Genomic DNA, 57,671 nt, shown 5'->3' on the forward strand with positions numbered 1-57,671 from the left:
CGAATCAATAACGACTCAGCTTCGGCTGAGTCTTTTTAAGTTGTAAAAAAACAACGAAAAAGAACTTTTGCTAAATATTTCCCTCATTTTGCTCAGTGATTCTTTACTTAGTGGTATAATTCTAGCATAAGAAAACAAAGGAGGAGACGCGTTCTATGAACCTCATTGATCAATTGGATTGGTCGTATTGGAAACGCCTAAGCGATAAAGATAAACGAACACTATTTGGCCAAGTTTTAATGTATTTTGTCAGTCCTTTGAAGCGGATCACAGAGATCGAACTAAAGGAATATGAATTGTACGGTATCAAGTGCCAAACCTTTGAATTATGTATCGACGAAGAGGAATTCGTATTCATTCCGGGAAACCGTGATGCGATCCTTGGCTGGAATTTGGGGACAAAAGGCTTGTCATTGCTTGAAACAGCACCAAATTCCCCCCACGTTAAAATTCCTGAAAGATTACAGACTCGCTATAATTTGCTGGACGTGGCCTCTTTGGCAGAATACATCAATGAAAAGACGACCAGTCTGAGAAAAGTTAAAATTCCACCGATGTTTGTGCAGCGTTACCCGCTACCTGCTGGCACCGATTATTTAGGCATATATAATGCTGTCAATGGCAGTTTTACTGGCGAAGCGGATCAATTTGTTGCCTTTGAAAGTGAGATTCGGGATTTGCTTTGTCCAAACTTAAGCCCTTCGGAAAGTATCCGCTGGAGTTTTCCGAAAAATCTCTTAAAAGAAAATCATTGGTATATGGATTTAGTTCCCAACAGCGACTGCTATTATGTTTACAGCCACAAACGTCATACGTATACATCTTTGCGAAAAGAGATCCGCAGCCAAAACTTTGATCTCTTGACCGAAGATCAGTGGGAATATGCCAATGGTGCTGGCAGTCGACGTCTTTTTCGCTGGGGCAATGATTTAAATATCCATGACCCTTATCGTGGAAAGTCCATTCGAAATATGATGAATGGCCAAAATATGTTCGGCCTGTTTTTTGACACTTCAATGGAACGCTATGAAATCACAGAAGATCCGGGTGTATTAAAATTGACCGCTGAACAAGAAAATACAGGAATTCCGATCGTTGACAAGCTGGCGTTGTCCTCGTATTACTCACCGGATAAAACCCTGCTGCACGAGGAGATCCTCTCTCCTAAAGAGTATCTTTATCGTAAAGCAATCCTAGTCAAAATTTAAACTGAGAATTGACTTTTGTGTCGGTTTCTCCTATACTTTCAATCAGGATATGGTTTATTGAGCTACTTTTACAGAAAATACGACGTTTGTTGAGAGTCGTGTACAGCAGTCAATGGATCGCTCCCTGTTACAATTGGTTGAAAAATCAACGCTGCTCAGCGTTAACGAGCTGAAGAGGTAATGATCAACTATCATTGCAACCAAGGTGGTACCGCGAATGTTCGTCCTTGGATGCAGTGGTAGTTTTTTTATTTTTTAAGAAGAGAGGAATAAAGATGAAACAATTAAGCAGTGCACAAATTCGCCAGATGTTTTTAGACTTTTTTAAATCAAAGGGACACATGGTGGAGCCAAGTGCCTCATTAGTACCTGTCAACGACCCGTCGCTGTTGTGGATCAATTCGGGTGTCGCAACGATGAAAAAATATTTTGATGGTTCTGTCGTGCCTGAAAATCCACGGATCGCAAACGCTCAAAAATCGATTCGAACAAACGATATTGAAAATGTTGGAAAGACTGCCCGTCACCATACGATGTTTGAGATGTTAGGAAACTTTTCAATCGGGGACTACTTTAAAACCGAAGCCATTCACTGGGCTTGGGAATTCTTGACTTCTCCAGAATGGATCGACTTTGATCCAGAAAAGCTTTACGTGACCGTTTATCCAGAAGATGCTGAAGCAAAACGAATCTGGCTAGAAGAGGTTGGATTGCCAAAAGGCCATGTAGTAGAGGTTGCCGATAATTTTTGGGATTTAGGCGTTGGACCGAGCGGGCCGGACTCTGAAATTTTTTATGATCGCGGTGAATCGTTTAATGATTTAGCAGAGGACGATCCCGAAAACTATCCAGGTGGAGAAAATGAGCGGTACTTGGAAATTTGGAATCTAGTGTTCTCTGAATTTAATCACAAACCTGACAACACGTACGAACCGCTTCCGCATCAAAATATTGATACAGGAATGGGCTTGGAACGAATGGTCTCGATCATTCAAGATGCCCCTACAAATTTTGAAACGGACCTTTTTTTACCAATTATCGAAAAAACTGAACAGTTGAGCGGAAAAAAATACGGGTCAGATAAGACATTGGATATTTCATTTAAGGTGATTGCTGACCATATTCGTTCTCTGGCATTTGCGATCGGTGACGGAGCGTTGCCTTCAAACGAGGGCCGTGGTTATGTCTTGCGCCGTCTGCTGCGCAGAGCAGTAATGCACGGTAAAAAGCTAGGAATTAATGAAGCCTTTTTGTACCAACTTGTACCAATCGTCGGTAAGATCATGGTCAGCTTCTACCCAGAAGTGCAGCAGCAAAGTGAGTTCATCCAAAAGGTTGTTCGTACAGAAGAGGAACGTTTCCATGAAACCATCAATGAAGGGCTGACAATGCTAAATGACGTCCTGGCAGAACTAAAAGCGGACAATAAATCCACACTTGACGGCAAAGTGATTTTCAAGCTGTATGATACATTTGGCTTCCCTGTAGAATTGACAGAAGAGGTCGCTGAGGACGAAGGTCTAAAAGTGGATCACGAAGGCTTTGAAGTCGAAATGCAGGCTCAAAAAGAGCGCGCACGAGCGGCTCGCACTACCGAAACCTCGATGGGGGTTCAAACAGCCTTGCTGGGCGAAATCAAAGTAAAAAGCGAATTCGTCGGATACGACCAACTAGAAGTTGAAAGTAAATTATCGATCATTATCCAAAACGATGCAGTCATTGAACAAACGAGTCCAGGTACAGCGCAATTGATTTTTGCCAAGACGCCTTTCTATGCAGAAATGGGTGGGCAGGTTGCAGACCACGGTGTGATTACAGATACCTCAGGTGAGATCGTGGCGACAGTGATTGACGTTCAAAAAGCACCGAACGGACAGCCTTTACACAAAGTAGAAGTTGCTAAGCCTTTGACGACTGGAGAAAACTACTTCCTGCAAGTTGATGCTGCAAGAAGAAATAAAATTCTTAAAAATCATACCGCTACCCATTTACTGCATAAGGCCCTTAAAGAGGTATTAGGGGATCATGCCAATCAAGCGGGTTCCTTAGTCGCTCCAAAACATTTGCGTTTTGACTTCACCCACTTTGGACAAGTCACTCCAGATGAGTTGAAGAATATGGAGAAAATCGTGAACCAACGTATTTGGGAGGCCATTCCAGTTGTGACCATCGAAACAGATATTGATACAGCTAAAAATATGGGTGCGATGGCTTTGTTTGGTGAAAAATATGGACATGATGTTCGAGTGGTCAACATTGGTGATTGGTCGATCGAGCTATGTGGAGGCACTCATGTAATCAATACCGAAGATATCGGTCTTTTCAAAATTGTCTCTGAATCAGGTATCGGTGCGGGGGTTCGTCGAATCGAGGCATTGACTGGCCAAGAGGCTTATGAGGCATTCCGGCAAGAAGAAGAACGATTACTGGAGATCGCGCAAATCGTAAAATCACCTCAAATCAAAGAGGTGGTCAGCAAAACAGAACAATTACAGCAACAACTGCGCGAGCTTCAAAAGGAAAATGATCAATTGGCAACCAAGCTGGCCAATCAGCAAGCGGGAGACATTTTCAAAGATATTAAGGAAATCAATGGGACAACGATTATTACCGCGCAAGTAACTGTGAAGGATATGAATCAACTGCGGCAAATCGCGGACCAGTGGAAACAAAAAGCAGCTTCTGATGTTCTCGTGTTGGGGACTGCTCAAGGCGAGAAGGTCAATCTTTTAGCTGCAATGAGTCCAGCAGCGCTTGACAAAGGATTGAAAGCGGGGGACTTGATCAAAGCAATTGCACCGAAAGTCGGCGGCGGTGGTGGCGGTCGGCCAGATATGGCACAAGCAGGCGGCAAGAACCCTGCAGGTCTAAACGACGCACTTAGTGAAGCTCTGAACTGGCTTTCTTAAGCAAATAACAAGGAAGGTTTGCACTTTCCTTGTTATTTTTTTATTTTTTATAGTATAATTTTTTAGAAGAATGAGTAATTTTGTGATTATGAGAGAAAGAGGTTTGCTATGAGATTGCTGGAACAAGGAATTTTTTATCTTTTCGTGATCAATGCGATCATCGCAGGGATCACGGTTTTTCGCAAGCCGCGCAATATCACATCGATTTTGGCTTGGTTGCTGACACTTATTTTTCTGCCCGTTGTCGGCTTTATTCTATATGCTTTTTGCGGTAGAGGGATTGATGGAGAGACGGTCTATCGTTTGGAGCAGGAAGATGAGAAACGCATCAAAGAAATTAGTGATTTCATTGAAGAAGACAATAAACGAGTTCGGCATAATCAACCGGATAAACTTTATCCGACCGCTGAAGCCTTGTCTCACTATTTCGATCGACGAGATGAATCACCAATCACTGCAAGAAATCAGATCGAGTTTTTCTATGATGGAACAGAGAAGTTTGAACGTTTGTTTGAAGATTTGAGAAATGCCAAGAAGAATATTCATGTGGAGTACTATGCTTTTTTCAACGATAAGATCGGCAATCGCTTTTTGCGGATTTTGGAAGAAAAAGCCAAAGAGGGATTAGAAGTCCGATTGATTTATGATCCATGGGGGTCACCTAAAGCAAATGACGCCTTTTTTTCGACTCTGAAAAAAAATGGAGGAAAGGTCACTGCTTTCATTACCTCAAAAAATATTATTGCCAAAACCCGTTTGAATTATCACTTGCACCGAAAGATCGTAGTCATCGATGGAAGCATCGGCTGGACCGGCGGGTTTAATGTTGGAGATCAATATCTAGGGGAATATGAACGCTTTGGAAATTGGCGCGACACCCATGGGCGTATCGTGGGAACGGCCTCATTTACGTTGCAGGAGATTTTTCTAAGAGACTGGAATGCTTCCGTTTCTAAGCCGGAGGATCGAATGAAATACTTGTCCGAATACTTTGAGCTGCCTCGTGAAGAGTTTAAAAAAGGGGTTCCTATGCAGATTGTCGCGGATGGACCAGAGTCAGAGGAATTGATCATCCGAGATGGATTTGTTCGAATGATTTTGGCGGCGGAGAAAAGTGTGTGGATCCAAAGTCCATATTTGGTTCCAGATGAAACGATGATCTCAGCGATTTTGATCGCGGTACGCTCGGGAATCGATGTTCGAATCATGATCCCGATCATGCCTGACCATCCATTTATTTATCGGGCTACACAATACTATGCGAATTTTTTGCATCAGCGTGGCGTGAAAATCTATCATTACAATAATGGCTTTTTGCATGCGAAAACAGTCGTTGTGGATAATGAGCTAGCCTCTTTTGGGTCAACCAATCAGGATATCCGCAGCTATGAATTAAACTTTGAAGCCAGTGCCTTCATTTATGATCCAGCTGTTGCACAACAATTTCGCGAGGTTTTTGAAAGGGATATGGAGGATTGTATCTTATTAACGACTGAAATGATCAAGAAGCAATCGAAATGGTTGACCTTTAAACAACACTTTTCCAGACTGCTGTCTCCAGTATTATAGCTTGAGAGATTTCTGCAGGCCTTGTTTCGCCAAATGATCAGCACCTTTATTTTGAGATTCTGGGATCCATTGAAGGATCAGCAGGTCAAATTTAGTAGCTAATTCATTAAACTGACTTAAATATGGCTGAAAAGAGTTGTTTTTTGTTTTTCCTTGATCTAAAATTTTTATTGCAGTCTTACTGTCAGAATAAAGGAAAATGGATTGTTCTGTTAATTGGTTTTCTATTAAATAATGCAGAGCATATAGGATGATTGAAAGTTCTGCTGTGTGATTGTCTGTTTCCTTTAACGGAACGGACAATTGCTGCTGTCCCGTATCGGAAACGATCAGAATGCCACCACCGCTTTTTTCTTTTTGGCCATTTGTTGCGGCATCGGTATAAACTTTTAACATGAAAAAACCACCTTTTTAGGAGTAGAGTATGAAAAACAAACGCTATTACTGGCAACCTGAATTGTCATTAGCCATTATTTATTGGTCGATCACGTTTATTTTTTTATTTTACGGACTGATCATTACCTTGGAAAATACGGGTCTTTTTATGAGAGGCAACGTGGTTATTGGAATTTTTCTGATTCTCTTAGCAGCAGGCCTGCACCGCTTTTTTACTTTCGGTGAACGAGAGATTCGAATCCATTATTCGCTGTTTTGGCACAAAAAAAAAATGATCGTTGCTTCTATTCAAGAAATTCGCAGTCGCAAAGACGGGGTGCTGATCAAAATGAAGAGCAGCGAAAAACAACATCGGTTCGCCATGTCAAAAAAGCAGAAAAGTCTTTTTTTGAATGAGCTTCGTCGGAGGTTTCCCGAATTATCCATTAAAGAAGAAAACGTAAAAATCAGTCACGACTGATCTTTACGTTTGTTTTTTTACATGTGCAGCTTGTGGTCCTCTGGCACCTTCCACAATGACAAACTCGACTTGCTGTCCTGGGTTTAACGATTTAAAACCATCTTCTTCGATGGCTGTAAAATGAACAAATATTTCTTGTTCTTCCTCATAAGAAATAAAACCATATCCTTTTGCTTCATCGAACCATTTCACAGTACCGATAACCATACAGCCACACTCCTTATTTTCATCTATCGCCCGTTTGGACAACGATCCAAACAAACATCATTAAGATTACAGCCTTTATTATACGTGAAAGCACAAAAAAAAGCGAATGTAGAAAATCCAAATGAATAATAGTGTTTTTTCTCAAAAAAATTCGTTATAATGTGTATGAACGAATGAATAATGGCATTGAACGCAGAACGTTCGGGAAAGGATGACTTTATGAAAACAGATATCGAAATATCTCAGGAAGCAGCGTTGGATCCGATTGCTAAGGTCGCAGAACAATTAAACCTTTCTGAAGATGATTTAGAGTTGCATGGCAAATACAAAGCGAAAATAGATGTTTCTGCCATGAATAAAATCCATCAAAACAAAGAAGGGAAATTAATTCTCGTGACTTCGATCAATCCAACTCCCGCTGGAGAGGGCAAATCGACAATTACGATCGGGTTAGGGGATGCGTTGAATCGCATTGGTAAAAAGACGGTGATTGCATTAAGGGAGCCGTCGTTAGGACCTGTGATGGGAATCAAAGGAGGTGCGACTGGTGGCGGATATGCGCAAGTATTGCCGATGGAGGATATCAATCTTCATTTTACAGGGGATATGCACGCGATCACTACTGCCAATAACGCATTGTCCGCTCTGCTGGACAACCATCTGCATCAGGGGAACGAACTAGGAATTGACCCGCGGCGCGTCATTTGGAAACGGGTCTTAGACCTAAATGATCGAGAACTACGCCACGTGACTGTTGGCCTTGGTGGCCCAATCAATGGGGTTCCTCGCGAGGATGGATTTGACATCACAGTTGCGAGCGAAATCATGGCGATTTTATGCTTATCCACGGATATTCTTGATCTTAAAAGACGACTTGCGAACATTGTCGTTGCTTATACCTATCAGCGTGAACCAGTGACCGTTGGCGATTTAAAAGTTGAAGGAGCCTTGGCATTGATTTTAAAAGAGGCCATCAAGCCAAACCTTGTTCAAACGATTTATCACACGCCAGCATTTGTCCATGGCGGTCCATTTGCGAATATCGCGCATGGCTGCAACAGTATTCTAGCTACTCAAACTGCACTGCACTGCGGAGATTATACGGTCACCGAAGCCGGTTTTGGCGCCGATCTTGGAGGAGAAAAATTCCTGGACATCAAAGTACCTAATCTAGGCAAATCACCGGACTTGGTTGTGATCGTAGCTACCATTCGTGCGTTAAAAATGCATGGCGGAATCGTAAAATCAGAACTAAGCGCTGAAAATCTGGCAGCATTAGAAAAAGGCTTCCGTAATTTGGCAAAGCATATAGCAAATATGAAAAAGTATGGCTTGCCTGTAGTCGTAGCCATCAATGAATTTATCAGCGACACTCAAAAAGAAATTGAGTTATTGAAAGACCTGTGTGAAAAAGAAGGAGTCAAGGTTGAACTCGCCAGCGTCTGGGAAAAAGGACCTGAAGGCGGGGAAGCCTTGGCAAAAACGGTCGTAGAGATTATTGAGGAAGAAAACAATCGTTTCCGTTCAATTTTCAGCCGAGAGGATGACACACTTCAAGAAAAAATCGAAACGATCGTAACAGAGATTTATGGTGGCTCTGGTGTGGTTTACAGCAAAAAGGCCCAACAGCAGTTGGAAACCTTTAAAAGATATGGCTGGGATCGTTTGCCTGTTTGTATGGCAAAAACACAATATTCTCTGTCAGATGATCCTGAGAAACTTGGTGCGCCAGAGGAGTTCACTGTGACCATTCGTGAATTTGTACCAAAAATTGGTGCCGGATTTATCGTTGCCTTGACTGGCGATGTGATGACGATGCCTGGATTACCTAAGAAACCTGCAGCGTTAAACATGGATGTAGATAAAAACGGGCAGGCGATCGGTCTATTCTGATCTCTGATTCAAGCGGCGAGAAGCTTTCTTGCCGCTTTTTTTAATTGACCAATCGGTCTGGCAGATCGAAATCCTTTTGTTTTAAGAAGCTTTCAAATGCTTTTGCACCAGGGGATAATTGACTATCTTTACGTTTAGCTAAATAAACTGGACGATACACAGGTTCTTCCAAGGCCAACACAGAAATATCGTAGAATGTCATCAATTGATTGTATGGTAAAATTGCTGCGCCCATGTCGATCGACACTAAGCCAGTAAGTGCCTGATCTTCTTCAACACGACAGGCTATTTTTAACGGCAGGCCTGCTTTTTTGAATAAATTTTCGATGAAGTAAGTTTTATCCAGACATAAAATCATCGGGACTTTGGCAAGATCTTCCAGAGAGACGGATTGTTTCTTTGCGTAAGGATGTGTTTTCGACACAATGACGACCAGTCTTTGATCCATTAAATGGGTGAATTCAATTTCAGGTTCATTCCCCAAATAAGAACAAATCGAAAGATCGCAGATTTCACGCTTCGTATTTTCTACCAGTCTGGGTGTGTTCCCTTGCCAAAACTTAAATTTGTAGTTCTTCCAACTCGGGTTGCACCGAAACTGCTTCAACAAGTGGGGAACAATTTGAGGACCCAATGTAAATATAAAACCTAAATCGATAGATCCAAAATAGGGGTCGACAATATCCTGTATCGTGTCCGCGCCTGATTGAATTTCTTCTAATCCATGTTTGACCTTCTGATAATAAATTTTGCCCATCTTCGTCAATCGAATATTACGCCCGCTCGGTTTGAATAATGAAACGCCAAGATCCTTTTCAATTCTTCGGACCATTCGACTTAAAGAGGGTTGAGCAATTCCGAACTCATCTGAAACTTTTCCATAGTGCTCAACTTCAGCTAAACGACAAAATACCTCAAGATTTTGTAAATTCATAATTCCCTCAATCTTTTTTCTCCAATTATAACAGTTAAGTTATGAATTTAAAATCCTAGTGAAATTGTTTTTATCTTGGATTCTCTCTATAGTTATGAAAAGAAATGGAGGAATCCATCTATAAAAAAAGTGACGATTGCGATTATTGGAGCAGGCTTTGCCGGAAATTTTCACACGAATTCCTACGATAAAGTCACTGGTGTTGATTTAAGAATCAAATATGTCTATGACAATGACCAGGAACGTGCAAAAAAACTATGTGAAAAGTGGGACATCATTGAACAAACGGCTCAAAGCTATGAAGAAGTGCTGAATGACCCAGAAGTAGACATCATCACACCTCCTGTGACCCATCTAACCTTAGCCTATCAAGCCTTGAAAACAAAGAAGCATGTTATTTGTGAAAAGCCTTTAACCGACTATTTTGGAGAAATAGAAGATCAGGAGCCGATTGGATTGAATGTTCCAAAATCAAAGATGTATAAAAAATTATTAGCAGACATCAATGAGTGTCGACAAAAATTCGAAGACTCTGATCGCCTATTCATGTATGCCGAGAATTATGTGTACTCTCCAAACATTTTACAATCTGCTAAGATGATTGAAGCGAAGAAGAGTAAAATTATGTATATGAAGGGCGAAGAAAGTATTCGCTCCTCTACCTCGCCCGCTTCTGCTCACTGGTCATTAGCTGGCGGCGGTTCATTGATTCGTTTAGACAGCCATCCAATCGGCGGCATGTTGTTTCTTAAACAAATTGAAGCAAACGCACGAGGCGAAAAAATCCGTGTACAAAGTGTTGTTGCAGAAACGGGTCGTTTGGCTCCAACCTTGAATGCGCACGACAAGCGTTACTTCCCAGCCGAATCAATCGATACGGAAGATTTTGCGACAGTTATCCTCACCTTTACTGATGGCACTAAAGCGATCTCGATCTCCAATGACAATACACTTGGCGGCGTAAAAAATTATGTAGAAGTGTACACTAATGATAGTGTCTTAGTGAATAAGATCACACCAGCAGATAACCTGTCAACCTATTTCTTGGATCAGGAAGATCTAGATGATGTGTACATTTCAGAGCAGCTTCAGGACAAAACAGGCTGGAATAAAGTATTCGTTGCCGAAGAAACCTTGCGCGGTTATTTGGCGCAATATCAAGATTTTGCAGAATGTGTGGCAGAAAATCGCGAACCTCTCTCCGGTTTGGACCTCGCTTATGATACAATAAAAATTATCTATGCGGCTTATCTATCAGCTGAAGAAGGGCGCAGAGTAGATTTTTAAGAAAGAAGTGGGAACTTAAAATGGAAACCGTAACTGTTGAAAACGTAACCCTAGGCGAAGGCCTGCCGAAAGTGATCGTTCCTTTAGTAGGAAAAACACGCGACGAAATCTTGCAAGAAGCAGAAATTGCCGTATCCAGCAACTGTGACATCATTGAATGGCGGATCGATCATTTTGAAGAAGTCACTGATTTTGCTAAAGCTGCGGAATTCACAAAAGAGGTGAAAGAGGCTGTGAAGATGCCTTTATTGGTTACCTTCCGTACAGCCAAAGAAGGCGGCGTCTGTCCGATGGATGACGCGCAATACTTCGAAATGTATCATGCATTCTTGGAGCAAGGTAGCTTTGATTTGTTAGATGTTGAATTGTTTATGCCGGAAACTGAGGTTGATGAATTAGTGAAGGCAGCTCATGACAAAGGCGTGAAGATCGTAATGTGCAACCACGACTTCGACAAAACACCGCCAAAAGAAGAAATCATCACTCGCTTACGTGCGATGCAGGACAAAGGCGCAGATATCTGCAAGATTGCAGTAATGCCGCAAACTACTCACGATGTCATTGTTTTATTGGATGCTACACAAGAAATGTATAATAATTATGCAAAACAACCGTTAATCACAATGTCTATGGGCAAGCTAGGTGTGGTCAGCCGAGTTTCTGGTGCAACATTCGGCTCTGCCGCAACATTTGGCGCAGCGAAAAAAGCTTCTGCGCCGGGACAAGTTTCAGTTGGTGAACTACGCACGATTTTAGAAACTTTATAGGAAGTATTAAGATCAGATGGACAATTCATCTGGTCTTTTTTGGTACTAAAATGCATATTATTTCTAAAAAAGTGCTATTTCGTCTAATATAGTGAATAAAATTACGTAAATGAGCGAAAATATTTATAAAAAGCATTGACTTATTCAGATTAGAATTCTATAATTATAAACTATACAGCAATCAATTGTATTTTTATGCAATTTGGACGGAGGTTTTTGAGTGAAAGTATCAATTATCGGTGTGACTGGCTACAGTGGATTAGAATTGCTGCGCTTGCTAAACAATCATCCAGCGGTAGAAATTGTTTCTATCCATAGTCATTCCCAGAATGGGGAAGCGATCGACCGACGATTCCCTCATTTAAAACAGCTGATCAAATTGCCTTTAGAAGAAGTCAATCCTGAAAAGATTATGGCACAGGCAGATTTAGTATTTTTCGCAGCGCCTTCAGGTGTGGCTAAAGAACAAGCACTTCCTTTTATTGAAAAGCAATTTCCAGTGATTGATCTCTCTGGCGATTATCGCTTGAAGAATCCAGCCCATTATGAGAAATGGTACGGTAAAACAAGTGCCCCAATTTCAGCGTTGCATCTAGCAACTTATGGATTGGCCGATTTTGATTTACCGAAGGATATAAAACTGATTGCAAACCCAGGCTGTTACGCAACAGCAGCCATCTTATCTGTTGCTCCTTTAGTTAGGCAGAAGTTGATCGAAAAGGATTCTATCATCTTTGATGGCAAGTCTGGATTATCTGGTGCAGGAAAGAAGCTTTCTGAAGCGGCACACTATACAGAGGTCAACGACAACATGTCTGTGTACAAATTGAACCAGCATCAGCACATTCCAGAAATCATTCAGCAGCTGCAGCAATGGGATAAAGAAATTCCAGCGATTCAGTTTTCAACAGCATTGATTCCTGTCACCCGTGGAATTCTGATGACGACCTATTGTAAAGCAAAGACGGGAGTCACTAGTATGGACATTTGTGAAGCTTTTGAAGCAGAGTATGGAAGTAAACCTTTCATCCGCTTGCAGGAAGATCAGCAATTTCCTTGCATCAAACAAGTCGTAGGTTCCAACTATTGCGACATTGGCACTGCTTATAATAAAGCAACGCAAACGATAACGGTGGTCAGCGTAATTGATAATCTGGTCAAAGGTGCAGCCGGCCAAGCCATTCAGAACTTAAACTTACTAATGAATCTACCGGAAACGACTGGCTTAGAGCTGGTACCTGTTTATCCGTAACGACAAAGGAGACGACTTATGAATAGTATTGATGGAACAATCGCCAGCCCGAAAGGCTTTCAAGCCACTGGCTTACATGCAGGACTAAAGAAGAATAAACTGGACTTGGGCGTGATTTACTCTGAAAAACCAGCGAAGGCTGCGGCAGTTTATACGACGAATCAAGTAAAGGCAGCACCGATTTATGTAACGAAAGAAGCAATGCAGGACCCGACGATTCAAGCAGTTGTCGTTAACTCAGGCTACGCCAATGCTTGCACCGGGGAAATCGGACTGGTTCATGCAAAAAAAATGCAACAAGCAGCTGCCGATCAATTAGGTGTTGCGGCAACTAATGTAGCTGTTGCTTCGACTGGAGTGATCGGCAAAACGATGCCAATCGAGTTAGTTGAAGGAGGGATCCAAACGATCGATTTACAAGAGGGACAGCCGTACCATTTCCACGAAGCAATCCTGACTACTGATACAACAACCAAGGAAATCGTCGTTCAGGACACGATCAACGGCGAATTGGTGACCATTGCTGGGACAGCCAAAGGTTCAGGCATGATTCATCCAAACATGGCGACGATGCTGGCCTTTATCACAACTGATGCAGAAATCTCACAAGAATTGCTTCAGGAATTGCTAAGTGAAAAAACTGAAACAACCTTCAACCAAATTACGGTAGACGGAGATACGTCCACTAACGACATGGTATTAGTTTTAGCGAATGGCCTGGCTGGCAACACTGAAATTAAAAAGGGCACAGAAGGCTATGACAAGTTCTCCGCGATGTTCAAGCTGGTTAGCGAAACCTTGGCCCAGATGATCGCCAAAGACGGCGAAGGAGCTACGAAGCTGATTGAAGTACAGGTAGAAGGCGCAACTGACGAGTTGGCAGCTCGGATGATCGCTAAAAAGATCGTCGGTTCGATGTTAGTGAAGACTGCGATGTTCGGCGAAGATCCCAACTGGGGCCGAATCATCTGTGCGATCGGTTATTCGGAAACGAAGATTGATCCAGAGAAAGTAGATATGTGGATCGGCAGTGTGCAAGTATTGAAAAACAGTCAGCCGCAAACCTTCGACGAAACTGCGATCAAACAAATTTTAGAACAAGACAAGATTGTTATTGCTGTTGATATGAATTTAGGAGACGCAAAGGGTGCCGCTTGGGGCTGTGATTTAACGTACAAATACGTAGAAGTCAATGCGTTATACCATACGTAAGGGGAGTAAAGACATGGGAAAAATCGTAGTGAAAATTGGCGGCGTCGCCAGTGATAACTTAACCGAAGAATTTTTTGATACATTAGCAGATTGGCAAGCAGCCGGTCAAGAGATCGTCATCGTTCACGGCGGCGGCTACTACATCACTGAAATGATGGAAAAGCTAAATGTTCCTGTAACGATTGCCAACGGTCTGCGTGTGACCTCTGCTCAAGCATTAAAAATTACTCAAATGGTGTTAATCGGCCAAGTTCAGCCTGCCATCACCACGGTTTTCCAACAAAACGGCTTCTCTGCAGTTGGCTTGCATGCTTCTTGCGGTCAATTGATCCAAGGAACCTTTATCGACAAAGACAGCTTAGGTTATGTTGGTACCATCACCAATATCGGTACTGGCATGATTAACGACGTATTAGCGAAAAATCATGTGCCAATCATCGCTCCTCTTGGTTTAACCGAAGAGGGCGAATGGTTAAACATTAATGCCGACACCGCAGCCTGCAAAATTGCGGAAGCACTAGATGCAGAAGCTTTGTATTTAATCACTGATGTACCAGGCGTAAAATGCGAAGGCGAATGGTTGGAGCATTTAACGACTGACGACGTAGAACAATTAAAGGATCAAGAAGTCATTACTGGCGGCATGATTCCTAAACTGGACAGCGCTACTTCAGCACTGACCAAAGGTGTGAAGGAAGTCTTCATTACCAACAGCATCGCAAAATGCGGCACAAAAATTACGAAAGCGAAGGTGTTTGCATGACTCATCTATTTCCTAATTACAAAAGAGAATCCATTGATCTAGTCAAGGGCTTTGGCAACTACGTCGAAGACCAAACTGGCAAAGAATATTTAGATTTCACCAGCGGAATTGGAGTAAATAGCTTAGGCCATCAGCACCCCAAGCTAATCCAAGCCCTGGAAAAACAGATGCACCTGATTTGGCATACCTCAAATCTGTATTCCAGCAAGCTGCAGGAAGACGTAGCCAAAAAACTAGCCAATAACAAAAATTACTTAGCCTTCTTCTGCAACAGCGGAACCGAAGCCAACGAAGCAGCCATCAAGCTAGCCCGGAAAGCCACCGGACGTTCAAAAATTATCAGCTTCCAGCAATCATTCCATGGACGTACCTATGGCGCACTAAGTGCAACCGGCCAAGAAGCGTTGCATGAAGGCTTTGCGCCAATTTTACCCGATTTCCAATACGTTCCGTACAACGAAATCGAGCCATTAAAAGAAATTGTCGATCAAGATACCGCAGCCGTTATGCTAGAACTGATCCAAGGCGAAGGCGGCGTACAACCTGCGGATGTTTCCTGGGTGCAACAAGTCGCAGCCCTTTGTAAAGAACAAGGTGCCTTGTTGGTGGTCGATGAGATTCAAACAGGAATCGGCCGCACAGGTAACTTGTACGCCTACGAAGGCTATGGCATAGAGCCAGACATCTTCACCCTAGCCAAAGCACTAGGCAACGGCTTCCCAGTCGGTGCCATGCTAGGCAAAAAAGAACTAAAGGACGCCTTTGGACCAGGTTCTCACGGCACAACCTTCGGCGGAAACAAGCTGGCACTACGAGTGGCAGTGGCGGTATTGGACATTATTAATAGTCCAGACTTCTTAAACAAAGTGAAACAAAAAGGCGACTATGCGTTGAAGTCTTTAGGTAGTTTGAAGGATTCTAGTGATAAAGTAGTAGATGTTCGTGGACAGGGCTTGATGATCGGTGTGCAGTTGAAAGATCAAGATACATTGAATGCGACTGTTGCGAATTTACAGAAAAAAGGTTTGTTAGTATTGAAAGCCGGCAACAACACGCTGCGCCTATTGCCTCCTCTAACGATTGAACAGGATGAGTTGGAGAAGGGGATTGGGATGATTAAGGTGGAGTTGTTGGGGAAATAGTAAGTATGAGAACTCGGAATGCCGGTGGGTGTTTCGGGTTTTTTTGTTGATTGTTGGATGATCTAAGCTAGTATGGTTTTTACATAGAAAGCTTAAAATGGTAACATTAGGTTACTACAAAACGGTGACGCCTTCGTGATTAAGGAGAATTTCGATGTTAGAAAATAAGTTGAGTATTATGGATCAGATTGAACTCGCTAAAGCTGAAGAAAAGATCAGTAAACAAAAAGCTAAGCAGTTATTTGAATCCGGAAAAATCAATGAGTTAGAAGTCGGCACCTTTCAAGGATTAGCGGTCATTCACAGCTATCTTTTTGAAGATATCTACTATTTTGCTGGAAAAGTTCGAGACGTTAACATAGCAAAGGGAAATTTCCGCTTTGCGCCTGGGATGTATTTACAAGCTGCCTTGGAATATATTGATAAAATGCCTCAAAATGATCATGAAGAAATCATTGCTAAATATGTAGAGATTAGTGTTGCTCATCCTTTTCGTGAGGGAAACGGTAGAAGCATGAGAATCTGGTTAGATTTGATTTTAAAGAAAGAACTTGGAAAAGTTGTGGACTGGAGCCAAGTCGACAAAGAAGCATACCTTTCTGCCATGGAACGTAGTCCGGTAAATGATTTGGAGATCAGATTTTTGTTGAAAGATTCGCTGACAGACAAAGTCGATGATCGTGATGTGTTTATGAAAGGGATAGACACTAGTTATTACTATGAAGGTTACATGGAGTATAGGATTGAAGATTTATAGGTGTTAATCATTAGTGATGTACCAATAGCCAAATTTATATCAGAAGACGTAAAGTGAATACACTATGCATTTTTTATAAATCGTTGTTTATTTTTATAAATAAGTAGCGATTTATTTACTGATACAATCACAATGGAGGAACCACCCATGGATTCAAAAAAATCTTCGACAGTAACAGATCTGCTTGGAATGAAGCTTTAAAATTACCATCAAAAAGCCAGAAGTAATTCTTTACAAAAAGGATTCCAAGATTCTACCTTTACGACCTTTGATAGAGATTGCGACGCTGTACTGTTAGAAAAACTAGATGAAATTGATCTAGCTGATAAAGTGATTGGTCAACTTCCTTGTAATAACGGAAGAGAATTATTATCTCTGATGAAGCGAGGAGCCCGAAAAGCAGTTGGTTTTGACATATCGGATAATGCAATCCAAGAAGCAAGACAACTAGCAGAAATAGCTAAAATGGATGCTACATTCGAGCGAATCAATATTGTGGACATTGATGATAAATACAACAATTATTTCGATTTCATTTATATATCAGAAGGTTCACTTCAATGGTTCCCCGATTTGAATGAGTATTTTGCAGTGATTAGCCGCTTGTTGAAAGAGGGTGGTCAACTACTGATTTTTGAAATGCATCCAATTGCTTATCTATTTGAAGTCGATTTTGATGCAAAAAAGCCCGATTTTGATTTGTTAATCCCATACTTCGAAAAAGGACCTTATCATTATAAGGACGGTCTAGATTATATCGGTGGCGTTGAGTATGAAACCAAGGAAGGCTATTGGTTTATGCATAAACTGTCAGATATCTTGAAAGCCCTTATAAAAAATGGACTGATTTTGGAAGATATCGAGGAGTATAATTGGGAGATGGCAAATAATGAGTCAACGAAGGTGTTGGATAAGTTTCCGTTGAGTTATCTTATTTTAAGCAAAGTATCGTAGAGAGCTTATCTTATTTGCTAGAAATTAATTAAAATGATAACTTAATCAAACTCGGCAAATCCCTTTGTCGAGTTTTTCATTGTTCCTGCTTTCTTTATGCCTCCTTTTTTACTATACTATCAATAGTAACGAAAAAGGAGCACATGAATGGGCGAGAGAGCTGATATTTTTCTTAGTACCTTTAATCGAATTGAAAAAGAGTTAAAAAATCAATTGAACAACCCTGCAAATATGGGTTTTAGTGAAATGGTACGCCGATTATCAAAACGCAAAGGTAGTCTGATCGGAGATACCGAAAATGATTTGCTGCAGCTCGCACAATTGCGAAATGCGATCGTACACGATCAAATCGCAGATGATTTCGTAATTGCGGAACCAAATGAGTGGGCCGTCAAAAGAATCGCAGAAATCGAGGAAGCATTGATCCGTCCTGAAAAGGTGCTGCCGCGTTTTGGAAAAAAAGTCACTGGCTTTGAGCAGGATTTTCCGTTGCGAAAGATGATGGAGATCGTAGCAGAAAAACGCTTTTCGCAATTTCCCGTGTATCATCGAGGGACTTTTAGAGGCTTGATTACGCTGCGAACGATCGGATTGTTTTTTGCTCAAGCAAGTTTAGCCGGTCCTGTAAATCTGCAGGGAAAAAAGGCTGAAGATTTATTAATGAATATTGGAAAAAGCACCAATTTTCATTTTGTAAATGCGGATACAAAAGTAACTGAGGTAGAAGATATGTTTCACAATCAGACGACTTTAGAGGCTGTTTTGATCACTAAAGACGGAAATCCGGACGGCAATTTATTGGGTATCATTCGTCCAAGGGATATTTATGCGCAGAAAGAGGAGTAGTCTATTGTTAGCTGTATATTTATTGTTGAGTGCTGCGATTATCGGCCTCGATCAATGGTTCAAGTTTTGGATTGTCGGCAATTTTAATTTAGGTGGTGGGCAACAGGTCATTCCGAATGTATTGTCCTTAACCTACATTCATAATACTGGGGGAGCCTTTAGTTTATTAGAAGGGCAACGAGTTTTCTTCATTATTATTACGGTAGTAGCTGTGGCTGCTGGCGTTTATTATTTAGCCAAGTATTTACATGAAAGCAAGTGGCTTACTATTGGCATCAGTTTATTTTTAGCTGGAGCCGTAGGGAACTTTATTGATCGCCTGCGCTTAGGATACGTAGTGGACATGTTCCAATTGGACTTTATCAATTTTCCAATCTTCAATATTGCGGATATGGCACTGGTGATTGGTGTCGCGATGATATTTATTTACATTTTATTAGATGAGAGAGAAAAAAAGCATGGAAAATGAAATTGAAGTAGTTATTCAGGAAGAAAGCGGCCGGATTGACAAGGTGCTAAACGAACGGTTGAAGGATTATTCTCGTTCCCAGATTCAGCAATGGATCAAGGATGGTCAGGTTTCAGTCGATGATCAGCCGATTAAAGCCAATTACAAGGTAAGTAAAGGGGATCAGATTTTGATCCGTATTCCAGAACCGGAAGAGTTGGAGCTTTTGCCAGAGGACTTGCAGCTGGATATTGTTTATGAGGATGAGGACGTCGCTGTGGTAAATAAACCGCAGGGCATGGTGGTTCATCCATCGGCTGGACATTCTCATGGAACCTTGGTGAATGGCTTACTGCATCAAGTAAAGGATTTATCTACGATTAATGATGTGGTTCGTCCAGGGATTGTTCACCGAATCGATAAAGACACATCCGGCTTATTAATGGTAGCAAAAAACGATCAAGCCCATGAAGCGCTGGCAAAACAGTTGAAGGACAAGACTTCTTTAAGAAAATACGTGGCTTTGGTTCATGGAGAAATTCCTCATGAAAAAGGTCGGATTGAAGCGCCAATTGGTCGTTCAAAGGTCGATCGGAAAATGCAAGCAGTAATTGAAGGCGGTAAAGAAGCAGTCACACACTTTGAAGTACTGGAACGCTTTACAGGCTTTACGTTGATTGAACTGCAGTTAGAAACAGGTCGGACCCATCAAATTCGGGTACACATGCAATACATTGGTTATCCAGTAGCTGGTGATCCATTGTATGGACCAAAGAAAACCTTAAAGGGCAACGGACAGTTTTTGCATGCGAAGCTATTGGGCTTTACACATCCGAAAACTGGCAAAAACTTCGTTTTCGAAGCTTCATTGCCTGAAATCTTCCAAAAAACCCTGGACCATTTACGAAAAAATGATTGATTTCTGAGATAAAGAGCGGTATAGTATTCCCAGTGAGAAAAATTGAATACGAGATCCTTTAAGAGTAGTCCCGTGAGGCTAAGAAGGGTGGAGATAGAAGCTTGGACTAAGTGCGCTTAGGGTCAACTCTATCATTTTTGACGAAGTCGATTATAATCCTCCTACCTGCATGCGGGTAGGAGTTTTTTTTTATGGAAAAAGAGGAGGAAGCAGGATGTACAAAAAGGAAGTTGTTGATGAGGTAACGATGAAACGAGCGTTGACTCGTATCACCTATGAAATCATTGAACGCAACAAGGGAGTTCAAGACATTGTGCTGGTAGGTATCAAAACTCGGGGAATCTTTATCGCGCAGCGTATTGCTGAACGTCTGAGACAATTGGAGCACATCGATATTCCAGTTGGAGAGTTGGACATTACCCTTTATCGCGACGATGTAAAAGAACAGGAAACAGCGGAGCCTGAGCTGCATTCTTCCGACATTCCCTTTGAAATCGCGGGTAAAGAAGTGATCTTGGTGGATGATGTGTTGTTCACCGGCCGGACGATTCGCGCGGCACTGGATGCGGTGATGGATTATGGTCGACCAAATCGAATTTCACTGGCAGTTTTAGTGGATCGCGGACATCGGGAGCTGCCGATTCGCGCAGATTATGTTGGAAAAAATATTCCAACAGCATTGACCGAAGAAATCATTGTTGAAATGGAAGAAATGGATGGACAGGATCGGATCTTGATCCAGAAAGAAGAGGCGTAAGCCAACTCGCCCATTTCCAGATATTCACCCCTATTAGAATAATCCTTGTCCCCGCTTCTTTGCCTACTAGTTGGTGGCTTAGTAACCGGGTCGGACATTTATATTTGATTTTGCCTAAAAGCATGCAGCGAAAAATAAGGAGGAAGAATCATGATCATCCAATCTGAAAAAATTAGTTTAAAGCATTTATTGACAGTCGAAGCCCTATCCGATCAAGAAGTGATGGGACTTATCAAACGGGGACAACAGTTTAAAAACGGGGCACAGTGGTCACCTGAGAAACCTCAGTATTTTGCAGCTAATTTGTTTTTTGAGAACAGCACCCGGACCCATAAAAGTTTTGAAGTTGCTGAGAAGAAAATGGGCTTGGATGTCATTGATTTTGACTCACGAACCAGCTCTGTGCAAAAAGGAGAAACTTTATACGATACCGTCTTGACCATGTCAGCAATTGGTGTAGATGTCTGTGTCATTCGTCACGGCGACGAAAATTATTACGATGAACTGATCCAAAGCCGGACTGTTCATTGTTCGATCATTAATGGCGGAGACGGCAGCGGACAGCATCCAACACAATGTTTGCTGGACTTAATGACCATCTACGAAGAATTTGGACATTTTGAAGGCTTAAAAGTCGCAATCGTTGGTGACATTACCCACTCGCGGGTAGCCAAATCGAACATGCAAATGCTGAATCGTTTGAGAGCGGAGGTTTATTTCTCTGGGCCTGAACAGTGGTATGATAAGAGTTTTGATGTATATGGCGAATATCGCCCATTGGACGAATTAGTAGAAATGGTTGACGTAGTCATGCTGCTTCGAGTGCAACATGAGCGTCATGACGGCAACGAAAGCTTCTCTAAGGAAGGATACCATCAAGAATACGGCTTGACAATTGAACGGGCAAAACGTATGAAGGAAAAAGCGATCATCATGCACCCGGCTCCAGTCAACCGCGACGTGGAAATTGCCGATTCACTAGTAGAAAGCTATCAATCACGGATCGTTGAGCAAATGAGCAACGGTGTGTTCGTACGGATGGCGATTTTAGAAGCGATTTTGAATGGTGTAGCTTAGTTAAGGATAAAACTTAATAGAATATAGGGGGATACGGATTATGAAGGTATTAATTAAAAACGGTAAGATTGCTGGCAAAGGCAATCAATTAATAGATGCAGATGTTTGGTTGGAAGATGGAATTATCGCCGGAATCGGCAAATCATTTGCGAACTTAGACTTTGATCAAATTTACGACGCAAAAGGCCAACTAATAACACCAGGTTTAGTGGATGTTCACGTACATTTGAGAGAACCCGGCTTTACCTACAAAGAAACCATCAAAACAGGTAGCCAAGCAGCAGCTCGCGGCGGCTTTACAACCGTTTGTGCAATGCCAAATCTTGATCCTACTCCCGATACAGTGGAAAAATTTAACCAGGTCCTTGATATTATTAAACGAGATGCAGTTGTTAAAGTACTGCAATATGCGCCAATCACTGAAAATCTGCGCAGCGATGTACTGACAGATCAAGCTGGATTAAAAGCGGCAGGAGCTTTTGCCTTCACTAACGATGGAGTTGGCGTGCAAACAGCTGGAACCATGTACTTAGCAATGCAGGAAGCAGCGAAACAAGGAATGGCCTTGGTCGCTCATACTGAAGATGATTCACTACTATTCGGCGGCGTGATGCATAAAGGCGAAGTCAGTGAAAAACTTAATTTGCCGGGAATTATGAGCGCAACGGAGTCTTCGCAAATCGCTCGCGACGTTATTTTAGCCGAAGAAACAGGCGCACATTACCATGTTTGCCACGTATCAACCAAAGAAAGTGTCCGGGTCATCCGTGATGCGAAAAAAGCGGGCGTCCATGTCACTGCTGAAGTTTCTCCACACCACTTGATTCTAATAGACGAAGATATTCCAGAGGATAACGGGTTTTGGAAAATGAACCCGCCATTACGCGGAAAGGAAGATCGTGATGCTCTAATTGAAGGCTTGATGGATGGAACAATCGATTGTATCGCTACAGACCATGCGCCCCATGGCTTGGAAGAAAAAGATCAAACGTTCTTGAAGGCACCATTTGGGATCGTGGGCAGCGAGACAGCTTTCCAACTAATCTACACCCATTTTGTGGAAACGGGCCGCTTTACTTTAGAACAAGTCATCGACTGGATGGCGGTAAAGCCGGCGGAAATTTTCGGCTTGAATGCTGGCGCATTGACTATCGGCGCACCGGCTGATATCGCAGTATTTGATTTGGAAACAGAAGAAAAAATTGATGATCAGCAATTTGCTTCAATGGGTGTAAATACACCGTTCGTAGGCTGGCCTGTCAAGGGCAACACGATGTTCACTTTTGTGGACGGGAAACTGGTGTATAACAAGGAGGATTAATAAGTTGAAGAGACTGCTAATTTTAGAAGACGGCACAGTATTTGAAGGGGAAGCCTTCGGTGCTGAAGCCAATGTGTTTGGTGAAATCGTATTTACTACCAGTATGACTGGTTACCAAGAAACCATTACGGATCAAAGCTTTAACGGGCAGATCATCACCTTTACTTATCCAATGGTGGGAAATTACGGAATTAACCGTGACGACTACGAATCCATTGCTCCGACTTGCAAAGGGGTCGTTGTGAAGGAACATGCGCGTCGTGCCAGCAACTGGCGCAACCAAATGACCTTAGACGAATTTTTGAAGCGCAAAGGAATTCCAGGGATTGCAGGAATTGATACGCGTGCTTTAACCAAAAAATTACGTAACCACGGAACGATGAAGGCCAGCATGGTTGACGCGGGTGATCAATTTGATCATGCGTTTGATCAATTGAAGGCCACCGTATTGCCAACTAATCAGGTGCATCAAGTTTCAACGGTAACTCCTTACCCAAGCCCTGGTGTTGGCCGGAATGTCGTAGTGATCGACTTTGGTCTGAAACACAGTATTTTACGGGAATTGTCTCGCCGGGAATGTAATCTAACCGTGATGCCTTACAACACGGATGCAAAAACGATTTTGGATTTGGCTCCCGATGGTGTGATGTTGACCAATGGACCAGGAGATCCAAAAGACGTGCCAGAAGCCATTGAAATGATTCAAAAAATTCAAGGCAAGGTGCCGATCTTCGGTATTTGCTTAGGCCATCAATTGTTCTCATTAGCCAATGGTGCCGATACGTATAAAATGAAATTCGGTCACCGTGGCTTAAACCACCCGGTAAGAGAAATTGCGACAGGCCGAATTGACTTTACGTCGCAAAACCACGGCTTTGCGGTAGACGAAGCAACCATTGATTCAACAAAATTAATGGTGACGCATGTGGAAGTCAACGACGGTACGATTGAAGGGGTAAGACATCGTCATTACCCAGCCTTCAGTGTGCAATTCCACCCGGATGCAGCACCCGGACCACATGATGCACTACATTTATTCGATGAATTTATGGAAATGATGGATGCATGGAAGGAGCAAGCATAAATGCCAAAACGCACAGATATTAAGAAAATCATGGTTATCGGTTCTGGACCGATTGTCATTGGACAAGCAGCCGAATTTGACTATGCCGGCACGCAAGCTTGCTTAGCTCTAAAAGAAGAAGGCTACGAGGTTGTCTTGGTGAACTCCAACCCGGCAACAATTATGACGGATAAGGAAATTGCAGATTCAGTGTACATCGAACCAATTACGCTTGAATTTGTTTCTCGTATTCTGCGTAAAGAATTACCCGAAGCGATTTTACCAACTCTTGGTGGACAAACTGGTCTGAACATGGCGATGGAGCTGGCTGCTTCTGGCATCTTAGAGGAATTGAACATCGAGTTGTTAGGTACGAAGCTTTCGGCGATTGACCAAGCGGAAGACCGTGATTTGTTTAAACAGTTGATGGAGGAATTAGCTCAGCCGATTCCTGAATCAGAAATTGTAAATACCGTAGAAGAAGCAGTCGCTTTTGCTAACACAATCGGCTACCCAATTATTGTTCGTCCAGCCTTTACCTTAGGCGGAACCGGCGGCGGGATGTGTGACAACGAGGAAGAACTGCGCGTGATCGCTGAAAACGGCTTGAAGCTGTCCCCAGCCACTCAATGTTTAATTGAAAAATCCATCGCCGGCTATAAGGAGATCGAGTACGAAGTGATGCGAGACTCTGCTGACAATGCGATTGTAGTATGTAACATGGAAAACTTTGACCCGGTCGGTGTTCATACTGGCGATTCGATCGTCTTTGCACCAAGTCAAACGATGTCTGATTATGAATACCAAATGCTGCGGGATGCTTCACTATCGATCATCCGGGCATTGAAAATAGAGGGCGGCTGTAACGTGCAGCTGGCTTTGGACCCTCACAGCTTTAATTACTATGTGATCGAAGTGAATCCGCGGGTTTCGCGTTCATCCGCTTTGGCAAGTAAAGCAACCGGGTATCCAATTGCGAAGCTAGCAGCGAAAATCGCAGTTGGCTTAACCTTAGACGAAATGAAGAACCCTGTTACTGGAACCACTTATGCGGAATTTGAACCGGCTTTAGACTATGTGGTTGCTAAAATCCCTCGCTGGCCCTTCGACAAATTCGAATCAGGTGAACGGGTATTAGGCACACAAATGAAGGCGACCGGAGAAGTCATGGCAATTGGTCGTAACATTGAAGAATCTTTGTTAAAAGCCGTTCGCTCGCTGGAAATTGGCACGTACCATGTAGAAATCGCTGAATTCAGCGAAGTGACTGATGAACTGCTAACTGAAAAAATTGTCAAAGCGCAAGATGACCGTTTGTTCTATTTAGCGGAAGCTTTGCGCCGCGGCTACAGTATTGAAGAGTTAAGTGAATTAACTAAGATTGATTTATTCTTTTTAGATAAATTATTGCACATCGTTGAACTGGAAAATGAATTGGCTCAACATGTAAAAGATACCGCTGTACTGAAAAAAGCGAAGCAAAATGGTTTTGCGGACAAGAAGATTGCCGGACTTTGGTCAATGACTGAAAAGGAAGTCAGCGACCTTAGACACGAGGAGAAAATTTTACCAGTTTACAAAATGGTGGATACCTGTGCAGCGGAGTTCGAGTCGCAAACACCATATTTCTACAGCACCTATGAATTTGAAAATGAAAGCATTCGTTCAGATAAAGAGTCAGTATTGGTACTGGGTTCTGGTCCTATCCGGATCGGTCAAGGAGTAGAGTTTGACTACGCAACTGTTCACTCGGTGAAAGCGATCCAATCAGCAGGTTATGAAGCAATTATTATGAACAGTAATCCGGAAACTGTATCGACGGATTTCTCAGTTTCTGATAAGCTTTACTTTGAACCATTAACCTTAGAAGATGTGATGAACGTCGTTGAACTAGAGCAGCCAATTGGCGTGATTGTACAATTCGGTGGTCAAACTGCCATTAATTTAGCTGAGCCTTTAGTCAAAAACGGCGTGAAAATTTTAGGGACCAGTATTGAAGATTTGGACCGGGCAGAAGACCGCGACCAATTTGAACAGGTTCTGAAGAAATTAAGTATTCCACAGCCAGTCGGCGACACTGCTACCAGCAGTGAAGAAGCTGTTGTTATCGCTGACCGAATCGGTTATCCGGTATTGGTTCGTCCAAGTTATGTATTGGGTGGACGGGCAATGGAAATCGTTGAGAACCAAGCAGACTTGGAAGACTATATGGCAAATGCTGTGAAAGCTTCACCAGAGCATCCGGTCTTAGTCGATCGTTACATGGTAGGCAAAGAGTGTGAAGTAGATGCGATCTGCGATGGCAAAACTGTCCTGATTCCAGGAATTATGGAACACATCGAACGAGCTGGGGTTCACTCAGGCGACTCGATGGCAGTCTACCCACCACAAACCTTCTCACCAGAAATTATTGCAACCATTGAAGACTACACCCGCAAGCTGGCTTTAGGTATGAACTGTATCGGTATGATGAACATTCAGTTCGTTATCCATGAAGAACAGGTTTATGTCATTGAAGTGAATCCGCGGGCGAGCCGGACGGTGCCTTTCTTGAGTAAAATTACCAACATTCCGATGGCACAAATTGCTACTAAAGCAATCCTGGACAGTACTTTGGAGGAGCTAGGCTACAAAGACGGCCTGTATCCTGAAAGCAAATTGGTTCATATTAAAGCACCCGTCTTCAGTTTTACCAAATTGCAAAAGGTCGATACTTACTTAGGGCCTGAAATGAAATCAACCGGTGAAGTGATGGGCTCAGATCGCAGCTTAGAAAAAGCGTTGTATAAAGCTTTTGAGGCAGCGGGCTTACATCTGCCAGATTATGGTGCAGTTCTGTTCACTGTTGCGGATGAAAATAAAGAAGAAGCATTAGATTTGGCGAAACGCTTTACAGATGTTGGCTATAGCTTAATTGCTACAGCAGGTACTGCTAAGTATTTTGAACAAAATGGCTTAACTGCTAAAACTATTGCGAAAATCTCTGAGTCCTCAGAAGACAACGTAGTGGAAATGATCCGTCACGGAGATGCACAGGTTGTGATCAATACCATGGATAAAAACCGTCAGAATACATCTGAAGATGGCTTCATTATCCGTCGTGAAGCAGTTGAACACGGCGTACCATTGTTCACCTCACTAGATACCGCAAATGCGATCTTGCGAGTAATGGAATCACGGGCATTCTCGATTCACGAAATTTAAGCGAGACGCGTAGTAATACTATCAATCATCGATTTTCGGCTTCGCAAAGCTTTGCGAAGCCTTTCTTAAAGGAGGCCATTATGAAACAAGAAATGATGACGATTGTCCGTCAGCAACAGCTGGCACCACGAATTTACGAAATGGTTTTAACTGGCAAGCTGGTGGAACATATGAAAAGACCCGGTCAGTTTATCCATCTTCGGGTTCCGCGGGCTGATTTGTTGCTGCGTCGACCAATTAGTATCAACCAAATTGATCAAGATCAAGCAACCTGTACGATTATTTATCGGATTGAAGGGGACGGTACCAAGGTTTTTGCAGAGCTTGAAGCAGGCGACAAATTGGATGTCATGGGTCCTTTAGGAAACGGCTTCGATTTGTCTGGACTGAGTCAAGGCGATAAAGCTTTTATCGTTGGTGGCGGCATTGGTGTCCCTCCATTGTATGAATTATCAAAACAGCTGAAACATCAAGGTGTAGAAGTGGTTCATTTCTTGGGCTTTGCTTCAAAAGAACACGTTTATTACGCAGAAGAGTTTCAAGCTTTAGGCGATACCCGCTTTTCAACCGATGATGGCAGCTTTGGCCTACAGGGAAATGTTGGTAATTTATTATTGGCTACCGAAGCAAAACCAACCGCTGTTTTTGCTTGCGGAAACAATGGCCTGCTGAAAACTGTCGAACAGCTTTACGGTGAAGTTGAAAATGTGCAATTGTCTCTGGAATCACGGATGGCTTGCGGCATGGGTGCTTGCTATGCCTGCGTCTGTCATGTGGCTGACGATCCAAGCAAAAGTGTGAAGGTCTGTGATGACGGACCAGTATTTCAAGCAGGGGAGGTTATCTTTTAATGAATCCATTAGCCGTGAAATTACCAGGCTTAGATTTGAAAAATCCAATTATGCCAGCGAGTGGCTGCTTTGGATTTGGCAAAGAATATGCCGATTATTACGACTTGAATCAGCTGGGATCAATCATGATCAAAGCAACAACACCACAGTCTCGTTATGGAAATGAAACTCCGCGAGTAGCAGAAACGCCAAGCGGCATGCTGAATGCGATCGGTTTGCAAAACCCTGGGTTGGATACTGTGATGACAGAAATTTTACCTTCTTTAGAAAAGTTTGATCAGCTGCCGATTATCGCCAACGTAGCTGGTGCTTGTGAAGAGGACTATATCGAAGTCTGTGCCAAAATTGGGGATGCCCCGAATGTGAAAGCCATAGAGCTAAACATTTCATGCCCGAATGTGAAGCATGGCGGGATTGCTTTTGGGACTGATCCAGAGGTCGCTTATCGCTTAACCAAAGCCGTTAAGGAAGTTGCCAGCGTACCAGTCTACGTGAAGCTGAGTCCAAACGTAACCGATATTGTACCAATTGCTAAAGCGATTGATGAAGGCGGTGCAGACGGGTTTACTATGATCAACACGCTGTTAGGAATGCGGATTGATTTGAAGACTCGCCAGCCGATTTTGGCTAACCAGACGGGTGGTCTGTCAGGTCCAGCGATTAAACCAGTCGCAATTCGCCTGATTCATCAAGTCGCAGGTGTCAGCGATCTGCCGATTATCGGCATGGGCGGCGTACAAACCGTCGATGATGTGTTGGAAATGTTTATGGCAGGTGCCAGCGCAGTTGCAGTAGGCACCGCTAACTTTACTGATCCATACATTTGCCCGAAGCTGATTGATGCCTTACCAGCGAAAATGGCCGAGTTAGGCATTGATTCACTGGAAGAATTACGTAAAGAAGTGAAGGAGGCTAGAAGATAATGGAAAAGCGACCAGTTATTGCACTTGATTTCTCTTCAAAAGAAGCAATCAAGACCTTTTTAGCTCAGTTTCCAGCGGAAGAAAAACTGTTTGTAAAAATTGGCATGGAGCTTTTTTATCAGGAAGGTCCCAGTATTGTTCATGAGCTGACCGCTAATGGACATGACGTATTTCTTGATCTGAAGCTGCATGACATTCCGAATACAGTCAAAAAAGCGATGAAGGGTCTAGCGAAATTAGGTGTTCGTATGACCAACGTTCACGCAGCCGGCGGAGTAGAAATGATGAAGGCCGCTAAAGAAGGCTTGACTGAAGGAACAGCACAAGGAAAAGCAGTGCCGGATCTGATTGCAGTTACTCAGCTAACTTCGACCAGTGAAGAGCAGATGCACCGCGATCAGCTGATTCAAGTACCATTAAAGGAAAGTGTCGTCCATTATGCTAAGTGTGCTCAAGAAGCTGGCTTGGATGGTGTAGTTTGCTCAGCATTAGAAGTGGAAATGATCCACGAAGCGACTAATGACGGCTTTATCTGTCTAACACCAGGAATTCGTCCGAAAGGTGCTAGTGTCGGCGACCAAAAACGAGTGATGGACCCGCAGCAAGCGCGGGAAATCGGTTCGAATTATATTGTGGTGGGACGTCCGATTACGCAATCGGAAACACCTTACGGAAGCTATCTTCAAATCAAAAAAGAATGGAACGGTGAAGAATGAGAACAGTTGCAGAAAACATCGCAAAAGATTTATTAAAAATTGAAGCAGTCTTTTTAAGTCCTGATGAGCCTTTCACTTGGGCCAGCGGAATCAAATCACCGATTTATTGTGATAACCGAATTACGATGAGTTATCCAGAAGTTCGTCGTGAAATTGCTAAGGGATTGGCTGAAGAAATCAAAGCGAACTATCCAGACGCAGAAGTAATTGCTGGAACTGCTACAGCAGGGATTCCTCATGCTGCTTGGGTTGCAGAATTATTGGACTTGCCAATGGTTTACATTCGCAGCAAAGCTAAAGACCACGGAAAAGGCAACCAAATCGAAGGACGCATTGCTGAAGGTCAAAAGATGGTGGTCATCGAAGACTTAATCTCCACCGGCGGCAGTGTGCTGGAAGCAGCGGAAGCAGCAAAAAGAGAAGGTGCAGACGTTTTAGGTGTTGCAGCAATCTTTACCTATGAGTTAGACAAAGGCGTTGAAAAGTTCAAAGCGGCTGAAATGCCATTACTAACGTTGACCAACTACTCAACTCTGATCGAGATCGCTTTAAAAGAAGACTACATCAACGAAGAACAATTAAACTTGTTGAAAAAATGGCGAAAAGATCCTGAACACTGGTTAGCCGATTAAAAAGAAACCCTGTCGAGAATCCTTTTATCTCGGCAGGATTTCTTTTATTTTGAGTTGTTTTTCCTTAATCGTTCAATCGTTTGTTCCTCAGGAGTAACAAACAGTGTTTGCTGGTTTTCGTAAATCACAAATCCTGGCTTTGCACCATTAGGTTTATGAACATGCTTCACGGCAACATAATCAACTGGAACCTGAGCCGAATGGCGATATTTCGAATAATAGGCTGCTAACTCTGCCGCTTCCAGCAGCGTCTGATCGGACGGGTTCTCAGATTTAATGATTACATGGGAACCAGGAATGTTTTTTGCATGCAGCCAAATGTCTGTTTTGCGCGATTTTTTTAGAGTCAGCTGGTCATTTTGCAAATTGTTTTTGCCGACTAAAATAGTTGTTCCATCTGTAGATACAAACGTTTCTGGCTGAGAAGGCTTCTGGTTTCTCGTTTTTTTAGTATTTTTTTTCTTCAAATATCCGCTGGCAATCAGTTCTTCTTTGATAACCTCTATATCCATAGGTCCAGCGATCTCCAATTGAGAGAGAACGGAGTTTAGATACTCGATCTCATCTTTGGCTTCAGCGATTTGCTGGTGGATCAACTTCACGGCATTCTTCAACTTTTGATACTTTTGAAAATACTTTTGAGCGTTTTGGTTTGGCGTAAGATCCGGTCGGAGTTTGATCGTGATCAGTTGATTGTTCTCATAATAGTTTTCCAACTCAACACGCTCAGCACCGCGAGGGACCTGTGCCATAAACGTCGTCAGCAATTCGCCATCCCGTCGATACTCCTCGGCATTTTCAGAATCTGCCAAGGTTTTTTCCCGCTTTGCCAATTTGCTTTGATTCCGCTTGATCTCGTTTTCGACTTTGCGGATCAATTCATTTCCCAGCTGTTTCACGCGATCCTTCTCCGCTTTTTCGCCGAAGTAGGCATCCAGCAACAAGCTTAACGTTTCAAATGATTGAGTTTGTTCAAAGGTTTCAAAAGCGATGGGTGCAAAGAACTCCTTGTCGCTCATTTTTCCTAATGTCGGTTGTGGATCCTCTATCACTTGCTGCCAGAAGCCGTTCCATACCTGCATTTTTTGATTAAGGTCCCGATTCAAGCGATGGGCCAGCTCATCTGCGGTATCTCGGCCTAACCCTTGAAATGTTTGCTGTAAATACTTCCCATTCAAAACTTCTGCAGTTGAAAGCAGGTGAAACACCGTTTCCTTTTCTGCTGTAAAAGGATTCAATAGATTCTGTTTTGGCGGTTCAATGTACTCATTTCCAGGAAGAATCGTTCGATACGTGTTTTGCGAATGGCCCACGTGTTTGATCGCATCGAGAATTTTTCCAGTTTGGTGATTCATCAAGATAATCGTTGAGTGACGTCCCATTAATTCCACCACCAAGACGATGTTTTGCGCGTCGCCTAGTTCATCTCTTCTACTGAAAATAAACTGGATCACACGATCATTTTCAATTTGTTTTATTTCCTCCAACAAGGTACCTTCAAGATGTTTTCTCAGCATCATTGCAAAGCTTGGCGGTATTTCTGGATTTTGATAACCGATTTCTGTCAGTTGGATCCGTGCATAGCTTGGATGTGCCGAAAGCAGAAGACGGTGGTTCTTGCCTCGGGCTCGAATCACTAAAATAATTTCATTTTCATAAGGTTGATGGATTTTGGAAACACGACCAGAGAGCAGCGTTTCTCGTAACTCCTTCACCATTTCATGGGTAAAAACTCCGTCAAAAGACATGTTTAGCCCTCATTTCTGTTCAGAATATCTCTATTATAAACAAAAAAGAGTCAGTGACCAAGAAAGTCACTGACAAAAATTAGTTAATTAGGGATTCTTTATAGGTATGGAGATCATCCAGCATCCTCAGCAACAGACGCTCTGCATTGTTTGGTAACCGATCATATCCATTGTTGACGTGTTTTCGAGATTGAACGAAGGCTAAACGAGTTTCGATTCGTTTCATCAATTTCGTAATATAAGCCAAATCAGTAAAGTCTGGAAGCAGCCCCTCGATCGGCAAGTAGGTCATTTCTTTCAACGGACCGAATGTCTGACACTCCACATTTTTTTCTACGATTTTTTCAATACTGGTCAAGGTATGGCTTGGTGTCACTTTTTTACCTTGGAAAAAGCCGGTATTCAACAAGTAGCAATCCGTCTGCTGGTTTTTGAACAGCTCAAGAAAATCTTTGTAGTCCTCAGCTAGCGGGTAGCAGCGGAAAGGATTGGCGAACGGCTCAATGACCAATTTATCTTTAGAAGAATCACCGATCACATTTTCTGCGGTCGAACGTTTTGTTGCTAGTGTGGCACCTAAAACAGCTGCCAGCTCTGGATCGTTGACCTTGATAACTGGCGGGAAACTATCGTCTTTCATGATCCAAAAAACAGCATCGACTTTTTCTACTAAGTGATCCACTCGATTCTTCGTGACATAGCGGCTCTTGATGCTGCGGCCATTTCCATTTCGCACATCCTCGGTTAACAATACTCTCTGGTTGTGATTATCCAGCGTTACACCTACGTTTTGTGCAGTCACGATGTATTTGACCTGATCGCTTACTAACGGATAATCTTGGGTTTTATCAAAATAGGCAGGCTCCAACGCAGTAGAAGAACCTTTATTCTTACAGATGACAAAGGCATCATCGTGCAGTACATTGATCATGTGCTGGTTGTTATGGCTAGCTAAGGTAATCGTTGACTTTCCTGATCCCGAAAGTCCAAAAGCTGCCATTGTATATTTATGTTCTGGAAGTACATATTGCTTCATTCCGCCGTGGCAGGCGATAAAGCCATTTCGATGCGCACAAGCCCATGCCAAGGTCAATGTTGCTTTTTTTAATTCTCCAAAATACCTTAATCCCAGTACAGCGGCACAATTATGCAGATGGTCGATCACAACCAAACCATCTGGAAAATCTGGATGAGACCAGTCTGGATCACAGAAAAGGTAAAGGTCTCCTTCAGGAATCTCTTTTGATGCTGCATAGAAAAAAGTATGGTCATTGGCAATTTGAAAATTTAATAAGTACGTATACAAGTTGCTGCTGTATTCCTGCGGCAGCATCAAATGTGCCTGCATCGTGAATTCTGGAGCCAATCCAACAAAAATCGAGCCTTTATAAAACTGCTTTCGTCCCGAGGTGAACACAGCCTCCTGTAAAATTTTGCAATACTTAGCTTCGTCTACGCCATCCTGTCCAATGATCCTCCGGGCCGCGGCGGTTCGACCAACAACTGCACCGTCATTATTGACGAGTATTTTCGCATCCTCTGGCAATCCCAGCTCCTCAGTATGAGAGACGGGTAAATCCGTTACAATCGTTCCAGGTGCATTCTTTGCTAAGGTATAAGCTGTTTCTAACGATGTTACCTTTGTCACATTGTTGCCATAAAATGCTGTTTCAATAACGGCGCGTATAGCAGAAAAACAGGCGTTGTCTTTGTTGATACTTTCGCGTTTGAAATGTTGAATGCTGCTCATTTGAATTCCTCCCTGCAAAACAATATATTATTATAGTATCATTAAAATAAAGCGCTAACAATTCTTAAGTGAAGAAAAGCCGATATCGTTATTCACTTTATTTTGCTACAATTGTTCTAGCTATATGAATCGTTACCGTCTATAATACTGAATGGAGGCGTGATGGATGAATGATCTGTTGACAAAACTAAAGACAAAAATACAGACGATTTGGCAGCTCTTTTTAGACGTCGTTACAGAAAATGAACGCAAGTCCTTAATGATTGCAGCAAGTTTAGTCTTTTTTTCACTGCTATTTTCGATTACTACCTATTTCGCGCAACAATCGATTCGACAAAGCGAATTAGAGCAGACCGTTTTTGCTGCCATTGAATCGGATCACATTCTGCCTTTAGAATATGGAAAATCAGACCGCATAATTAATGATACACCTGCCATTTCTGTCATGTTCAGTCAACCGAATGGGGATTCATATCAAAATGTGATGAAGATTCTGACAACACCAGAACAAGAAGATGAACTAAATCGCATGTTTTACTATTATCCAATCGTTTATGACAGCAGCAAAATAGCGCAAAAATATCAGATTGATCCCACAAAGGTAACATTCATTTTTTTCCAAAAGGGTAAGGAGAAAAAACGCTTTGTTTTAGAGGATCTACGTGACCTTAATAACGAATTTATTCCCGAATTGAATCGTTTGCCAATGTGGCGTTTGCAAGAAAACGGTGAGAATGATTCAGAATGATTCATTTTATTTTAATAAATCATATTGACAGTCTTTGTTTTTTTAGATAGACTGTTCTCAACATCAAAAAAGGAGTGGCATTCATGAATCAACATTACTTGTCTAATCAATTGAATAGCTGGCAAAACTGGCGTAGATAAGTTGTATTTGTGAATTACACTTCATAGATACAACGTTTAGACTGTCTCTAAATTTTGTATCTATGCTGGTTACTTAAATGTGTCATTTCCCGCATAGATGAGTATCTATGCGGTTTTTGTTTTTTTGGCAACTACCGCTCATTTTTAGAGGTAGTTGTCTTTTTTAATACAAAAATCAAGGAGGATATTAATATGAAAAATAAAGGGATTATCGGTTCAATCATCGCAATTGCAATTGTACTAATCGGAGTTTTTGCTTATCAAATGGGGTCAAGACAATCAACGGCGACTACTTCAGAAGAGGAAGTACAGACCGTCGGAATTTTGCAGTTTATCAGTCATCCGTCGATGGACCAGATCAAAGATGGTGTCGTCGAGGGATTGAAACAAGAAGGCTATGAGGATGGCAAAAATATCAAGATCGAATTTTTAAATGGTCAAGGAGACCAAAGCAAATTAAATACGATGACGCAGCAACTATTGGATAAAAAAGCAGATGTACTAGTAGGTGTAGCGACTCCAGCAGCTAAAGCACTGGCTAATGGTACTAAAGAGATTCCAGTAATCATGGGAGCGATCAGCGACCCTGTCGGCTCTGGATTGGTCAAAAGTTTGGAGGATCCTGGTGGGAATGTCACAGGGGTCAATAATCAAGCGCCTGTAAACCAGCAATTCGACTTGATCAAAGAATTGTTCCCGGAAGCAAAAACGATTGCTTTTCTGTACTCATCTTCTGAAGAGAATTCCAAGGCTCAGATCGACAATGCTGAAAAACGAGCTCAAGAGGAAGGCTACGAGACAAAACGTTATGCACTGCCATCAACAAACGAAATGGCTAGGATCGCACAAGCCGCTTCTGCAGAAAATGATCTAATCTATGTACCTCAGGACAATATTATTGCCAGTTCGTTCCAAACAGTCATTAATGAGTCTGACAAAAACAATACACCAGTGTTTGTTTCGGTTGACAACATGGTCGCAGAAGGCGGAATTGCCACGATCGGTCAGAATCAATTTGAATTAGGAGTTGAAACAGGAAAAATGGCGGCAGATGTTTTAAGTGGAAAATCTACCCCGCAAAACACGCCAGTCAACGTTGTCGATTATGGGGAAATGATCATCAATGAGAAAAAAGCAGCGCAATTGGGAGTTACGATCCCTGAAAGCGTAAAAGCAGAAGCGCAGTTAATCGAAGGGGAGTAGGCAAAATGGTAATTTCAGCGATTGGACAAGGGTTTTTATGGGGAATTTTAGGATTGGGAATTTTTATGACTTATCGAATCTTAAACTTTCCCGATATGACAACGGAAGGCTCGTTTCCGCTAGGTGGAGCAGTGTGCGTGACAGCGATAACGAATGGCATTCATCCTTTGCTGGCAACTTTGTTAGGAGTGGTTGCGGGGATGTGTGCTGGGTTTATTACCGGAATGCTCTACACTAAGGGCAAGATACCAGTCATCTTAGCCGGAATATTGGTTATGTCAGGTTTGAATTCGGTGATGCTGTTTATCATGCAGACACCAAACTTATCCTTATTGGGCCAACCGAAGATCCAAGATTTTTTTACCCGACTTCATTTGCCGGATCATTATGATATCGTCATCTTAGGATTGATTGCTGTAAGTATCATCATTGCTGTCTTACTGTTCTTCTTTTTTACAGATTTCGGACAAGCCTATATTGCGACCGGAGACAATGAAACGATGGCACGTTCGATCGGCATCAACACCAATCGCATGAAGGTAATCGGGCTGACTCTTTCAAACGGCGTGATCGCCTTGTCTGGCGCTTTGATTGCTCAAAACGATGGCTACGCAGATATTGGAAAAGGAATCGGCGTGATCGTGATTGGTCTGGCGTCGATCATTATTGGAGAAGTGTTGTATGGCGAATTAACGTTTGGAGAGCGATTGATTGCTGTGGTATTGGGAAGTGTCATCTATCAATTGTTGATTCTCTTGATCATCAAATTGGGATTGGACACAACTTATTTGAAGATTTTCTCATCGATCATCTTGGCCATCTGCTTGATGATCCCACGTTTGAAAGAATCGTTGAATTTAAAAACCGGGTTGGAGGAGTAGCTCATGAATGCTTTGGAAATCAAACAAGCCAGCAAAACGATCCGCAATGGCATCAAAGATCAGCGCCAAATTTTGCGTTCCGTTGACTTAATAATCAAACCAGGAGAATTTGTGACGGTTTTAGGTGGAAATGGTGCCGGAAAAAGTACTTTGTTCAACAGCATTTCAGGCTCGCTGCAATTAGACGGGGGAAGCATCAAAGTAATGGATCATGAGTTGACCAAACTGCCTGAAGAAAAACGCGCCAGTTACATCGCTCGTGTATTTCAAGACCCTAAAATGGGTACCGCACCGCGACTAACGGTTGCCGAGAATCTAGGGCTTGCTGAAAAGCGTGGTCAAAAACGCCCGTTGAGGCCGCGAAATTTATCGAAAAAAAGAGAGCATTATGAAGCCTTATGTGCTCAAATCGGCAATGGCTTAGAAAATCATTTGGATAGTCCTACTGGGTTTCTTTCAGGTGGTCAGCGCCAGGCACTGAGTTTGCTGATGGCTACTTTAACGAAACCGGATCTGTTACTGTTGGATGAACATACAGCCGCATTGGATCCTAAAACAGCGAAACAATTAATGGCATTTACTGATCAAATCATTAAAGAAGAACAGTTGACTTGCTTGATGGTTACTCACAAAATGGAGGATGCCTTGAAATATGGCGATCGCGTGATCGTTATGCAAAAAGGACAAATCGTCAAAGATTTGCGAGGTCAGGAAAAAGCTGATCTCTCATTAACGGATCTCTTCCTATTTTTCGAAGAAGATATAGAGAATGAATAAAAAGTCGAAAAAAATTTGACAATTAAAAAAAACACATCTATACTTAATGCAATCTTAACTCGGTTTGGAGCGTTTTAAATGATAACAGCAACTCTTCCAAAACTGAATATGTATTACTTTAGCTATTTTAGATAGTTTGTATTCATGATCAATCATGGGTACAGACGATGCATGTTTGTATCTATGATGGCTAAGGCGTATTAAGAAAGTCTTGCAGCCGCATAGATGAAAATCTATAGTGGCTTTTTTCTTTTTTACTTAGTGAAAGCTTATTATAGATTTTCTATAGTAAGCTTTTTTCGTGCTAAAATTTATAAATCAGAAGGGAAGAATCACATGCGTTATTTAACAGCAGGGGAATCACATGGCCCAGAATTAACTGCGATTATTGAAGGGATTCCAGCAGGGTTAGATCTCTCCGTTGAAAAAATCAATCAAGAACTTAAAAAGCGTCAAGGTGGATATGGCCGAGGCGGCAGAATGAAGATTGAAAAGGATCAAGTCCGTATCACATCAGGTGTTCGGCACGGCAAGACCTTGGGCTCGCCGATTACCATGGTCGTTGAAAACAAGGACTGGAAAAATTGGAAGACCGTGATGTCGGTAGAAGAAGTACCCGAAAAAGATCAACTATTGAGGCGAGTTTCTAAACCTCGTCCTGGCCATGCAGATTTAGTTGGTGGGATGAAATACCAGCATGCTGACTTGAGGAACATTTTAGAGCGCTCCTCGGCACGTGAGACAACCGTGCGAGTAGCGATCGGTGCATTGGCAAAACAAGTGCTATCCGCTGTAGGGATCGATATTGCCAGCCATGTTGTTTTATTGGGTGGAATCAAGGCGCAGATTCCAGAAAATCTCTCAGTTGCCGAAATCCGTCAAACCACAGAAGCTTCTGAAGTTTATACTGTTGATCCATCAATTGAAGAAGAAATGAAGCAGCTGATCGATCAAACAAAGAAGGATGGAGATACATTAGGTGGAATCGTTGAAGTCCGCTTAGAAAATGTTCCACCTGGTCTTGGCAGCTATGTTCAATGGGATCGCAAGTTGGATGGCAAATTGGCGCAAGCCATTTTAAGCATTAACGCCTTTAAAGGTGTGGAGTTTGGCCTTGGATTTGAAGCTGCCAATCAGCCTGGCTCAAACGTGATGGATGAAATCATCTGGGAGGAAGCGGAAGGTTATTCGCGAACCTCTAATCGATTGGGCGGCTTCGAAGGTGGGATGACGAATGGAGAACAGTTGATCATTCGTGGTGTAATGAAGCCTATTCCTACGTTATACAAACCTCTGATGAGTGTGGATACGGACACAAAAGAACCTTACAAAGCCAGTGTCGAACGCTCTGACAGTACGGCGGTTCCAGCTGCTGCGGTAGTTGCTGAAAATGTTGCCGCTACTGTCATTGCAGCAGAGCTGTTAGAGCAATTTCACTCCGATACAATGGACGAGCTGATTGCTGAACTAAACAAATACAGACAGCGAATCAAGCAATTCTAGCAGGGAGTTAAAGAATGAGTAAAAAAGTTTTTGTAATTGGCCTCGGTTTGATCGGTGCTTCGTTATGTCAAAACCTTAAACAAACCAATAACATTGTCTATGGATGGGATCATTCACCAGAAAGCTGTGTTTATGCCAAAGAAACGGGTATCATTGATGAGATCGCAAATGGTTTGGAAACTGCCTGCGAAATGGATGTGATTATCTTAGCAGTCCCTGTTCAAGTGGCGCTAACCTACTTAAAGCAATTGGCAGAACTTTCTTTAAAGAATTCGGTGGTGGTGACAGATGTCGGCAGCACAAAATCAAAGGTCATGGAAGTCGCAAAAGAACTGCCATTTACTTTCATCGGAGGTCATCCAATGGCTGGATCTCACAAATCGGGCGTACGAGCGGTCAATCCACTTTTATTTGAAGAAGCGTATTATATTCTCACCCCTTTAGAGGACGAGCAAAGCGCGCTAGAGGAGCTTATTGCATTGCTGGCTCCAACAAAGGCTAAGTTTGTGGTGATCGATCCTAAAGGCCATGATCAAATGGTTGGTGTCCTCAGTCATTTGCCGCATATCGTTGCCTCAGGATTGGTGGAAATGAGTGATGACTTAAGTCAAAAGCATCCCCGCGCCAATCAGCTAGCGGCCGGAGGATTTCGCGACATCACAAGGATTGCTTCTTCTGACCCGCAAATGTGGACTGATATTTTGATTACGAATCGTGAGATCTTGCTGCAATTGATTCAGGAATGGCAAAAAAAAATGAGCACCATTTTTCACAAGATCGATCAACAAGATCATCAAGGTATTTTTGATTTTTTTGCTCAGGCAAAGGAATCCCGAGATCTTTTGCCTCCGCAAGCAAGGGGAGCGATTCCCGCTTTCTACGATCTGTTAGTCGATATCCCGGATATCGCCGGGGCAGTAGCGAAGGTGACAACTGTACTAAGCCAGCATCACCTATCGATCATTAATCTAAAGATTCAAGAAACGCGTGAAGATATTTATGGTGTATTAGAATTATCCTTTAAAAATCAACAGGATTTGCTAAAAGGAAAAGAATTAATTGAAAATGAACATTTTATTTGTCGGATAAGGAGCTAATAAATGAGATTATTATCGAAATCAAAAGGACTGCAAGGAGAACTGACAGTTCCTGCGGACAAATCTATTTCCCACCGCAGCATCATGTTTGGCGCAATCAGTCATGGTACAACGACTGTTTACAATTTTTTGAAAGCAGAAGATTGTTTAAGCACCATCGAGGTATTCAAAAAACTAGGTGTGAAAATCGAAGAGCAGGATGGTGTTTTTCACATCGAGGGAAAGGGATTTGAAGGGCTCCAGGCGCCTAAGGAAGTGCTGGATGTAGGAAATTCTGGCACCACGATCCGTTTGGTCTCTGGAATACTTGCAGGCCGACCTTTCAAAACGGTCCTCTCTGGAGATGCTTCGTTGAACAAGCGTCCAATGAATCGTGTCATGCTTCCATTGATCGAGATGGGGGCAAAGGCTTCAGGTCACGAAGGAACAGAATACCCGCCGATCACAATCGAGGGCGGAGAGCTTTCTGCTATTTCTTATCAGATGCCGGTTGCCAGTGCTCAGGTAAAGTCCGCACTGCTGTTCGCAGCTTTGCAAGCAGATGGTGAAAGTACCATTTTAGAAAAAGAACATTCGCGAAACCATACAGAAGAAATGATCCGTCAGTTTGGAGGAGTGATCTCTGTTGAAGGAAAGAAAATCACCCTCAAAGGAAACCAGCAGTTGACAGCACAGAAGGTGCATGTTCCCGGAGATATTTCATCCGCCGCATTCTTTCTAGTTGCCGCAAGTCTCGTTCCCAACAGTTCGGTCCTTCTTAAACATGTTGGTATCAATCCGACGCGTACAGGTATCTTAGAAGTTTTAAAAGCTATGGGGGCTAAAATAGAGCTAGTGGATCAGGATCAAACCAATCAGGCTGCAGATTTGAAAATCGATTCTGCTTTTCTGACCAGCTGCGAAATTGGCGGTGAGATCATTCCGCGATTGATCGATGAACTGCCGATATTGGCTTTGGCGGCTACTCAGGCGCAAGGGACAACGGTCATAAATGATGCTGAGGAGTTAAAAGTCAAAGAAACCAACCGTATCGATGCTACAGCAAAAGAATTAAACAAAATGGGGGCCCATATCATTCCTACTGAAGATGGAATGATTATTCACGGCCCAACTCCGTTGCATGGTGCAGAGGTAAACAGCCACGGAGATCATCGAATTGGTATGATGCTGCAGGTAGCTGCACTTTTGACGGAGGAACCAGTAACGTTAGCACGACCAGAAGCGGTTAATATTTCATATCCTGCATTTTTCGAGGATATCAAACAATTATCGAAGGGGGAATAGGAATGGATTCGATCGTTTTAATTGGGTTTATGGGAGCTGGAAAAACAACGATCAGCAAGGAGTTGGCATCCACGATCGACTACCATCGAGTAGACATGGACGATGTGTTGGTTGAACGAATCGGACCGATCAATCGTTATTTTGAAGAACATGGTGAAGCCTCGTTTAGACAACACGAAACAAAGCTGTTGAAGGAAGCTGTTGAGCAATCATCAGTGATCGCCACAGGTGGAGGAGTGATCCTTCAAAAAGAAAACCAAAACGTCCTAGCAAATAAGATGGTCATTTACTTGAAGGCAGATCCTGAAGTCTTGATCGAACGAATTAGAAATGATAAACAAAACATTCGTCCTAATGCCGCCAATAAAAATGATGGTGAGATTAAAAAACTGTTTTTCTCACGCGAAAAACTGTACGAAAAACTAGCAAAAGTCACTGTCGATACATCGTATAAAACGCCCCAAGAGATCGTTCAAGAGATCTTGGAAAAGGTAGGCCTATAATGGATATTGGCTATTTAGGTCCTAAGGGCTCATTCACTCACGCAGCAGCTAAGGCTTTTTTCCAAACTGAAACACTGACAAGTTATCCAACCTTGATTCAACTAATTGATGCTCGCGTAGCAGGTCAGATCGACTATGCTGTAGTACCCGTTGAAAATACGATTGAAGGCTCTGTCTTGCAGACCATCGATGGTATCTATCAAAATCTACCGACGATCCAAGGAGAAATTACGTTGAAGATCGAGCAGCAGCTGATGGTTCGCCCAGAGTATGCCGAGCGTTGGAAGGAAGCAGAGCTGGTCTGCAGTCATCCCCAAGCTCTGGCACAATGTCAAACTTTTATTCGGGAATACTTTCCAGCAGCTGAAATCGAACAAATGGCCTCAACCACATTAGGTGCCAAAAGGGTAGCAGAGACTCCGCAGAAAATCATTGCTTCGATCGGCTCTTGTACGGCCGCTAGAGAGTTTGATTTGACTATCGTCAAGCGAAATATTCAATCGGTGGAAAACAACGAAACTCGTTTTTGGCTGCTGGGAGATCAACCAGTCGAAAGTCAGTTGAATTTTCAACGCCAAAAGGCCACTTTGCTGGTTGATCTGCCGTTTGACCGACCGGGTGCTTTGTATCATCTGCTGGCTCTATTTGCGGAAGCAAAGATCAATTTGACCAAAATTGAATCACGCCCGCAAAAAACACAACTAGGCGAATATTTCTTTATCATCGATCTGGAAGTGCCAAAAGATCTGCAAACATTGGATCGAGTGATCCATTTGCTTAGTCAACAAGAATTTCCAGTAAAATTTGTTGGAAACTATCCCACTTATCGAAAACCTTGACGAACTACGTTAAGGTTTTCTTATTTTTTTCAAGAAAACTGAGACAAATCATCTGCCTTTTGCTATTTTGATACTATCATATGTAAATAAAGAGGTGGATCCATGAGCCGAGTAGATCGATACAAAAAAGTTCATGACGAAAGCCGAAACAGTGAACGGAAAGCGTCGCTGGTTCGAAGAGAAAGAAAAAAAAAGCCGAACCCAACTGAAACAAATGACCAGTATCGTCATCATACGAATGACGAGTTGTATGACGACTATGATGCATGGGAGAACAAGAAAACCAAACGCCGCTTTTCTTTTCCTAGTTTCAGACGAAAGAAATCATTCAACAATTTTGAAAAAAAGCAAAAGCCGAAAAAGAAAAGAAAAATCAGAAAGATTCTTTTATCCCTACTGCTCTTATTGATTGGTTTTTTTATCGTTTCATTTATTGCCGGCAATGTGATGGCCCGGTTTGATTCTTCTATTCCCAAACTAGAGGAACAAGAGTTTAATGGCACCTCATCTGCGGATGGAACAAACAATATTCTCTTACTCGGCAGCGATACCAGAGATAATGTATCCGGCCGTGCAGATTCCATTATGATTTTGCAAGTTGATGGGCGTGGAAAGCCGAAGTTGGTTTCATTTATGCGCGATATGTATGTCAATGTTCCTGGTGTGGGTGAAAACAAATTAAATGCCGCTTATGCTTATGGCGGTGCTGATTTGGTTCGTCAAACCTTGAAGGAAAACTTCGGTGTTGATTGCCGCTATTATGCAATGGTAGATTTCCAATCCTTTGAAAAGGGGATTGATGCTTTATTCCCGAGCGGTGTTCCAATTGATGCCGAAAAAGATATGAGCGCTTATATTGATGAACCAATCAGTCAAGGGCCTCAAAGGATGAATGGACACACCCTACTGAATTATGCCCGCTTCAGAATGGATGAGGAAGGCGATTTTGGCCGAGTACGCAGACAGCAGCAAGTCATGCAGACTGTTTTTGGTCAGCTTAAAAATCCGTTCGTTTTGCTAAGAGGACCGTATACCGCCGGAAAAATGTTCGGGTATCTCTCAACCGACATGAGCAATGGCTGGGTTGCGTTGAATACCTTCAATTTTGCTAAAGCTGCTATGGGGATCGAGCGCATGACACTGCCAGTCGATGGCTCATGGAGTTACGGAGATACCTATAATGCAGGAAGTGTTCTGAATGTTGATTTCGCTCAGAATTCACAGGCCGTCCAAGGCTTTTTGGCCAAATAGGTAAAGTTTAAATTCCATTGACTCTCTGAATATGCTATATTTTATATATTGCAAATTTCGATTAAAAGTGAGGAAGCTACTATGAAATTAGCGATCGTGACTGATAGCTCTGCCTATCTAAATGAACGCATCAAAAATCATCGCGATTTATTTATCATCCCCATTCCTGTAATAATAGACGGCAAACCCTTTGAAGAGGGAGTGGACATCCACGAAGACGAGTTTTATCGTCTATTGAATCAAAGTGAAGAGTTTCCAACGACCTCTCAACCTGTTCTCGGTGAAGTGCTGACAATGTATCAGGACATTCGAGCGCAAGGCTATGACACCATTTTGAGCATCCATCTTTCAGAGGGCATCTCTGGTTTTGTTCGTACCCTTCATTCCATCAAGGATGAAATTGATGGCTTGACGATCGTTCCTTATGACTCGACTATTACCAGCGTCCCAATGGGATATATGGTAGAAAAAGCATTAGAGTTGTCCGACCAGGGAAAAGGTCTACCTGAAGTGATTGCTGGAGTAGATGCTGTACGAGACACTACTCATGCATACATCATTGTTGACGATCTGAACAATCTGGTCCGTGGTGGAAGATTAACAAACGGTGCTGCAATCATCGGCGGCTTATTGAAAATCAAACCGATTTTGACTTTTTCTGAAGGAAAGATCGTCCTGTCCGAAAAAATCCGTTCTTTAAAAAAAGCGCTCCAGCGAACGGAAGAAATCATCATGGAACATCAGAACAGCAGTCAGAAAGAATTGCGTTTATACGTCATTCATGCGAACAATCCTGAATTGGCGCAGACTGAATATGAAAAGCTGCGCGGGTTGTATCCTACTTCAGTTATTGAGATCGGCAGCTTTGGTCCTGTGATCGGGACACATTTAGGAGACAAGGCCATTGCAATCGGCGTTGCCGGAAAATAAATCTATAAAACCGTCAAGCTCTCGACTTGATGGTTTTTTTATTTGTAAAATACTGGCGTCTACGCTATCATTTGTCTAGTCATTTACTAATTTAGTAAATTAATTGAGTCAACATGAAAAGAGGCCGAAAACATGAAAATACCGACAAATTTAAAACACAAACCTGTCTTTTTAGTGGAGGATTATGACAAAATAGACGGGCACAATGCTTGGCAAAGCGATGCTAAGGGGTTGACCCTGGGTTTGGCGCAGTGGAATGACCGAGGAAAAGTAGATATCTCTGGAAAGGTTTGGCGTCACACTGGAGAAAAATGGTCCCGTCAATCTGAAGAATTACCGATCACTCGCATTTTGGATCTGGCGATTTTGGTCGCACAATCCAGCCTTTATTTACAGGATGCTTACAGATATGAGAAGTTTTACGATCCCGAAAATCCCGAAATCGACATTATTGGGTTGCAGGGTGGTCGGATGACGGTCAAAGTTGATACGGAGAATCCAAAAATCGATGAAGATATCTTATTGTTTTACGATACAATGAACAAAGATGGCGAACTGATCGGTGAGCGTTTCCGAACCTTGAAACGGTTGCTGACGGACCTTGGATATTAAAAATGAGGTGTATAAAATGGCAATCGAAAAGAATGACTTTTCAGTAACAGCAGACCGCCATTTTTCCAAAGTTGAACAGCAGATGATCTGGCGCAAACCAGCAAGTCATCGAGACAGCTTGGAGGAACTGCGGATCGCGTCAGAAATTAAAATGAACTGGTCAGATCCGGAAATGAAAATCATGAATATTTTACTAGAAGGCGATGCGGGATCGGGAAAGACACAAATGGCCAGAGCGTTATCTGCTGATCTGCAACTGCCATATACGAAAGTAACCTGTTTTGCGGATATGGATAAAACAGACGTCTTTGGCGCATTATTACCGGTTATTCATTCAGATGATGATCAAGCAGAGGAGCTGTTAGAAGCGATTTATCAAACTGACTCTTTGCAGGAAGTACTTGCACTGATTGCTCGTCATTATAGCATCAGTCAGACTCAGGCCAAAGAGAGATTGGCCGCATTGATTTCTCGGATCACAAATGATCAGGAGCAGCAACCCGTTCAATATAAGTTTTATCCATCAGAAATTGTTCGTGCGATAGAAAAAGGCTACTTGCTGGAGATTCAAGAACCAACAGTGATCCGAGATGCATCTGTCTTGGTCGCATTAAATTCAGCACTTGAACATAATAGTGTACTGAATATTCCAACCGGAATCATACGGCGTCATCCAGATTGTGTCGTCGTGATTACGACGAATCGAAATTATCAAGGGAATCGTCCGTTAAATGAATCGTTGCGAGATCGAATCCAGCATGCAGAAAAGATGGATCTGCCAAGTATAGAGGTCATGGTTGAACGTGCACAAGCCAAAACGGGTTTTGAAGAGACCGGCTACTTGACTATTATGGCAAAAATCATTCGATTATTAGATGACACAGCCAAAGCCAATGCGATAAAAGGGGTCGCTGGGATGCGTTCATTTTTCTTTTGGAGCAATAGTGTAAAGCAGGGACAAGATGCGCTAGAAACGATTTACCCTAAAGTTCTGTACAAATTGACTACTGACGAGACAGAATTGAAACTATTGACCGATGCCTTAGAAGAAAGCCGCCTGCTGTTAGAATTGCAGCAATACAAAACACAGCAGAAGCTCAAACAAGCGAAGGCACAGGGCCGTACTCTCAGTGCCGAAGAAGCTGAGAAACGCAATATTTTCCAGGAGAGCGAAACAGGGACCTTAACGACTCCTGAACCTGAAGAAAAGAAGCCAGACCAATCAATTGAGGAGACCGATGAGAAGGAGCAACAAGAAATTGAGAAGGAAGCAGCTTCCGACAATTCTTTCGATTTTGAAGCTGAACACACAGCTCCTGAAGGAAGGAGTCTCGAAATATCTGTCAGCGAGGAGGATAAAATCGGCTCGGCTCTTTCGTTAGACGATTTAGCTGAATGGGACAAAACCCAGCGAAAAGAACTAAATCGTGAAGCTCGTGCAGTATTGAAAGACACCATGCATGCCAAAGAAGGAACGATTGTTCATCGCCCTAAAATCACAGAGCAAGCTGTGGCAGCAGGAAAGCAAATCAGCGACAGTGTTCGAGCAGAAGTAGATAGTCTGAGCCGAGTCATCAATGATCTTTTAGACAAAGAAGAACAGACAGATTATTCCAATGGAAAGTATTATGGAACTCGTTTCAATCCATCAAGAGTCGCTTATGGTGATTTGCGGACCTTTGACAAAAAGAATCCTCCTTCCGAGCGGCCATCCTTAGCTCTGGCTGTTCGGGTCGATGAATCCGGATCAATGATCAGAGAGAACCGGATCGATAAAGCGAAGCAGGCTGCAGCAGCTTTATCCTTATTCGCCGAACAAACAAACATCCCCTTTACACTCTACGGAGATTCAGCAGATGTATCGCAACGGGAAAAGACTTCGCTATATTCCTATAAAGAGTTTAATGACTCGTTTGACTTTTTACCGGCAAAGCTCTCGACCATGAAACCACGTCAAAATAATCGGGATGGGGTGGTATTGCGTATTTTGGCAGAAAAATTGAGCCATCAAACTGCAGAAACGAAGATTCTGTTAACTATTAGTGATGGACAGCCCAAAGCCTTGCCGGACTATACTGGAAAAAAGGCAAAAGAAGACATTCAATCAGTGTTGGCAGACTATGAACGGCAAGGGATCATTTTTATTGCTGCTGCTATTGGAGAGGATAAAGAACAAATCAAAGAATTATACGGTCAGGAACGATTTGTCGACATCAGCGACCTTTCAAAGATGCCAAATCAATTATTACAGCTGATTGCTCGTTTTATCTAAATTATTTTTTGTAAACAGATTATTTGTCATCTCTTTCAAACTTCGTTAGGCTATATGTAGACAAAAGAGAAAGGAAGAGAATCTATGACAAAAAAAATTGCTGTAATCGTAACTGATTTAGTGGAAGATGTCGAATTAACTTCCCCAAAAGAGGCCCTAGAAAATAATGGCTACGAAGTCGTTTTGATTGAAAAAGAAGCTGGAAAAGAAATCACTGGAAAGAAAGGTGAAACGTTTACGATCGATACAACGATCGATGCTGTTAAGCCAGAGAACTTTGATGGATTACTAATCCCAGGAGGATTTTCACCTGATCAGCTAAGATCGGATCAACGCTTTGTCGATTTTGTTTCTTACTTTTTAGAAAATGACCGTCCATTGTTTGCGATTTGTCATGGTCCGCAAATCTTTATCCAAACCGGCTTGACGAAAGGACGAACAATGACTGCTTATGACACTGTACGTCCTGATATTGAATACGCTGGAGCAACTGTTAAGGACCAAGAGGTTGTTGTAGACAAGCAGCTCGTCACCAGTCGAAATCCGGATGACCTGCCAGCATTCAATGAAAAAATGCTCGAAGTTTTACATGCTTAAGCCTAAAAAAAAATCCCAGTTGCGTTCAGCACTGGGATTTTTGATGTCTAAAAAAGCGCTATTAATACTCTGCCCGGGGGCCGCCAATATATTTAGGACGACTTCTCAAAGCTGTCACGTGCGCACCGCCTAATTCCTTGACCGATGGACGTACGGGAACTTGTACATGCTTGACATGCATGCCAATCGAAGTATCTCCTATATCGATACCGGCTTGGGCCGTGACTGATTCAACCTCTACCGGATCGGAAAATTGTTCAAAAGCTGCGACAGAGCATGCGCCTCCAGCGTGTAGTGCAGGCTTGACCGCAACGATCTCCCATCCTCTTTTATCCGCCAATTCACGTTCAACTACTAAAGCACGATTAATATGTTCGCACCCTTGAACAGCTAGATAAATGTTTTTTTGATCAAGAAGCTCCTTCAGAGTTTGAATGACCCACTCGCCAACCTCTTTACTGGAGCTTTTGCCGATCGTGCCGCCAACGATTTCACTAGTCGTACAGCCTAACACAAAGACATCCTTTTCACGCAGCTGTGCCTCTGCTAAAACTTCTTCCACGATCGTTGTCAACTTATTTTGTAATTCCATTTTTTCCATGAGTCAACACTTCCTTCTTGATTAAAATTGCAACCGATGAACGACACGAGTTAGTGTTTGATATAGAGGGATCGTAACTGCGATTCCAAAAATATTTTGAACTAAATTAGTGGGCAGCGAGGCTATTCCTGCAGGCCAGCTGTACAAAAAGGCAGTAGCCAAAGCATACCCCACGATCATAAATAGACTTGCCGAAAAGAAGCCGACGAGTCTTCCTTTGTAAGTAGGCATCTTTTGTACTATTTTTCCCAACAACCAGCCCTGTAGACCGTGAATTACGATAGAGAACAGGGCCCACTCCGGATAACCCGAGATCATATCAATCAACCCACCGCTCATAGCACCCACCAAGAGCCCACCTGTCGGCCCGAATAATAAGGAAGAAGTATAGATTCCTACTTCACACAAAGTAACAAAGCCTTTTGTTGCAGGAACAGGGATAATAAACATAATAGATAGAGTTACTGTTAAGGCGGTCATCATAGCTATTGTCGTCAACTGCTTTATTTTCATTTTTGTCCTCCTAAATTTAGATTACTAAGAATTCATCTCTACCGATACCAAACATTGCCTTCACCATTCTTTAAAAGAATGCCGCGGTCAATCCCACGATACACATATTCTTTACTGATATAAATTGCCTCCGCAGGTGCCTTTTCTAAAACCAGATTCGATGCAATCGAAGAGGCAAAGGTACACCCTGCACCATTGACCTTCTCACTTACAAGCTTCGGTTTATTAAAAAAACGAAAATCTTTTCCATCATAATAGAGATCCACTGCCTGCTCACCAGCAAGTCTTTGGCCACCCTTGATGACTATAGAAGACGCACCTCGCGAGTGAAGGGCCTCCGCGGCTTTTTTCATCGAGTGCTTACTTGTGATCCGTATATTGCTTAAAAGCTCTGCCTCTTTAAGATTCGGGGTAATCATCGATACAAGCGGGAATAATTGGCTGATCAGGGTATCTATATACGTTTGATTGTAGACAGTTTCTGTCTCTTTAAAAGCTAGAACAGGATCAAAAACGATTGGCAGGTGTTGATGGCGTTTCAGAAACGCTTGGATCGTTCGAATCGATTCTACTTGGTGAATCAAACCAATCTTGATTCCAGATAATTCAACTCCCGTTTCAACCGTCGCCAGTTGTTTTTCCAACAACTCTGAAGAAATATCTTGAATAGAAAATTGATCGTCTTCTACAATGGCAATGCAAGTTATTGCGGTCAAGCCAAAGATCCCGTATTGTTCAAAGGTTTTTAAATCTGCTTGCAGTCCACCGCCCGCCAATGTGTCAGAGCCTGCAATCGTTAAAATAGTTTTGTCCATATCTTTCTCCTTATGGTTTTCAATTATAACAATCACTGTAAAAATAAAAACAACCAATTGGCTGTTTTTTTGCTCATCCAATTTAAAAGTTCAAATAGTTGTCGAATAACAACCAATCGGTTAGCATGAGGAAAAAGGAGGAATCATCATGAACGTTTTCGTAGCAGGTGCTACTGGAAGAGTCGGTCAATTCTTGATTGACAAATTAGTAAAAAAAGGACACTTTGTTTACGCAGGTGCCAGAAGCGAACTGGAAATAAAAATCTCAGAACAGGTTCAGCCGGTTCACCTAGACCTTCATGAGGACGTTGCTCATTTGGCAAAACTTCTCAAAGATTCAAAAGCCGTTTATTTTGTCGCTGGTTCAAGAGGAAAAGACTTGCTGCAAACCGATCTTTTCGGAGCAGTAAAGCTCATGCAGGCAGCAGAACAAGAGGGGATTGGTCGATTTATTCAGTTAAGCTCGCTGCATGCTTTAGTTCCCGAAAATTGGAGCGAATCACTGACGGATTACAATATCGCAAAATATTTCTCTGATTCCTGGCTAGAAAACAATACTGATTTAGACTATACGATCTTGCAGCCCGGTATGTTAAAGGAACAGCCTGGCACAGGCCTAATGACTACTGAAATTGATAAACGCAGCGAAAACAGTATCGAAGACGTTGCTGAAGTATTGGCTGAATTACTGGAAAGATCAAACACCTACAAAAAAGTTATCCTGATGGGGAGCGGGACTATTCCAATCAATGAGGCGCTTGCTAAACTATAATCAAAAAACACCAAATCAGTTTTTGCTGATTTGGTGTTTTTTTAATCATAGTCGATTTTTTCAGCCGTCTGTTGGTCAAAATCGATCATCAGTTGAAACCCTCGATCGTTTTCATCCTGATCCCAAATCTCTACAAACCGTGGAACAACCTCAATCAAAATCTCTGTGTCTCGATGTGGGTAGGCAGTATAGCTAGTTTTCCAGTACTTTTCATACAAAGTCTGAAACTTTTGCTCTGGTTCATCGATTACCAGCCCGTGATTGACTGCTGTGCCTTCCATCTGAACGCCCCAATGACAAATAGCCACGTTAGGGTTGGCTATTAATTGCTTTGTTTTGCGAAATTCTTTATCGGTCTTGAAAAAAAGACGTTTGTCATAGATAAGACAGCTCACGTTTCGAACCGTTACATGATCGTTCAAGCTCGTTGCCAAAGCCATGATTTTCTTTTTGCCTAACTTTTTATAGAATTGCTCCAGTGCAGCCTGATATTCCATTTAAGTAAATTCCTTTCGCAGTAGAATTGAGCGCAATCTTTCTAATGAAAAGTACACGATTGCAGTGGACACACCGTACTTAATCAAATTAAAGGGAACGATCCCGATCAGAACGAGCTTCCACACACTATCAACCAGCGGATTGACTGCCTGAGTCATAGCAATGATCGCTTCCATAGACATCCCGTATAATTTTGTATAAAACGGAATAATAAAATAGACATTCGATAAACAAGCGACCACAGTAACAACGATCGTGCCTAAAAGCATTCCAGACAAAGCGTTGTGCTTTTTGAACTTTCCTTGATACAAAAACCAAGCCGGGAGGATATAGCTAACACTCAAGATGAAGTTTTGGATTTCACCAGTGAACATAGAGGAGGTTCCCACTGTAGCCAGCTTGATCAGCAATTTGATCAGGACGATAAATGTTCCCGCCAGAGGCCCGAAAAGAAACGTTCCGATAATCTCAGGAACCATCGCTAAGTCAAAATCCATAAAAGGGGGCATAAAGGGAAGGGGAAACTTGAACAACATCAACACATAAGCCATCGCACCTAATACAGCAGTCATTACCAATTTTTTTGCAGTAAATCTCATGTCAACACACCTTTCTTAAAACAAAAAAAGAACCTTACAGCAATTTGCAAGGCACAGTCAAAGTAGAAAAAAGGGTGTCTTCGTTTCATCAAATAGCGTTTGTTATCTGAAAATCAACAAACACACACTTTTTCTTCTTCCATCCAGACTGTACTGTCGGTCCCAGAATTTCACTGAGTCAGCCATACGGCTCGCGGACTATCACCGCCGGTCGGGAATCAAACCCTGCCCTGAAGAACTATCACGTTTATCTTTACACACACATTAAAAAAAATCAAGCGTTTTTTAATAATTTTATTCTCAAAATACCGATAATTTCTATAATAAGTTTGAAAAAAAACGATGTACTTATGATACACTAGTCAGAGCAAAGCTAATTGATTGAGCGAATTTTTAAGTTAGAAAAGTGGTGAACAGCATCATAAAAAAGTCGAAAGCAATGAAGTATTACATCAAAGAACGAGAAATGACACCCGAACAGGCGACTTTTCACTGGGAAAAAACCCATGAACAATATGAAGAGCTAGAACTTCTTTTTCTTTCCCTATACGAGGAGACCAAGCCTTCTTTCAAAGAAAGACCTAAAGAAATGAAATTCCTGACGATCTATCAATATGCAAGTTTTGGACTGATCTTCGTCATACCTCTTTTTTTAATAGCTGCTGAGACAACACGAACTGAGCTTTTTTATGTTGTTGTCTTCATGATCCTTGTAGGCAATTTCGCGATTTCTGCTGCAGTCAATCATAAAAAAACGGGGGAGCTCCATGAGCAAAAAGCGGCACAACTGTTGGCTGAGGATGAAGAAATTCTTGAAAAATTGTATAAGATTCAGCAAATCGAACGAGAAATAGAACATCAAAAACCCCTTTTAATGATGCAGCTCCAAGCCATTAAAATGAAAAACGCCGCCGAGCCCATTCAAGACACCCCTAAAAAGCGAATCGCCAAATTGATCGATTTACGCTTTGCTAAGGCAAAAATGCAAAAAGCCGGCAACAAGGGTTCGAAAGAAACGAGAAGAGTCGATAAATAAGAGGTTGCCAGAACTGTCAATGCAAGAGAGTTTTGGCAACTTTTTCTATCGCATTTAATAGCTTCAAAAGCGCGATAGACATCGAAAGACTTTAGAAAAAAATCAGCTTGAAACAATGTTGTTCAATCAATTCATTTTTTCAGATTAGGTTATGATTAGGATTAATTCTGTAAAGATGATAAAATCATACGTGATGATTCTTAAAGAGTCTTGGGGAAGATCAGATAATCTAAAGGCAGTGAGGTTCGTATGATTAATTTGGCAGATGAATTGATTCGGTGGATTCAGCATTCTCATTTAGAAGCAGGTCGCTCTCCTGACGAGCTGTCGCGATTTGATAAATTGTGGCTGAATTTGACACAAGAAATCAGAAGGATCGAAAGTTGTGAAGCCCCAATGGATTATGAAGCAGATTTCGCTCGAATGGCTCAGCATTCCGGTACACTGTATCGTGTGCATCAAGACTTTGACCTGCAGGAGCCTTTTGGCGTTCGAGAAACTGCTTCCTATGTTTCTTGGACAAAACAGCCTCGATTTCATCGTTTTTCATGGTTGGAAAATCAAAAGCAAGTACTCCTGATCAAAGCCCACGTTACTTTTCCTGAGTTTGGAATTGATTTGATCGGAATCAAGGATTGGGCGAACAAATATGACTACCCATTATCTTTAGGTAGTCACGAAATCGAACAAGAAGTGGTCTATCCATTACTATTTGATACGATTATTGAAACAAAAGTTATCGATCTTTAAAAGGAATCAACAGCACTCGTCCACTAATTAGGACTTGCTGTTGATTCCTTTTTGGTGAATGCCACAAATCCTGGCAAGTTCGGGTGATCAATAATAGCTGCCTCAGATAAACGAAGGACTCTGCCTGCAATGATCATGTCCCCTCCAGCGAGTAAAATGTTGATCATTGTAAGTGCGAATAACGTTGAATTAGGGAAAATTAAAGAAGCTGCAAACAACAACGTCCCCAAAACGAACACAGGAGTTAAAGCGCCAATTAGGTAGTGCTTTTTTTCCAATGGCTGAGTACAGTGGCAATAGGGCATTCCTTGATTGATCCCGAAGCGAACATCACTAAATCCATCCTCACAAAATCGACTCCAAGCTAAGCCATGAAGCAGTTCATGGATGATCACTGTAGCGAATAATCCAATAATAAAACCAACTGGAGAAATAGCCAGTGAGAAGCTACCCCATCTTAAATAATAGACAATGCCTACAAATAGCAACGGAGGCAGCGGAAAAAGGAGGCCCATCGTATTGCAATAAACCATAGACAAAATATGATCTTCCTGGTGATAATTCTGCTGCTTCATCTTCTCGCACGTTTGCTCATACTTCTCAAATTTACTCATCGAATCGTTCCTCCTTGGTTACTATTCTTTAGTATTAGTATACACAAACGCATGTCAACTCTATTGGAAGGAATCAATTTATTCAAGATTGGATTGAAAAGCTGGGCAGGTCTGCTAAACTAATCAATAAAGAAACAATAGTTTCCTAAAGGAGCAGACTATGACTGGAAAAATTTTTAAACAATTCCGTGAAGGCAAGAATCTCTCTACGCAAGCAGCAGCAGAAATCATCTCCCCGCAATTTCTGCGAAAATACGAAAAGAATCAAAGCGATATTCGTTTAACCAATTTATTGCAGTTGTTAAACCGAATCAATGTAACGATTGAAGAGTTTACTGCTGAAATCGAAAATAGTTTGGATTATTGGATGCTCGAAATAGAATCGCGGATTGATCAAGCTTACCACGCAGGAAATTCTTTTCAACTAAAAAAATTTATTGAGGAACAAGAGGAAAACTACCACCAAACGAAAGAGCTGCGTTTTTGTTTGATTGCTTTAGTAGGTCAATACTATTACAATCTGATCTTTTTACCAAAATATGTTGCAGATCTATCTCCTATCAAAGACTATCTAAGGGAAACGGAAAGCTGGGGGACCTTCGAACTATTTTTGGTTACCTATGTGTCGCACATTTTTCATGCGGAGGAAGCTTTTTTATACGCTGTCCAGCTCCTTAAAAAGCAAGGGGGAAGTATAGAGGTTCAAAAATGGCGTTATGATGCCATCCTTCATCTAGTCCTTCTGTTGTTGAACCAAAACCACTTGGAGCATGCGCAGAAGCTAATGAGTCTTTTCTTTTCTCACAGGCAAGCCAATCCTCATTTAAAATTTATTCACCACGACTTGTATGCCAAATTCGTCAATGGCTTGCTGCTGATTAAGTTAGGAGAAGTGAAAGGAAAAGAGGACTGTGAACGAGTCATTCAAATTTTTGTTGAAGATCTTGGCTATGCAGATTATGGGAATCGTTTAAATATTTTGTACCAAACATTTATATAACCACAAGATTGATGAAAAAAAGTCCTTTTCATTCCAGTATACTAGATTGATTAGTCAAGCTAGGAGGGACAGAGAATGGACGATGTATTTCAAGAAGAGGAAAAACATTGGCAGAATTTAAAGCATGAATTATTCTTAAAAGAGCAGGAACTTGATGCCGAATGGGGGAGGAAGCTTGCAGAAACTAAACAGTTTCAACAATACTTAGTGGATTACAAAGGTGAAATTGATCCGCATGAAATGTTTACAAACTCAAGAATTTCGCAGCAACAGCAGGTGGCAGAGGCTGTATCGAGCAATCAGTTGAGCAAAGTAAAAAAAATCCAGAAAAATCCTTATTTCAGTCGAATCGATTTTCAATTTTCAGGCGATTCTGAGTCAGAACGGATCTACATTGGACGATTTTCATACACCAATTCAAACGGAGAATTGTTGATTTATGATTGGCGAGCACCTATTTCGAGCATGTTTTACGATTATGACTTTGGACCGGCAGCTTATCAGGCACCAAATGGTGAAGTCTCAGGGGAAATCATCGGAAAACGACAGATCAAAATCGTGGATGGTGAGATCGATTATGTTTTAGAAAGCCAACATACGATCTTTGATGATACATTACAAAGAACATTAAGTCATAAAGATAGCCAACACATGTCTACAATCATTAATACGATCCAGCAGGAACAAAATGCAATCATTCGGAACACGAAAGATAAAAGTTTGATTCTTCAAGGCGTTGCTGGTTCTGGAAAGACATCCATTGCCTTGCATCGTATCGCATTTATGCTCTATCATTTTAAAGACTCTCTTTCTTCCGAAGAAGTAATGATCCTCTCTCCAAATTCTGTGTTTAGCCAGTATATTTCTCAAGTGTTGCCTGAGTTGGGCGAGGAACCAGTGATTGAATTAACTGTTGAAGCTTTTTTTGAAAAACTTGCTGGCGCAGTACCAGTTTATTCAAGAATTGAGGAATCCGAGCGTTTGAACGATCGATTGCCGCATGACGCATTGGTTAGCCGAATCAAGAGAATCCATTTATCATCCTTTATGACAGAGCTAGACCTGTTCTTAAAGACGATCGAGAAAACAGCTTTTTTTCCAGAACCTATTCAAATCGGTGAAATGAACTTCAGCAAGGCGTACATCATCCAAAAATACCGAGCTTATCATAAGCATCCCATCTTGGAGCGCTTCGATAGGATCGCTGAGGACCTCCTAGAGGAAGCAAAGGTTAGAATGCCAAAACATCTGCCTAGTCGAGCACAAGTGACGCGAAGGCTGAAAAAATGCTTTGGATTTCGTACGACGATGCAAATTTATCGTGAATTTTTGAAAAGCGCTGGAATACCTGCCTTTAAAAACTTAACCTACTCCGATTTATTTCCTATTGCGTATATTCGACTTTTCTTCGAGCAGATCCCGGATCTATCGAAAATAAAGTACCTTGTAATCGATGAAATGCAAGATCTTGCTCTTATTCAACAATTGGTAATAAAACAAGTTTTTAAGTGCGGAAAGCTGCTTGTCGGTGACTTTACTCAACAAATCGAATCTACCCAGACGATGACCCTGCAGCAATTAGGTGATCTTTTTTCTGAAGCAAAACAGTTGATTCTCACTAAGAGTTATCGTTCGACTTACGAAATTATGACATTCGCAAAAAAAATCATTCACGATACAGTAATCCAACCAATCACACGCCACGGGGAAGATCCGCAAAGGATTATTTGCAAAAACAAAGATATGCAATCAGCTCAAATCATTTCCTTGCTCACAAAACAAGCAAAGCAGGCACCATCTGTTTTATTGATTACACGAACTTTGTCAGAAGCCAGGGAATGGTATACTATACTTAGAAATCAGGGAATCAA

The 57,671-nt window shown here is 42.1% G+C and carries 56 protein-coding genes and 1 riboswitch (2 of these 57 cut by a window edge); of the genes, 45 read left to right on the top strand and 11 right to left on the bottom strand.

Features of this window, described 5'->3' with window-relative positions:
• The 4 genes from NRIC_RS07740 to cls all read left to right on the top strand — a co-directional run.
• Positions 1 to 11 carry the final stretch of a DEAD/DEAH box helicase gene (locus NRIC_RS07740; protein WP_146622128.1) on the top strand. It extends 1,339 nt beyond the left edge of the window, so the window shows 11 of its 1,350 coding nt (coding positions 1,340-1,350); its start codon lies beyond the left edge, outside the window; its stop codon occupies positions 9 to 11.
• A 144-nt stretch (positions 12 to 155) separates the two neighbouring features.
• Positions 156 to 1,208 carry a DUF7278 family profilin-like fold-containing protein gene (locus NRIC_RS07745; RefSeq protein ID WP_146622129.1) on the top strand — a complete coding sequence of 351 codons (1,053 nt, stop codon included), beginning with the start codon at positions 156 to 158 and terminating at the stop codon, positions 1,206 to 1,208.
• A 275-nt stretch (positions 1,209 to 1,483) separates the two neighbouring features.
• Complete coding sequence (gene alaS, locus NRIC_RS07750) at positions 1,484 to 4,117, top strand: alanine--tRNA ligase (RefSeq protein ID WP_146622130.1); 2,634 nt, start codon at positions 1,484 to 1,486, stop codon at positions 4,115 to 4,117.
• Positions 4,118 to 4,225: 108 nt separating this feature from the next.
• On the top strand, positions 4,226 to 5,686 hold the full coding sequence (cls, locus tag NRIC_RS07755) for a cardiolipin synthase (protein ID WP_146622131.1): 1,461 nt from the start codon (positions 4,226 to 4,228) through the stop codon (positions 5,684 to 5,686).
• On the opposite strand, the gene NRIC_RS07760 is transcribed toward cls, so the two are convergent.
• Complete coding sequence (locus NRIC_RS07760) at positions 5,681 to 6,082, bottom strand: ribonuclease HI family protein (RefSeq protein WP_146622132.1); 402 nt, start codon at positions 6,080 to 6,082, stop codon at positions 5,681 to 5,683. The two genes, cls and NRIC_RS07760, sit on opposite strands and share 6 nt — an antisense overlap.
• A gap of 28 nt (positions 6,083 to 6,110) precedes the next feature.
• Here NRIC_RS07760 and NRIC_RS07765 point away from each other — a divergent pair, with 28 nt between their 5' ends.
• On the top strand, positions 6,111 to 6,542 hold the full coding sequence (locus tag NRIC_RS07765; RefSeq protein WP_146622133.1) for an EbsA family protein: 432 nt from the start codon (positions 6,111 to 6,113) through the stop codon (positions 6,540 to 6,542).
• Positions 6,543 to 6,545: 3 nt separating this feature from the next.
• Here the strand turns inward: NRIC_RS07765 and NRIC_RS07770 are convergent, their stop codons facing one another.
• Positions 6,546 to 6,749 carry a cold-shock protein gene (locus NRIC_RS07770; protein ID WP_146622134.1) on the bottom strand — a complete coding sequence of 68 codons (204 nt, stop codon included), beginning with the start codon at positions 6,747 to 6,749 and terminating at the stop codon, positions 6,546 to 6,548.
• 219 nt (positions 6,750 to 6,968) lie between these two features.
• Here NRIC_RS07770 and NRIC_RS07775 point away from each other — a divergent pair, with 219 nt between their 5' ends.
• A complete protein-coding gene (locus tag NRIC_RS07775; protein WP_146622135.1) occupies positions 6,969 to 8,642 on the top strand; it encodes a formate--tetrahydrofolate ligase in 1,674 nt (557 codons plus the stop codon).
• A 40-nt stretch (positions 8,643 to 8,682) separates the two neighbouring features.
• Here NRIC_RS07775 and NRIC_RS07780 read toward each other — a convergent pair whose 3' ends face one another.
• Positions 8,683 to 9,576 (bottom strand): LysR family transcriptional regulator, encoded by an 894-nt coding sequence (locus NRIC_RS07780; RefSeq protein WP_146622136.1) that lies wholly within the window; start codon positions 9,574 to 9,576, stop codon positions 8,683 to 8,685.
• A 129-nt stretch (positions 9,577 to 9,705) separates the two neighbouring features.
• Between NRIC_RS07780 and NRIC_RS07785 the strand changes: the two genes are divergently transcribed.
• The 20 genes from NRIC_RS07785 to pyrE all read left to right on the top strand — a co-directional run bounded on the left by NRIC_RS07785 (position 9,706) and on the right by pyrE (position 30,467).
• Positions 9,706 to 10,863, top strand: coding sequence for a Gfo/Idh/MocA family protein (locus NRIC_RS07785; RefSeq protein ID WP_227873759.1), 1,158 nt, complete (start codon positions 9,706 to 9,708; stop codon positions 10,861 to 10,863).
• A 20-nt stretch (positions 10,864 to 10,883) separates the two neighbouring features.
• A complete protein-coding gene (aroD, locus tag NRIC_RS07790; RefSeq protein WP_146622137.1) occupies positions 10,884 to 11,630 on the top strand; it encodes a type I 3-dehydroquinate dehydratase in 747 nt (248 codons plus the stop codon).
• A gap of 220 nt (positions 11,631 to 11,850) precedes the next feature.
• Entirely contained in the window at positions 11,851 to 12,882 is a 1,032-nt protein-coding gene (gene argC / locus NRIC_RS07795; RefSeq protein ID WP_146622138.1) for an N-acetyl-gamma-glutamyl-phosphate reductase, read from the top strand.
• Positions 12,883 to 12,900: 18 nt separating this feature from the next.
• Positions 12,901 to 14,094: a bifunctional ornithine acetyltransferase/N-acetylglutamate synthase gene (gene argJ / locus NRIC_RS07800; RefSeq protein ID WP_146622139.1), complete on the top strand. Its 1,194-nt coding sequence runs from the start codon at positions 12,901 to 12,903 to the stop codon at positions 14,092 to 14,094.
• A gap of 13 nt (positions 14,095 to 14,107) precedes the next feature.
• Complete coding sequence (argB, locus tag NRIC_RS07805) at positions 14,108 to 14,857, top strand: acetylglutamate kinase (RefSeq protein ID WP_146622140.1); 750 nt, start codon at positions 14,108 to 14,110, stop codon at positions 14,855 to 14,857.
• Positions 14,854 to 15,999 carry an acetylornithine transaminase gene (gene argD / locus NRIC_RS07810; protein ID WP_146622141.1) on the top strand — a complete coding sequence of 382 codons (1,146 nt, stop codon included), beginning with the start codon at positions 14,854 to 14,856 and terminating at the stop codon, positions 15,997 to 15,999. Before argB ends, argD begins: the two co-directional genes overlap by 4 nt.
• Before the next feature lie 154 nt (positions 16,000 to 16,153).
• The gene (gene fic / locus NRIC_RS07815) at positions 16,154 to 16,756 is read left to right on the top strand and encodes a protein adenylyltransferase Fic (RefSeq protein ID WP_146622142.1); all 603 of its coding nucleotides are present in this window, start codon (positions 16,154 to 16,156) and stop codon (positions 16,754 to 16,756) included.
• 330 nt (positions 16,757 to 17,086) lie between these two features.
• Positions 17,087 to 17,710: a class I SAM-dependent methyltransferase gene (locus NRIC_RS07820; RefSeq protein WP_227873760.1), complete on the top strand. Its 624-nt coding sequence runs from the start codon at positions 17,087 to 17,089 to the stop codon at positions 17,708 to 17,710.
• 147 nt (positions 17,711 to 17,857) lie between these two features.
• Positions 17,858 to 18,556, top strand: a complete 699-nt coding sequence (locus tag NRIC_RS07825; protein WP_146622144.1) for a CBS domain-containing protein — start codon at positions 17,858 to 17,860, stop codon at positions 18,554 to 18,556.
• 4 nt (positions 18,557 to 18,560) lie between these two features.
• Entirely contained in the window at positions 18,561 to 19,025 is a 465-nt protein-coding gene (gene lspA, locus NRIC_RS07830) for a signal peptidase II (RefSeq protein ID WP_146622145.1), read from the top strand.
• On the top strand, positions 19,015 to 19,923 hold the full coding sequence (locus NRIC_RS07835; RefSeq protein ID WP_146622146.1) for an RluA family pseudouridine synthase: 909 nt from the start codon (positions 19,015 to 19,017) through the stop codon (positions 19,921 to 19,923). Before lspA ends, NRIC_RS07835 begins: the two co-directional genes overlap by 11 nt.
• 214 nt (positions 19,924 to 20,137) lie before the next feature.
• On the top strand, positions 20,138 to 20,680 hold the full coding sequence (pyrR, locus tag NRIC_RS07840; RefSeq protein WP_146622147.1) for a bifunctional pyr operon transcriptional regulator/uracil phosphoribosyltransferase PyrR: 543 nt from the start codon (positions 20,138 to 20,140) through the stop codon (positions 20,678 to 20,680).
• A gap of 150 nt (positions 20,681 to 20,830) precedes the next feature.
• The gene (locus NRIC_RS07845; protein ID WP_146622148.1) at positions 20,831 to 21,757 is read left to right on the top strand and encodes an aspartate carbamoyltransferase catalytic subunit; all 927 of its coding nucleotides are present in this window, start codon (positions 20,831 to 20,833) and stop codon (positions 21,755 to 21,757) included.
• 40 nt (positions 21,758 to 21,797) lie between these two features.
• A complete protein-coding gene (gene pyrC / locus NRIC_RS07850) occupies positions 21,798 to 23,078 on the top strand; it encodes a dihydroorotase (RefSeq protein ID WP_146622149.1) in 1,281 nt (426 codons plus the stop codon).
• A gap of 4 nt (positions 23,079 to 23,082) precedes the next feature.
• Positions 23,083 to 24,162: a carbamoyl phosphate synthase small subunit gene (locus tag NRIC_RS07855; RefSeq protein ID WP_146622150.1), complete on the top strand. Its 1,080-nt coding sequence runs from the start codon at positions 23,083 to 23,085 to the stop codon at positions 24,160 to 24,162.
• Positions 24,163 to 27,345: a carbamoyl-phosphate synthase large subunit gene (gene carB, locus NRIC_RS07860; RefSeq protein WP_146622151.1), complete on the top strand. Its 3,183-nt coding sequence runs from the start codon at positions 24,163 to 24,165 to the stop codon at positions 27,343 to 27,345. It begins immediately after the preceding gene.
• Between the two features lie 80 nt (positions 27,346 to 27,425).
• On the top strand, positions 27,426 to 28,196 hold the full coding sequence (locus NRIC_RS07865) for a dihydroorotate dehydrogenase electron transfer subunit (protein WP_146622152.1): 771 nt from the start codon (positions 27,426 to 27,428) through the stop codon (positions 28,194 to 28,196).
• On the top strand, positions 28,196 to 29,119 hold the full coding sequence (locus NRIC_RS07870) for a dihydroorotate dehydrogenase (RefSeq protein ID WP_146622153.1): 924 nt from the start codon (positions 28,196 to 28,198) through the stop codon (positions 29,117 to 29,119). The genes NRIC_RS07865 and NRIC_RS07870 overlap by 1 nt, the downstream gene beginning before the upstream one ends.
• The gene (gene pyrF / locus NRIC_RS07875; protein ID WP_146622154.1) at positions 29,119 to 29,835 is read left to right on the top strand and encodes an orotidine-5'-phosphate decarboxylase; all 717 of its coding nucleotides are present in this window, start codon (positions 29,119 to 29,121) and stop codon (positions 29,833 to 29,835) included. The genes NRIC_RS07870 and pyrF overlap by 1 nt, the downstream gene beginning before the upstream one ends.
• Complete coding sequence (pyrE, locus tag NRIC_RS07880) at positions 29,832 to 30,467, top strand: orotate phosphoribosyltransferase (RefSeq protein WP_146622155.1); 636 nt, start codon at positions 29,832 to 29,834, stop codon at positions 30,465 to 30,467. Before pyrF ends, pyrE begins: the two co-directional genes overlap by 4 nt.
• Positions 30,468 to 30,511: 44 nt before the next feature.
• On the opposite strand, the gene efbA is transcribed toward pyrE, so the two are convergent.
• The gene (gene efbA / locus NRIC_RS07885; RefSeq protein ID WP_146622156.1) at positions 30,512 to 32,215 is read right to left on the bottom strand and encodes a fibronectin-binding protein EfbA; all 1,704 of its coding nucleotides are present in this window, start codon (positions 32,213 to 32,215) and stop codon (positions 30,512 to 30,514) included.
• 79 nt (positions 32,216 to 32,294) lie between these two features.
• Positions 32,295 to 33,965, bottom strand: coding sequence for a phosphoenolpyruvate carboxykinase (ATP) (locus NRIC_RS07890; protein WP_146622157.1), 1,671 nt, complete (start codon positions 33,963 to 33,965; stop codon positions 32,295 to 32,297).
• Positions 33,966 to 34,131: 166 nt separating this feature from the next.
• Here NRIC_RS07890 and NRIC_RS07895 point away from each other — a divergent pair, with 166 nt between their 5' ends.
• The 14 genes from NRIC_RS07895 to NRIC_RS07960 all read left to right on the top strand — a co-directional run bounded on the left by NRIC_RS07895 (position 34,132) and on the right by NRIC_RS07960 (position 48,602).
• Positions 34,132 to 34,713 (top strand): hypothetical protein, encoded by a 582-nt coding sequence (locus NRIC_RS07895; protein WP_146622158.1) that lies wholly within the window; start codon positions 34,132 to 34,134, stop codon positions 34,711 to 34,713.
• Between the two features lie 332 nt (positions 34,714 to 35,045).
• Positions 35,046 to 36,056 (top strand): tryptophan ABC transporter substrate-binding protein, encoded by a 1,011-nt coding sequence (trpX, locus tag NRIC_RS07900; RefSeq protein ID WP_146622159.1) that lies wholly within the window; start codon positions 35,046 to 35,048, stop codon positions 36,054 to 36,056.
• 5 nt (positions 36,057 to 36,061) lie between these two features.
• Positions 36,062 to 36,937 carry an ABC transporter permease gene (locus NRIC_RS07905; RefSeq protein WP_146622160.1) on the top strand — a complete coding sequence of 292 codons (876 nt, stop codon included), beginning with the start codon at positions 36,062 to 36,064 and terminating at the stop codon, positions 36,935 to 36,937.
• A gap of 3 nt (positions 36,938 to 36,940) precedes the next feature.
• Positions 36,941 to 37,714: an ABC transporter ATP-binding protein gene (locus tag NRIC_RS07910; protein WP_146622161.1), complete on the top strand. Its 774-nt coding sequence runs from the start codon at positions 36,941 to 36,943 to the stop codon at positions 37,712 to 37,714.
• Positions 37,715 to 38,050: 336 nt separating this feature from the next.
• Positions 38,051 to 39,217: a chorismate synthase gene (gene aroC / locus NRIC_RS07915; protein ID WP_146622162.1), complete on the top strand. Its 1,167-nt coding sequence runs from the start codon at positions 38,051 to 38,053 to the stop codon at positions 39,215 to 39,217.
• Positions 39,218 to 39,231: 14 nt separating this feature from the next.
• Positions 39,232 to 40,314 (top strand): prephenate dehydrogenase, encoded by a 1,083-nt coding sequence (locus tag NRIC_RS07920; RefSeq protein ID WP_146622163.1) that lies wholly within the window; start codon positions 39,232 to 39,234, stop codon positions 40,312 to 40,314.
• Positions 40,315 to 40,317: 3 nt separating this feature from the next.
• Positions 40,318 to 41,598 carry a 3-phosphoshikimate 1-carboxyvinyltransferase gene (aroA, locus tag NRIC_RS07925; protein ID WP_146622164.1) on the top strand — a complete coding sequence of 427 codons (1,281 nt, stop codon included), beginning with the start codon at positions 40,318 to 40,320 and terminating at the stop codon, positions 41,596 to 41,598.
• A 2-nt stretch (positions 41,599 to 41,600) separates the two neighbouring features.
• Positions 41,601 to 42,101: a shikimate kinase gene (locus NRIC_RS07930; RefSeq protein ID WP_146622165.1), complete on the top strand. Its 501-nt coding sequence runs from the start codon at positions 41,601 to 41,603 to the stop codon at positions 42,099 to 42,101.
• Entirely contained in the window at positions 42,101 to 42,940 is an 840-nt protein-coding gene (pheA, locus tag NRIC_RS07935) for a prephenate dehydratase (RefSeq protein ID WP_146622166.1), read from the top strand. Before NRIC_RS07930 ends, pheA begins: the two co-directional genes overlap by 1 nt.
• A gap of 102 nt (positions 42,941 to 43,042) precedes the next feature.
• Positions 43,043 to 44,191 (top strand): LCP family protein, encoded by a 1,149-nt coding sequence (locus tag NRIC_RS07940; protein ID WP_146622167.1) that lies wholly within the window; start codon positions 43,043 to 43,045, stop codon positions 44,189 to 44,191.
• Positions 44,192 to 44,272: 81 nt separating this feature from the next.
• Positions 44,273 to 45,121: a DegV family protein gene (gene fakB, locus NRIC_RS07945; protein ID WP_146622168.1), complete on the top strand. Its 849-nt coding sequence runs from the start codon at positions 44,273 to 44,275 to the stop codon at positions 45,119 to 45,121.
• A 132-nt stretch (positions 45,122 to 45,253) separates the two neighbouring features.
• Positions 45,254 to 45,733, top strand: a complete 480-nt coding sequence (locus tag NRIC_RS07950; RefSeq protein WP_146622169.1) for a DUF6530 family protein — start codon at positions 45,254 to 45,256, stop codon at positions 45,731 to 45,733.
• Positions 45,734 to 45,749: 16 nt separating this feature from the next.
• Positions 45,750 to 48,005, top strand: a complete 2,256-nt coding sequence (locus tag NRIC_RS07955; RefSeq protein ID WP_146622170.1) for an AAA family ATPase — start codon at positions 45,750 to 45,752, stop codon at positions 48,003 to 48,005.
• Positions 48,006 to 48,089: 84 nt separating this feature from the next.
• Positions 48,090 to 48,602, top strand: coding sequence for a type 1 glutamine amidotransferase domain-containing protein (locus NRIC_RS07960; protein ID WP_146622171.1), 513 nt, complete (start codon positions 48,090 to 48,092; stop codon positions 48,600 to 48,602).
• Between the two features lie 61 nt (positions 48,603 to 48,663).
• Here the strand turns inward: NRIC_RS07960 and NRIC_RS07965 are convergent, their stop codons facing one another.
• The 3 genes from NRIC_RS07965 to NRIC_RS07975 are packed head-to-tail and all read right to left on the bottom strand — an operon-like array spanning position 48,664 to position 50,531.
• Positions 48,664 to 49,203, bottom strand: coding sequence for a TIGR01440 family protein (locus NRIC_RS07965; protein ID WP_146622172.1), 540 nt, complete (start codon positions 49,201 to 49,203; stop codon positions 48,664 to 48,666).
• Between the two features lie 21 nt (positions 49,204 to 49,224).
• Positions 49,225 to 49,716, bottom strand: coding sequence for an ECF transporter S component (locus NRIC_RS07970; RefSeq protein ID WP_146622173.1), 492 nt, complete (start codon positions 49,714 to 49,716; stop codon positions 49,225 to 49,227).
• 38 nt (positions 49,717 to 49,754) lie between these two features.
• Positions 49,755 to 50,531, bottom strand: a complete 777-nt coding sequence (locus tag NRIC_RS07975) for a bifunctional hydroxymethylpyrimidine kinase/phosphomethylpyrimidine kinase (protein WP_146622174.1) — start codon at positions 50,529 to 50,531, stop codon at positions 49,755 to 49,757.
• A gap of 148 nt (positions 50,532 to 50,679) precedes the next feature.
• Between NRIC_RS07975 and NRIC_RS07980 the strand changes: the two genes are divergently transcribed.
• A complete protein-coding gene (locus NRIC_RS07980; protein ID WP_146622175.1) occupies positions 50,680 to 51,303 on the top strand; it encodes an NAD(P)H-binding protein in 624 nt (207 codons plus the stop codon).
• Positions 51,304 to 51,344: 41 nt separating this feature from the next.
• On the opposite strand, the gene NRIC_RS07985 is transcribed toward NRIC_RS07980, so the two are convergent.
• Together NRIC_RS07985 and NRIC_RS07990 are read right to left on the bottom strand one after the other, a co-directional pair.
• The gene (locus NRIC_RS07985) at positions 51,345 to 51,800 is read right to left on the bottom strand and encodes a pyridoxamine 5'-phosphate oxidase family protein (protein ID WP_146622176.1); all 456 of its coding nucleotides are present in this window, start codon (positions 51,798 to 51,800) and stop codon (positions 51,345 to 51,347) included.
• Positions 51,801 to 52,400, bottom strand: coding sequence for an ECF transporter S component (locus NRIC_RS07990; RefSeq protein WP_146622177.1), 600 nt, complete (start codon positions 52,398 to 52,400; stop codon positions 51,801 to 51,803). It lies immediately after the preceding gene.
• A 127-nt stretch (positions 52,401 to 52,527) separates the two neighbouring features.
• Positions 52,528 to 52,642, bottom strand: a riboswitch (FMN riboswitch).
• A gap of 197 nt (positions 52,643 to 52,839) precedes the next feature.
• On the opposite strand from NRIC_RS07990, the gene NRIC_RS07995 reads away from it, so the two are divergent.
• Both NRIC_RS07995 and NRIC_RS08000 read left to right on the top strand, forming a co-directional pair.
• Positions 52,840 to 53,436 (top strand): hypothetical protein, encoded by a 597-nt coding sequence (locus NRIC_RS07995; protein WP_146622178.1) that lies wholly within the window; start codon positions 52,840 to 52,842, stop codon positions 53,434 to 53,436.
• Positions 53,437 to 53,685: 249 nt separating this feature from the next.
• Complete coding sequence (locus NRIC_RS08000) at positions 53,686 to 54,186, top strand: hypothetical protein (protein ID WP_146622179.1); 501 nt, start codon at positions 53,686 to 53,688, stop codon at positions 54,184 to 54,186.
• Positions 54,187 to 54,209: 23 nt separating this feature from the next.
• Here NRIC_RS08000 and NRIC_RS08005 read toward each other — a convergent pair whose 3' ends face one another.
• Positions 54,210 to 54,800 (bottom strand): DUF3267 domain-containing protein, encoded by a 591-nt coding sequence (locus NRIC_RS08005; RefSeq protein ID WP_146622180.1) that lies wholly within the window; start codon positions 54,798 to 54,800, stop codon positions 54,210 to 54,212.
• Positions 54,801 to 54,960: 160 nt separating this feature from the next.
• On the opposite strand from NRIC_RS08005, the gene NRIC_RS08010 reads away from it, so the two are divergent.
• Together NRIC_RS08010 and NRIC_RS08015 are read left to right on the top strand one after the other, a co-directional pair.
• Positions 54,961 to 55,800, top strand: a complete 840-nt coding sequence (locus tag NRIC_RS08010; RefSeq protein WP_146622181.1) for a helix-turn-helix domain-containing protein — start codon at positions 54,961 to 54,963, stop codon at positions 55,798 to 55,800.
• 75 nt (positions 55,801 to 55,875) lie between these two features.
• Positions 55,876 to 57,671 carry the 5' portion of a HelD family protein gene (locus NRIC_RS08015; RefSeq protein ID WP_146622182.1) on the top strand. It continues 223 nt past the right edge of the window, so only the first 1,796 of its 2,019 coding nucleotides appear in the window; its start codon is at positions 55,876 to 55,878; its stop codon lies off the right edge, out of view.

Origin of the sequence: Enterococcus florum (assembly GCF_004309355.1) — a bacterium.
Lineage (GTDB): Bacteria > Bacillota > Bacilli > Lactobacillales > Enterococcaceae > Enterococcus_A > Enterococcus_A florum.

Bases quoted from the DNA above. Each gene is read 5' to 3' on its own strand.
- NRIC_RS07995 (WP_146622178.1), top strand. From the start codon at position 52,840: ATGAAGTATTACATCAAAGAACGAGAAATGACACCCGAACAGGCGACT.
- pheA (WP_146622166.1), top strand. From the start codon at position 42,101: ATGGATATTGGCTATTTAGGTCCTAAGGGCTCATTCACTCACGCAGCA.
- NRIC_RS07920 (WP_146622163.1), top strand. From the start codon at position 39,232: ATGAGTAAAAAAGTTTTTGTAATTGGCCTCGGTTTGATCGGTGCTTCG.
- aroA (WP_146622164.1), top strand. From the start codon at position 40,318: ATGAGATTATTATCGAAATCAAAAGGACTGCAAGGAGAACTGACAGTT.
- NRIC_RS07965 (WP_146622172.1), bottom strand. From the start codon at position 49,203: ATGGAAAAAATGGAATTACAAAATAAGTTGACAACGATCGTGGAAGAA.
- argD (WP_146622141.1), top strand. From the start codon at position 14,854: ATGACTCATCTATTTCCTAATTACAAAAGAGAATCCATTGATCTAGTC.
- NRIC_RS08010 (WP_146622181.1), top strand. From the start codon at position 54,961: ATGACTGGAAAAATTTTTAAACAATTCCGTGAAGGCAAGAATCTCTCT.
- NRIC_RS07970 (WP_146622173.1), bottom strand. From the start codon at position 49,716: ATGAAAATAAAGCAGTTGACGACAATAGCTATGATGACCGCCTTAACA.
- NRIC_RS07760 (WP_146622132.1), bottom strand. From the start codon at position 6,082: ATGTTAAAAGTTTATACCGATGCCGCAACAAATGGCCAAAAAGAAAAA.
- carB (WP_146622151.1), top strand. From the start codon at position 24,163: ATGCCAAAACGCACAGATATTAAGAAAATCATGGTTATCGGTTCTGGA.
- cls (WP_146622131.1), top strand. From the start codon at position 4,226: ATGAGATTGCTGGAACAAGGAATTTTTTATCTTTTCGTGATCAATGCG.
- fakB (WP_146622168.1), top strand. From the start codon at position 44,273: ATGAAATTAGCGATCGTGACTGATAGCTCTGCCTATCTAAATGAACGC.
- argJ (WP_146622139.1), top strand. From the start codon at position 12,901: ATGAATAGTATTGATGGAACAATCGCCAGCCCGAAAGGCTTTCAAGCC.
- NRIC_RS07775 (WP_146622135.1), top strand. From the start codon at position 6,969: ATGAAAACAGATATCGAAATATCTCAGGAAGCAGCGTTGGATCCGATT.
- NRIC_RS07910 (WP_146622161.1), top strand. From the start codon at position 36,941: ATGAATGCTTTGGAAATCAAACAAGCCAGCAAAACGATCCGCAATGGC.
- NRIC_RS07865 (WP_146622152.1), top strand. From the start codon at position 27,426: ATGAAACAAGAAATGATGACGATTGTCCGTCAGCAACAGCTGGCACCA.
- NRIC_RS07835 (WP_146622146.1), top strand. From the start codon at position 19,015: ATGGAAAATGAAATTGAAGTAGTTATTCAGGAAGAAAGCGGCCGGATT.
- aroC (WP_146622162.1), top strand. From the start codon at position 38,051: ATGCGTTATTTAACAGCAGGGGAATCACATGGCCCAGAATTAACTGCG.
- NRIC_RS07905 (WP_146622160.1), top strand. From the start codon at position 36,062: ATGGTAATTTCAGCGATTGGACAAGGGTTTTTATGGGGAATTTTAGGA.
- NRIC_RS07940 (WP_146622167.1), top strand. From the start codon at position 43,043: ATGAGCCGAGTAGATCGATACAAAAAAGTTCATGACGAAAGCCGAAAC.
- alaS (WP_146622130.1), top strand. From the start codon at position 1,484: ATGAAACAATTAAGCAGTGCACAAATTCGCCAGATGTTTTTAGACTTT.
- efbA (WP_146622156.1), bottom strand. From the start codon at position 32,215: ATGTCTTTTGACGGAGTTTTTACCCATGAAATGGTGAAGGAGTTACGA.
- pyrR (WP_146622147.1), top strand. From the start codon at position 20,138: ATGTACAAAAAGGAAGTTGTTGATGAGGTAACGATGAAACGAGCGTTG.
- argB (WP_146622140.1), top strand. From the start codon at position 14,108: ATGGGAAAAATCGTAGTGAAAATTGGCGGCGTCGCCAGTGATAACTTA.
- NRIC_RS07870 (WP_146622153.1), top strand. From the start codon at position 28,196: ATGAATCCATTAGCCGTGAAATTACCAGGCTTAGATTTGAAAAATCCA.
- NRIC_RS08005 (WP_146622180.1), bottom strand. From the start codon at position 54,800: ATGAGTAAATTTGAGAAGTATGAGCAAACGTGCGAGAAGATGAAGCAG.
- NRIC_RS07985 (WP_146622176.1), bottom strand. From the start codon at position 51,800: ATGGAATATCAGGCTGCACTGGAGCAATTCTATAAAAAGTTAGGCAAA.
- aroD (WP_146622137.1), top strand. From the start codon at position 10,884: ATGGAAACCGTAACTGTTGAAAACGTAACCCTAGGCGAAGGCCTGCCG.
- NRIC_RS07745 (WP_146622129.1), top strand. From the start codon at position 156: ATGAACCTCATTGATCAATTGGATTGGTCGTATTGGAAACGCCTAAGC.
- fic (WP_146622142.1), top strand. From the start codon at position 16,154: ATGTTAGAAAATAAGTTGAGTATTATGGATCAGATTGAACTCGCTAAA.
- NRIC_RS08000 (WP_146622179.1), top strand. From the start codon at position 53,686: ATGATTAATTTGGCAGATGAATTGATTCGGTGGATTCAGCATTCTCAT.
- NRIC_RS07980 (WP_146622175.1), top strand. From the start codon at position 50,680: ATGAACGTTTTCGTAGCAGGTGCTACTGGAAGAGTCGGTCAATTCTTG.
- pyrF (WP_146622154.1), top strand. From the start codon at position 29,119: ATGGAAAAGCGACCAGTTATTGCACTTGATTTCTCTTCAAAAGAAGCA.
- NRIC_RS07825 (WP_146622144.1), top strand. From the start codon at position 17,858: ATGGGCGAGAGAGCTGATATTTTTCTTAGTACCTTTAATCGAATTGAA.
- NRIC_RS07930 (WP_146622165.1), top strand. From the start codon at position 41,601: ATGGATTCGATCGTTTTAATTGGGTTTATGGGAGCTGGAAAAACAACG.
- pyrE (WP_146622155.1), top strand. From the start codon at position 29,832: ATGAGAACAGTTGCAGAAAACATCGCAAAAGATTTATTAAAAATTGAA.
- NRIC_RS07895 (WP_146622158.1), top strand. From the start codon at position 34,132: ATGAATGATCTGTTGACAAAACTAAAGACAAAAATACAGACGATTTGG.
- NRIC_RS07780 (WP_146622136.1), bottom strand. From the start codon at position 9,576: ATGAATTTACAAAATCTTGAGGTATTTTGTCGTTTAGCTGAAGTTGAG.
- NRIC_RS07765 (WP_146622133.1), top strand. From the start codon at position 6,111: ATGAAAAACAAACGCTATTACTGGCAACCTGAATTGTCATTAGCCATT.
- trpX (WP_146622159.1), top strand. From the start codon at position 35,046: ATGAAAAATAAAGGGATTATCGGTTCAATCATCGCAATTGCAATTGTA.
- NRIC_RS07960 (WP_146622171.1), top strand. From the start codon at position 48,090: ATGACAAAAAAAATTGCTGTAATCGTAACTGATTTAGTGGAAGATGTC.
- pyrC (WP_146622149.1), top strand. From the start codon at position 21,798: ATGAAGGTATTAATTAAAAACGGTAAGATTGCTGGCAAAGGCAATCAA.
- NRIC_RS07975 (WP_146622174.1), bottom strand. From the start codon at position 50,531: ATGGACAAAACTATTTTAACGATTGCAGGCTCTGACACATTGGCGGGC.
- NRIC_RS07770 (WP_146622134.1), bottom strand. From the start codon at position 6,749: ATGGTTATCGGTACTGTGAAATGGTTCGATGAAGCAAAAGGATATGGT.
- NRIC_RS07890 (WP_146622157.1), bottom strand. From the start codon at position 33,965: ATGAGCAGCATTCAACATTTCAAACGCGAAAGTATCAACAAAGACAAC.
- NRIC_RS07950 (WP_146622169.1), top strand. From the start codon at position 45,254: ATGAAAATACCGACAAATTTAAAACACAAACCTGTCTTTTTAGTGGAG.
- NRIC_RS07990 (WP_146622177.1), bottom strand. From the start codon at position 52,400: ATGAGATTTACTGCAAAAAAATTGGTAATGACTGCTGTATTAGGTGCG.
- NRIC_RS07955 (WP_146622170.1), top strand. From the start codon at position 45,750: ATGGCAATCGAAAAGAATGACTTTTCAGTAACAGCAGACCGCCATTTT.
- NRIC_RS07845 (WP_146622148.1), top strand. From the start codon at position 20,831: ATGATCATCCAATCTGAAAAAATTAGTTTAAAGCATTTATTGACAGTC.